Genomic DNA, 56,420 nt, shown 5'->3' on the forward strand with positions numbered 1-56,420 from the left:
CACCAGTTGCTTGGCCGTTTTTACCATCCCGGGTGTAGTCGACAGTGACTTTCGTTCCCTTGGATTTATTGGCTAAATACTTAATAAAGCTATCTGAGTTTTCGTAGTGATGACCGTCGATTGCAGTGATGGTATCTCCTACTTTGATACTCTTTTTGAAATGAGATTTAGAAGAGACACTCAGTACGTAGATACCACGATATTTTGTCGTAATAGGTTTATTCGCTTTTTTAAAGGCGACCTGCTCAGCATTGGCAATTGCACTTTGCATATAAAAATCTTGTACTTTACTAAATGTAGCTGAACTTTGTCCACCAGTAACTTCCTTTGCAGTTGCATACGACAGGTGTGGATTAATTTTAGTTTGTAAATACTTAAATCCATTCGCTTGGGACAAATAAACGGATGTAATTCTGTATTGTCCCTTTGATGTATCCTTTTTACCATCAATTTTAACAAACTGTGCTAAGTCGTCTGCTTCACCAGGTGACTCAATGTAACCGTTCAACGGCCAAACGCCAACTACGATACCAACTATTACTAAAAGGGATGCAACAGCAAGAACTATTTTACTTTTTTTGCGCATTCAGTCGCTCCTTTAATGCTTCAACAATGGCCTTTGGGACAAACTTTACCATATTATCAGCACCCATACTACCAATTTCTTTGACCATGGAACTGGAAATATTTTGATTTTTCGGTTTTGCAAGTAGTAAAACGGTCTCAACATCTGCCAGAGCACTGTTCATTCCGGCAATATCACGTTCATACTCGAAATCTTTACCATTTCGAAGCCCTCGAACGATATACTTAGCACCAACTTCGTTCATGAATTGAACTGTTAGTCCCTTCATGATTGCTACCTCAACATTTGGCAAATCTTTAACGACAGTACTAATTAATGTCATTTTTTCTTGTGGTGTGAACAGTGCCGCTTTGCTTGTATTATTACCAACACCTACGATTACTTTTTCAAATATACCACTAGCACGTTTAATAATGTCTAAATGACCGTTGGTTAACGGATCAAAACTACCAGGAAATACTGCTATACTCATAATTTAGCCCTCATATTGATATATCGTCACTACGGTTATACCATAATGTTTCTGTTGAATGATTGAGAAATCATCACTTTCATTCGGTAAATTTGCCTCATCGTTGCTTTCAGCCAATATAATAGCACCCGAGTTTAATAACCCATTTTCTGCCATAAACGACATATCTGCAGCAATGGTTTCTTTAGCATATGGTGGATCCAAAAAAATCAAATCAAATTTTTTTGAATTGGCTACAAAATTAAGCAAAGCTTGTTGCGCTGGCGACTTTAGGACCGTAAACTCATCAGCATGGTGTGTCTTCTCAATATTCTCTTGAATGATCTTAATTGCTTGGAATTGGCGATCTACTAACGTAGCATGCATCATACCTCTTGAAACAGCTTCAATGCTCAGGCCTCCTGTACCTGCATATAAATCAAGTACATCCCCGCCGTCTAAATACGGCATTAACATGCTAAACATGGCTTCTTTCACTTTATCCGTCGTTGGACGTGTTTTGTCGCCATTGACTGCTTCAAGGCGTGTTCCTCGAAATCTTCCTGATACTACCCGCATGATTATACGATATACAAACTCTTAGTTTGTATTTCCTCCTTCATCATAATTTTCAAAGAAAATATCATCATGCAAATTGTCTAAATCAGGATTAATTTCCGGACGTGGCGACATGACGACTTTTTTTACAAACTTGTATTGCTTAATTTTTTCAACTAATTGTTCAACATTTTCATCATTCACATATAAACCCACAAACATCATCTTGCGAGATATGTAAGTAATTTGACCAAACTTCTTAAGCTGTTGTGCATGCCTTATATTATTGATATAGATATAAATTGCACGGCGTGGTTGTATTTGAAATGTCATCGATAATCCTTTCTGGCCACTGTATCATTTGGATGAATGACTGGTTTTTTCTTCTGTTGCGCAGCAATATTCAACGTTAGACCAATGGCAGCGCTAAAGGCTATATATGATGATCCACCACCAGAAATAAATGGAAAAACAACACCCGTTATTGGTAACACACCAATAACGCCACCTAAATTAACAAAAGCTTGGATAAATAATAAGGTAGCTACACCATACATGACTAATCGTTGATATTGACGTTTTTGTCTAATGCCCAAAATAATCAGGCGCGTAATGATTATTAATAGTAAAATTAACACAATTACAGTCACTACTGCCCCTAGTTCCTCTGTCATTACTGCCATAATAAAATCCGTATTTGATTCAGGTAGATATGGCTTTATGAGAGAATTTCCTAAACCAACACCAAACATGCCACCATGAGCTATGGCGTAATAACCGTATAGTAGTTGACGGCTTTGATCTGGGTCAGCCCAAGGATTAACAAAATTAATTAATCTTAAAATACCATAATGCGTACTACCGGTCAGATGAAATACTTTATCGATCAAATTAATGATTGGCTGTAAAAGTCCAAAGCCAATGCCAGCGATAGCAAACCAGGCAACGGTAATCTTTTTAGACACCCCAGCTGCAAGTACAATGGTTAGCATAATGATGGCGGCAATAATCATATTACCATTATCTGGCATAATAAATAATAAAAATAGAGATGAAAAAGGTAAAAACCAAGCATTGATTTGGCTAATTGGCTGTTGTGGTAATTTAACGTGTGGTTGCCATGGATGTTTAGCAAAAAAATCAGCAAAGTATAATATCAAAACTAATTTTAAAAACTCAGCCGGCTGCAAAGTAATAATCCCCAGTGGAATCCAACCGTGAGCGCCATTAACTGCTGGCATTATTCTGGCAATAATTAAAAGCCCAATTATACCAAACATCATCACCTTTATCCATTTTTCATTGCGCCAATTGTTAATATTAAAATGAAATAAAGTAAACGCACCAATCCAACCAATAAAAACAAAAAGAAGTTGTTTGTAAAAGTTTAGCATTGCTGAATTCGTTAAGCTCGCCGAAAAAACCATTACCACACCCAACGCACTGAGTATGGCAAATGGTACCGCAATCCAATAATCTAATTTTCTGATTTTTTTAAACATTAATCGCCCATAATAGTTTTAAGATTTGCATCATCCAAATTTTTGGCAATGGCCACAACAAATGCTTTAGATGCTTCAAAATCCTTAATTGACCAAACTGTTTGGTGGGTGTGTATGTAACGAGAAGCAACACCTAATGCAACGGCTGGTACACCAGTTAACTCAGTTTGAGCTGCTGCTGCATCAGTTCCACCCTTGGAAACAAAGTACTGATAAGGAATATGGTTATCTTCAGCCACAGATAACAAAAATTCTTTTAAACGCAGTGGCATAACAACAGTTGGATCAAAAACACGTAATAACGTTCCTTGATCTAGGATTCCTTGGTGTCCATTTTGTCCTGAAGTATCATCTGCAGCACTAGAATCAACTGCGAAAAAAATATCTGGTTTCAGTAAATTGACGGCGCCATGTGAACCGCGTAGCCCAACTTCTTCTTGAACATTGGCGCCCATTATCAAGGTATTGGGTGTCTGAACATTTTCTAGTTCTTCCAAAGCGTCTAATATTGTCACAAGTCCAAATCGATTATCCCATGATTTAGATATTACGCGCCTTTTATTTGCTGTCATAACAGTTGATACTTGTGGCACAATAAAGTCCCCAGGACGGACACCAAATGACCACGCTTCATCCTTGTCCAAAAATCCGCCATCAAATAAAATATCCTCTACGGTTGGCATCTGTGGGCCGTGAGCGCTGCCGCGTAATAAGTGTGGTGACACAGAACTTGAAACAATAGGATACTTACCTTTACTTGTGAACAAAGTAAATCTCTGCGAACTAATTACTGCTGGATTCCATCCACCAAGGGCGGCCACTTTAAGTGCACCACTAGGCAGAATATCTTTCACAATAAATCCAACTTCATCCATATGCGCTGCAAACATTACACGTGGACCTTGTCCTTCTTTAACACCGTAAACACCACCAAGTCCCTCTTGGTGGATTGTATCAACCAATGGTTCCAAATCAGAACGGAAAGATTGACGAATAGCGTGTTCTTGACCAGAAGTGCCTTGTAGTTCCGTATACTTTTTCACACGAGCCCATGTTCTATCATTCATTCTAAATAAATCCTCTCACTAAATCCTTCTTCATACTCGTACAAAATAGGTTCGCCATTGTCAATCTCAAGACCGTCTATGTCTTCATCGCTAATATGTTCTATATATTTGACTAAAGCACGTAAGGAGCTACCATGTGCGACGATTAAGACATTTTTATCCTGCTGTATCTGAGGTAAGATTTCTGAATGCCAATAAGGAACAAGCCGATCACTGGCCATTTTCAAGCTCTCACCACGTGGTTCTAAGTCTTCCGGGTAACGTCTATCTGGAATAACGTGTTCTAGTAGTGGTGGCGTAGCCGTATAACTACGTCGCCATAAGGCAACTTTATTTGCGCCATATTGTTGACGAGCGTAATCTTTATTCAAGCCACGTAATGCACCATAGTGCCGCTCATTGAGTTGCCAAGCCTTATGGAGTGGTAACCACAACTGCTCAATTTCTTCCAATATAATATTGTCAGTTATGATTGCGCGCTTTAAAAAAGAAGTAAATGATACATCGAATTGCAAACCATGTCGCTTCAAAACTTCACCAACACGGTTCGCTTGTCTAACCCCTTTTAAGGTCAGTGGAACGTCAGTCCATCCGGTAAATTCATTGTCACGGTTTGCTGTTGACTCTCCGTGGCGAACTAACACAAGTTTAGCAGCCATATGCAACTCCTTTTTTATACTCTTCCTATTATATCGTTTCAATCATTTTAAAGCTACGTAAGCAAATATTGGATTGCTCACAAATGATCATTTTTTAATATTAGTATGATTATATCATTATTCGAAACATCAATTATCGACGATGTCAGCTCGAAGATATTTTAATTTATCTCCGAATTTAATTCAAAAGACATGAAAAAAATCTTAGTAAAAACCTAGTGTATCCAGCCTTTTACAAACAGATGTCTTTCTTATAAATTTTAGAACAAAACCCTAGTCAAATAACCACTATTCGTTTAGAATATATGTTCAAGACATTTTTATCTATATTGGAGAGATTATGCGTGATTTAACTCAGGGGAACTCCCGCAAAGCAAATTTTATTTTTTACAATTCCACTCGTAATTGGAAATCTTTTCCAACAATTATATAATTTTTCCGATACGCTGATTGTTGGGCAAACACTTGGTGTGAAATCTCTTGCTGCTGTTGGAGCAACTGGTTCAATCATGTTTTTAGTTATAGGATTCGTACAAGGATTCACTTCTGGATTATCAATTATTACAGCGCAACGTTATGGTGCTCGTGATATCGCTGGTGTGCGCAAAAGTATGGCATCAACAATTATCGTATCAGCAATAGTCACTGTAATCGTTACCGTGGTGAGTTTTATCCTAATCTATCCACTACTTAAAATCATGCAAACCCCACCAGACATTTTGAATCAAGCATTCACATTTATTAGTATCATCTTAGGTGGTATTTTTGCTACGATGGGGTACAATGTCACCGCTAATGCCCTTCGTGCAGTGGGTGATTCTCGCTCACCATTAATTTATTTGGTTGTTGGTATGTTTGTTAACATTGGCCTCGAATTATGGTTGATTTTAGGCCTTGGTTTTGGTGTTGCTGGAGCAGCTATTGCAACTGTTATTGCACAATTAGTCTCTGCTATTCTAAGCTTTTGGCACATTTATAGATTTGTCCCCCAGCTTCGTGTTGATCGTGACGATTTAAAATGGGACGCAAAAGACATTCGCACTCATTTACACGCCGGCCTACCTATGGGCTTTCAAAGTTCAATTATAGCGATTGGCTCATTAGTTCTACAAGGTGCATTGAATACATTAGGAACAGACGCAGTTGCAGCAACCACGGCTGCGCAACGTATTGATCAAGTGGCTACACTACCTATGATGTCATTTGGTATAACAATGGCAACCTTCGCTGCGCAAAACTATGGTGCCAAACAATATCAACGCATTTTAATCGGGGTAAGACATGCGCTATTTATGAGCATGGGGTTTGGCCTGTTTATGGGTATTTTAGAAATTATGTTTGGTCATGTTGCTGTGTCTATGTTTGTCGGTGCTGATCAACATCGTGTATTATCATTAGCACAACAGTACTTCTGGGCTAACGGTGCCTTCTACTATATACTATCCGCTTTGTTTATCATACGATATGTTTTGCAAGGACTCAATGACTCTAGAACCCCTACCTTTGCTGGTATTGCTGAATTAGTTATGCGGACAGTAGCAGCAATTACTTTAGTTGGACCTTTCGGATTTTTTGGTGCCAGCTTGGCCAATATGTTAGCTTGGACAGGTTCTGTTCTGGTCATGATTCCAGCTTATCTCAAAACCGTTAAAATGCTAAAAGAACAGCATATTTCATTGAATTCCGAACATTTATAATGTTTCGTTCGTTTATTAAGCGCTTTCACTTGCTGTTTTTCCCTATTATTCGCGAAAACATCTTTTATTTTCTCATTTTTAATTTAATTATTAGTAAATGACTGCTAAAATTAAATTGTACGTTATTCGTAACTAAATATTTGGGAGGCAATCATGTCTACGATTGCACATTATTTCAAACTTGACGAACTCAACACAAGTGTTCGGACCGAGTTTATTGCTGGTTTAACTACTTTTGCGTCGATGGCTTACATCTTATTTGTTAACCCTACTGTTTTGGGTGCAGCAGGTATGGACAAAGGCGCTGTTTTCACAGCGACAGCAATTGCTTCAGCTGTCGCAACTATCTTCATGGGTGTCGTTGCACTCTACCCTATTGCTATTGCCCCAGGGCTTGGTGTGAATGCTTTCTTCGCTTATTCTGTTGTTATTGGCATGGGCGTAAAATGGGAAACTGCTATGGCTGGTGTGTTTGTAGCCGCATTGATTTTCTTAGTTTTAACGTTTTTCAAAATTCGTGAGAAAATCATCAATATTATCCCACAAAATCTAAAACTCGCTATTGCTTCGGGAATCGGGCTATTCATTGCTTTTATCGGATTGCATGATGCGGGGCTGATTGTAGCTAACAAAGACACCATGGTATCTTTGGGACATCTGTCATCACCTACATCACTATTATCAATTTTTGGAATTATTGTTACTTTCATATTGATGAGTCGTAAAACACCGGCTGCCATATTCATTGGTATGATTTTAACATCACTTGCTGGTATTCTAACCGGTCTAATCAAATTACCATCTGCCATTATTTCACCTGCTCCCTCACTTGCACCTACATTTGGTGCTGGCGTTATGCATGTTGGTGATATTAATTCTCTGCAACTAGTCACAGTTGTTATTACCTTCTTGATTGTTACTTTTTTTGACACAGCTGGTACAATGATTGGCTTGGCCACACAAGCTGGCTTCATGAAAAACAATGAAATGCCACGTGCTGGCCGTGCCTTAATGGCTGATGCGGTTGGTATGACAGTAGGTGCCGTTATTGGTACTTCACCTACTTCTGCTTATGTTGAATCGTCATCTGGTATTGCAGTTGGTGGTCGCTCAGGATTAACTTCCGTGTTCACTGGAATATTTTTCTTATTTGCTCTGCTCTTCTCACCACTTTTATCTGTTGTTACTTCACAGGTGACAGCACCAGCGTTAGTAGTAGTTGGCGTCTTAATGGCCAAAAACTTACGCTTAATTGATTGGGAAGATTTGGCTATCGCAGCACCAGCATTTTTGATTGTTATTGGTATGCCCCTAACCTATTCTATATCAGATGGTATCGCGCTTGGTTTCATCTTATATCCAATCACAATGATTGCAACTGGTCGTATTAAGAAAGTACATCCTCTGATGTATGTATTAGCGATTATGTTCATTGCATTCTTAATGATCATTGCGCATTAGAAACACAAAAAAAAGACCTCGCTTAAATTGCGCGTCTTTTTTATTTTGTTAATTTAAAATTCTTGACGTAAATCACGAGCATTTGCAAGAGCAGTTTCAGTAATATTGTCACCAGATAACATCATAGCAATTGCGTGAACTCGACCATCTTCATCCAATGGTTCTACTTGAGTGAGTGTACGATCATTTTCAGTTAACTTTGAGATCAAATAATGATGAGTTGCGGCAGCTGCAACTTGTGGTAAATGCGTAATTGCTAAAACTTGTGAATCGGTTGAAATTGTGAGCATTTTTTTTGCTATTGCCTGAGCCACACGACCGGAAACACCTGTATCCGCTTCATCAAAAACAATTGAAATGATGTGCTGCTGCTTAGCAAATGTAGTTTTCAGTGCTAACATCAGGCGAGCAGCTTCTCCACCTGATGCGATCTTGACCAAGGGCGCCATTCCTTCTCCAACGTTAGTTTGGACATAAAATTCAACTTTATCAATTCCCGAGGAGATATAGCCTTCAACTGGATCAAAGTGTACAGCAAACTCGGCCCCATTCATTAATAAATCGTTCAATTGCTGATTAACATTCTTTTCCAAATTTCGGGCTACTTTTTGTCGGGCCTCACGTAATTTAATCGCTTTTTTTCTTAATAACTGGCGCATGTCATTTTGTTTGACCTGTAGTCGTTCAACATCATATTCATCATCATCTATAAGCGAAAGCTCTTTTTCGATTTTGGCTTGAAAATCTAAAACATCTGCAACCGATGTACCATACTTGCGTTCTAATGAGTGAATCAGCTGAAGCCGGTCATCAATACGAATTAGTTCTGCCTCATCGTATGTTAATTCACTCAATTGTTCGTCAACATCACGGCCAACATCTTGGGCCGTGTAGTAAGCTTCGGAAATCGTTTTTGCTAGCTCAGCATATTGATCATCATATTCTGCAATATCTTGTAGTTGATGAACTGCTTCAGCGAGGGAGTCTATGGCTCCGCCTTGCTCGCCGCTTAGTGTTGTCTGCGTTAACTGAAGTCGATCAGCAATTTTTTTGAAATTACGTAACTTATCACGTGCATCTAATAAATCATTCTCTTCATTTGGCTGTAAATTGGCTTCCTGCAGTTCTTCTTGTTGGAATTTTAAAAGATCTAAACGTTGTGTGATTTCTTGTTGTGACGTTTGAATATTTCTAATACGAGTGGTGATAGAACGAAACTTTTGAAAAAGTTCTTGGTAATCATTTCGAAATTGCGTAGTTTTTTCATCACCAAAAGCATCCAATAACGGTAAATGTTCCTCTGGATTCAGTAATTGCTGTGCATCATTTTGTCCTTGGATATCAACTAAGTAACGACCAATAGCCGCTAAAGTTTTCAAATTGACAAGAACACCATTGATTCGAATAATACTCCGCCCATTTTGGTTTAATTCACGATAAATAATAAGTTCATTATCATCGCCTGCTACACCACTTCGAGCAATTAGATCTCTTAGCTTTTGATTATCCGGAACACTGAAAACTGCCTGTAGAACAGCTTTTTTACTGCCATGACGAACCATTTCAGAGTTCGCACGACCACCAGTTAACATAAAAAGTGCATCAATAATAATTGATTTTCCAGCACCTGTTTCACCGGTTAAAACACTCATACCTTCTTCAAACTGAAGATCCACTTTTTCAATAATCGCAAAATTTTCTATAATTAGATTTTCTAACATAAGTAACTCCATCAACGTAATACATGCTATACGTTGTTATTTTTCAAGTAACTTTTGAATAATGTTAATCACTTTTGCCGTAGGAATACCATCTTTTAATAATACGAGAACCGAACCATCATCGCTTATGGTCGCAAATATTTCCGGTAGCTGCACTTGCTCAATCAGGTTTGATACCAATTGACCATTTCCAGGTTGAACTTTGATCATAATCATTCCACGCTGCGCACGCAAACTCAAAAATGATTGCTGTAGCGCTCGACGTAATCGCTGTAAATATGGCCTGTCATCGGATTTTGGTAAATGATACAAAAAGCCATCGTGGGAATTTGGAACTTTAATTAATCCCAACTCATTAATATCACGCGATATTGTAGCTTGGGTAACCTTTTCGCCAATCTTTTCAAAATACGCAACAATATCTTCCTGACGACCCACTGGATGCTCTTTAATGAGCGACAACAAGGCTTTTTGGCGATCTTTTTTATTCATGATCATTCTCCTTATGATTGAGTTGCTCATAAGTGCGTTCAAGTAACCTGTCAATATTAATATGTTCGCTGATTTCGGCTTGATTTGATCGTTTCAGTACTGCTAAGAACTCAATATTACCTTGTCCCCCTTTAATTGGCGAGTAGGTTAAGTCCGTAATGCTAAAACCATCAGTAACCATCATTTGTGTTACTTTTTGTAAAACTTGTTTATGAACAGCTGTATCTTTGATAATACCGTTCTTACCAACATTTTCACGTCCAGCTTCAAACTGTGGTTTAATTAAGGCCACAACATTACCACTCATAGTAATAATGTTGGCTAGTGCTGGTAAAATAAGTCCCAAAGAAATAAATGAAACATCAATTGTAGCAAATTCTGGTTGTCCGTATTTAAAATCAGCTAATTTTGAATAGCGAAAGTTTGTATTTTCCATAACTTTCACACGATCATCGTTTCGTAACTTCCAAGCTAGTTGATTGGTACCCACATCTAGTGCATAAACAAGTTTGGCACCATTTTGAAGTGAAACATCAGTAAAACCGCCCGTGGAAGAACCAATGTCTAACACCGTTTTATTTTCAACGGTAATATCAAAATCATTCAATGCTTTTTCTAACTTCAATCCCCCACGGGAAACATATTTTAGCTGTTCACCTTTGAAATGTAGTTCCGTTGTCACGGGAATTTTTTCACCCGCTTTATCTAAACGTTCTTCGTTATTGCCAAGAATCTGACCAGCCATCACAGCACGTTTTGCTTGCTCACGTGACTGAAACAATCCTTGTTGGACCAGCAATACATCAACACGTTCTTTTTCAATGCTCATTTTTTATCTCCAATTAAACTAACAAAATCATCCAGCAAACGTCGATCAAATTGTTGATCTTGTTCAACAGTATTAGCTAATATTTCTTGTGTTGAGAAGAGGTATTGGTCAAGCACACTTTGTGCCTCTTTAACACCCACTATATGTGGCAATGAGTTCACATCTTCTAATTGATCTTGCTGATAATCATCTAAATCATCTTGAATTTGAAAGGCCAATCCGAATTTTTCACCAAAATCATACATTGCCTTCTTCGGATCAAAATGATTATCCTCAACATTGACATTTTGATGGGTCAATATTGCGCCCAACGTTGTTGTATATCTTATCAATGCTGCAGTCTTCATGCTATAAACATCATTTAACAACCAATTTGTACTAGCATTTTGTTCTTCAGTGTGATTATCCATATCATGGAGTTGCCCTAAAACCATTCCTGATCCACCTGCTTCGCGAGCTAAGTTTTGAGTAATTAATAATAGCTCTTCAGTTGGAAGACAATCCTCAACACTGCATGAACTATTGGCAGTCGCTATGACTCCAAAGGCACCAGTTAATAACGCATCGCCGACTAAAATAGCATTGGCTTCACCATATAATGCATGAACGCTGGGTTTGCCACGTCGAAACATATCATTATCCATTGCCGGCAAATCATCATGAACAAGGGAATATGAATGAACCCATTCAATTGCCGTTGCTACTTTCAATATACTTGGTGTGATAGATTCTCCAAAACTTGTAACAACTGCTAACGTCAGCAATGGTCGGAGCCTTTTGCCACCATTCAAAACTGCATACTTCATCATAGCAACTAAATCAGCATCTGGGGAAGCCATTGATAAATCATTTTCCAATTGTTGATTAATTTTTGGAAGCCATTCTTTTTGGAAACTTTTTAAATCAATCATTAGTTAATTCCAAATCTGATAATTCATCATCATTATCTATAACCTTTGCCAATGTATCTTCAGCATCCTTCAATGTCTTTTGTAAATCTTTGACCAAACCAACACCGGTTTGAAAATCAGCCAAAGCGGTTTCCAAGGGACGATCACCCTTTTCTAGCTGACTCACGATACTTTCTAATTGTTGTAACTTATCTTCAAATGTGGGTTGTTCACTCATGCTGTACTCCTGTTATTTTTGCCGTGGCATGCCCATCAGAAAAGTGCATGTCAATTTCATCATTAATCGTAATATTTGTTATGCTACGAACTACTTTATTGTCATGCTCAACAATTGCATAACCACTGGATAATATTTTCAAAGGGCTGACTAAGTCTAATTTAGTACTTAATAATTGTAATCTTTCTTGTACAGGTTGCAATAAACTACGTTGTAACTGCTGCTGTCGTTGCAATATTGCCGCTAATTTGTGTTCTTCATTAATTACTTTTTGTTTTGTTAGCTGTTGCAATGCATGCGATAACTGATCTATTCGTTGATTATACCCCGTGTATAACCGATCCGGTTGCTGAAAAATAACATGCGTTGCAACTCGATTTAATCGTTGTTGCCTCATGTCAATCATCTGTTTAATCCGTGATATTTGCCGTAAATGTAATTCTTGCAAACGGGTGGTCAATTGTTGTAATGTTACCGGTGTCGCTAGTTCAGCTGCAGCCGTTGGCGTAGCTGCACGTCGATCAGAAACAAAATCTACTAAGGTATTATCTGTCTCATGTCCAACTGAACTAATCACCGGTGTCTTCATACTAGCAACAGTTCGCGCCAATTTTTCATCATTAAAAGCCCACAAATCTTCAATGGAACCACCGCCACGTCCAACAATTAACGTGTCAAAATCCATATTATCAATACGTTGGAGCTGCCGAATAATTGTTGGCGCTGCCTTTTCGCCCTGCACTACTGCTGGAAATAAAATAACCTGAGCACTTGGAAAACGTCGTTGCACCGTACGAGCAATATCTTCAATAACTGCCCCAGTTGGTGAAGTAACTACCGCTATTTTTTTAGGAAATAGTGGTACTTGTTTTTTTGGCAAATCAAACAATCCTTCGGCCTGTAGTTTACGTTTTAGTTGTTCATAAGCTAAAAATAGTTCACCAACGCCGTCGGGAGTCATTGATTCCAAAATAATGGAATATGAGCCCCGTGGTTCATATATTTCCACCCGCCCAATCGCATTAATCTTCATCCCCTCTTCGGGCTGAAATTTAATACGCCGTTCATAGCCAAACATTGATGCATTAATCACGGCATTGCTTTCACTATCCTTAATAGAAAAATATAAATGTGGCCCGCGACGACGACCCATATTAGAAATTTCACCGGTAACATAGACTTTGGCTAAATACGGATCAGCATCAAATTTTCTTTTTAAATAAGCAGTTAATGCACTGACCGTTAAATATTGATTTCGTTCTTTTTCCATTTTTCCTTTAAGCCTACTTAATTCAATAACATGTAAATTCTACTACAATTATACATTAAAATCTGCATAAAAAAACAACTAACCTAAGTTAGTTGTTAGTTTGGCGTGCCAGATTCGCTCTGGCTGGCGGCTATTGATTGTCACATCAATAGCAAAGTCGCGTCACTACAGTGCAAGCACTGTTAGTCAAGTGAGATGAGCGAGTTCCACAACAACACTCATCACCTACATCTATACGAGACTTGTGATTAAACACAGTAGGCCGCAATCAGCGCTAATTTTTCAAGCGCTTCGACTCATCGCATACATCAATTATATCAATAAATTATAAAATAGTCAAAAAATATTCTATTTATTTCAGTATAACCAAACAAGTAGTTTCGTTTACACACACGAGCAAAATCGTTATAATTATAACCATGATAAAATTAACAAAGCTTGAAAAAAACTACATTGACCGCATTGCTAACCCCACTAAAACAGCCTTAGAGGATTTAATTGTGCCTATGTCTGATTTAAATGATAAGGCTAAACTAGCTCAATATACTATCGACACCTACAACTTAGGGGAACTAAATAATGTCAAAACCACGGTTTCAAAACACATATTAGACTTTACCTGTCTAGACGATAATAAACTCTTACATGTAACTGGTTATATTGAGGCAGACTGAGGGCAGTTGCTTATTCTTCGACACCCACATCTTCCTTTTCCGCTTGTTTTTGTTCATTAACAATATGTTCAAGTTGTTCATTAAACCATGTGGAAATTTTAGCCTTCACACTCTCAGAATCATCTACGTATGTGGCAACAGAGCTTGCTAATGATATTTTCAAATGGGATTGACTCTCAAATTCATTTTCAGCAATCATATACAGATTGACATCTAATGCGTCTTTTTCTTGCCAAACCAGTTTTCGTAATTGGTTTTGATAGCGCAAGGGTAAATTAATGACATTGGTTTCAACACTTAATGTCGTCCCCGTGGACTCTACTCCGCCATTAATCTGCAACTCAATATGTATAAAGTTTTCATTTTCAATATGTGAATCAATTTCTGAAAAAAGCGCATCAAGCGGAATTGTTTCGTCATCAGCTACGTCTATTCTCTTTGTATAGAATGTTTCATTTTCGATATTGACTAATGCACGTTCACCTGTAATTTGCATCAAAAATCCCCTTTTATTTTCGTAATAATAATTTTTCTCAAAGTTTCTTTCTATTATAAACATAATTAACAACAAATACCAAAATAAAAAGAGCTCAAATGAACTCTTTTTTATTTAAAATTTATGTGGCATGTGATGCCAGAAATCTTCTTTATTTGTCTGACGTGTACGAGCAATCCCCATTGCATGTTCTGGTATGTCATTTGTAATTGTTGACCCAGCAGCAGTAATTGATTCTTGAGCAATGTTAACCGGTGCAACGATTTTGGTATTTGAGCCAATAAACGCGCGATCTCCGACAGTTGAATTAAACTTATTCACCCCATCGTAATTAACAAATATCGTACCTGCTCCAATATTAACATCTTGACCAATAGTGGCATTACCTATGTAAGTGAGATGTCCTGATTTGGTGTCTTTACCCAATTTAGCATTCTTGACTTCGACGAAATTACCAATATGAACATTATCTTCTAAATGAGCAGCCGGTCGCAAATGTGCATATGGACCCACTGTGGTACCATTTTGCAGGATAGCATCTTCAATGTGCGATGATGTAATCACATTATTGTCACCAAGCACACTATTTACGATTCGTGATCCTTGTGTAATAGTATTATTTACGCCGATGGTCGTCTTGCCTAAAATAGTTACGCCACCCTCAATTAATGTATCGGGCCCAATGTTAACCGTTGAATCAATATATGTATTCGCTGGATCTAACAGTTCAACGCCATCAACCATTAATTGATGATTAATTCTTTCGTGCATGACGCGGTTAGCTGTTGCCAATGCTACTCGATCATTAACTCCTAATGACTCTGTAAAGTCTTGGAGTGTGTGCGCACCAATCTGTTCTCCTGAGCGTCGCAAAATGTTAAGCGTGTCAGGTAAATAGTATTCGCCTTGCGCATTATTATTTTGTACTTTTGCTAGTGATTCAAATAATAAACGGTTATTGAATACATATACGCCAGTATTAATTTCTTTAATACGACGTTCTGTAATACTAGCATCTTTTTGTTCAATAATTTTCTGAACTGTCTCATCTTCTCCGCGGACAATGCGGCCGTACCCAGTAGGATCATTGGCAATGGCAGTTAGTACAGTCACAGCGTTATTTGAACGTTCATGCTCTGCAATGAAACCTTGTAAGGTTTCTGAACGAAACATTGGCGTGTCACCAGACATAATTAGGGTGACACCATCGCTGTCTTTAAGTTCTGCCTCAGCTTGACGCACAGCATGACCAGTACCAAGTTGTTGAGATTGCAGTACAAATGAACTACGATTACCGACATGTTCTTGGACACGTTCAGCACCAACTCCAATAACAGTGATTAACTTATCCGTCTTAAGTGGTTCGACAGCATCTAGTACCCAGTCAATCATCGTTTGCCCAGCCACAGTATGCAATACTTTTGGAGTTGTTGACTTCATTCTTGAGCCATTTCCTGCTGCCAATATTAATACGTTTATATTGCTCATGTTTAATTAAGCCTCATGTTTAAATATTTCGTTCAAGTAATTACCCGGCGTAACCAAAATTGGATCACCATTTTTCAAGTTTGTGTCGACATGCAACAATGATGTGAAGTGATCAAGTAATCTGGTTGTTGAACGGCCTTCAGCAAATACTGCAGTGCCAACCACCGTACCATCAAATTCACCAACCAAGGTTTGCATCCCTTGAATTGTTCCGCCAGCTTTCATAAAGTCATCTACGACCAACACACGTGAACCTGTGCGCAGTGAACGACGAGACAATTCCATTTTTTCGACACGCTTTGATGATCCAGTCAAATAATTAACAGATACAGTCGGACCTTCGGTAACTTTCGCATCATCGCGAACAATTACAAATGGTACATTTAACTGATCAGCAACAGCTTGTGCCAACGGAACACCTTTAGTCGCTGCAGTCATGACAGCATCAATATCATCACGTATGTATTGTGTTGCAATTAAACGCCCAGCTTGTCGTAAAATATCAGGACGACCTAACAAATCAGATAGATAGACATAACCCCCAGGCAATACGCGCGTCTCATCATTTACTAACCGGCAAATATCGTCAATAAATTCTGCTGCTTCGGACTCAGTCATATAAGGAATAAAACGTGCCCCACCAGCAGCACCAGGTACCGTCTCCAATAAACCTGTACCACGTTCTTGGAATGTACGCTTGAGTATTGATAGATCCTCAGAAATTGATGACTTAGCCGATTCATACCTTTTGGAAAAATAAGATAAAGATATCAACTTGCGTGGGCGCTCAAGCATATAGCGCGCCATATCGACTAACCGGTCAGAACGACGTGTTTTCATGATGTGTGACGGACCAAAAAAGTTATTTTAGTCCGTTTCCTCCTAAACTTTTATTAATATTTACGACTAATTATACCATTTTTATTTTCTAATTGTTCGGAAACTAGGCATTTCGTTTGAATTGCCATATTGAAACAAGATAAATTATTACTTCTATAATAGCTATAAAAAAACTTGTTGGTAAATTTGTTAAATAAGCGATTGTCAAGCCAATCCACGTACCGAACAAAGCGAAGACAATGGCCATCCCCATAAGCTGCAACGTCGTTTTAGCATAATATTTTGCGCTCGCCGCGGGTAATGTTACCAACACAAAAATAAGTAAGGATCCTACCAATTGTGATGAAATACTAATCGATAATGCAATCATGATTAAAAAGGTATAGCGAACTGATTTTTGTTTCCATGTTTGAAGAAAAATACCTGCTTCGTCAAATGCTAATTGACGCAAGGAGCGGTAATTGAATAGTAGCGTAACTAATACAATTAAGGCTAAAATTATGAGCAAGTATAAGTCACGGTGGCTAATTCCAAGAACTGAACCAAATAGAATGCCAGTAGCAGCATTGGATGATGTATGACCTAGTGCTAAAAATAATATTCCCAAACCAATAGCCAACGCAGATACAGCACTTGTGACATTATCATGTTTCGTATACGTTGATTCCAAGGCGCCAATAGCTACTGAAGCAACAGAAGTTGCAATCATCATACCTAATAAAGCCGGCCAACCAATCCACAAACCAAAAGCTGCACCGGCAAAACCTATTTCACTCAAAGAGTGCGTTAAAAACGCATAATTTCGCGCCACAACAAATGTACCGATAACCCCGGCAACAATGCTGACAATCGTACCTGCTATGAAAGCATTTTGCATAAAATCATAACTAAACATGGCGCACCTCATCTTCTTTGTGCCTAGACGTCATATCCATCGTCAGTGTTTGCAGCTGGGTAGCATCCCCCTGTTGTACTTTACCATTTTCAAAAGAGAGATAGCCATCCGCAAAATCAGTGACCAGCTTGATTTCATGTGTAATAAATAGCACTGTCATATTTGTGGTTTGCTGTAAGGTACGGACATTTTCCAATAATTGCACTTTGTGTTCATGATCCAAACTAGCAGTAGACTCATCTAGAATTAACAAATCTGGATTTTTTACTAAGGCTTGAGCTACAAATGCGCGCTGTTTTTGTCCCCCCGATGCTAGTCCCAATCGTTGATCACGCATTTGATTTAAGTCCATACGCTTTAAAGCTTGAGTTATTAACTGTTTTTCCTCTTTAGTAAGCCATAAGCGGCTACCATGATTGAAATTCAGTCCGACAAATTCAGCTATACTTAAAGGATAATCACGAGAAATATCTCTGAATTGTGGGACATATCCAATACGATTCGTTGCTACCGTTAATGTACCTTCTGTTTGTTTATTTTGTCCAGTGAGTGCTTTAATGAAACTTGTTTTACCGGCACCATTTTCTCCTAAAACAGCCAGAAACTGTCCAGCTAATACCTCAATGTTGATATGCGATAAAATAACTTTTTCCCCATACCGAACCATGAAATCTTTCGTGCTAATGATTGTATTCATTTATCTAATGCCTTTTGAATTTTTTTGAGTTGCGTTAATTGCCAAGTCCAAATTTTCGTGCTGTCAGGCGTAAATTGACTAAACGTGACGACAGGGATGTCATCTTTTTTTGCCATAGTCACAAGTTTTTGTTTATTTTCAGTTGTGTCCTGTGACGTTGTAAAAATAAACTGAATTTTTTTATCAGCTAATTTACTCTCAAGATCTGACATTTGCTTATCCGTTAATTTAGATACATCATCTGTTTCAGCAGCGTATCCCAATTGTGTCATAAGCAAATGCTGTGAGTTGTTCGTAGCGACATACCGAATATCTTTTATTTTTTTTAGGATTGTGTAAAGCGTCGTCAAGTCGCTTGTTTTTTCCACAAATTGCTTATTGTTTTCGACATAAATATCACGATTTCTTGGATCCATGTCACTCAAATAATTCACAATTTGTTGTGCCATTACTACTGTTGTATTTGGGCTTAAATAATACTTCTGTGTTGACGAGTCTGTATGAATATAGTCACTCGCAATTACTAACTTAGGGCTACTATGTAACTTTTGAGCTTCTGTTAACAGCGCACTCGTGTGATCATCTGTCAAAAGTAGTTCAGACTTTTTAAATTTTGTTTTCTGTTGTGCTGTTTTGAGATTGCCCGACATGAGGCTGACACGCCCTTTTTTGCCGGCAATAGCTTTTGCAATTTGTTGATAGGCTGGATTATCTGTCGTAATTTTCACAGCAGTATCCTGTGCTTCAGTTGTGTCGCCAACCATTTTAGCACACACTAAAAGAATCCCAATAGGGATTAACATAATCGTTAAAATTGCATAAACGGATTGTTTATTCATGTCATTCGTTTCTAAAGTGGTATCTGTAATCGCTATAAAAAAAGCCCTTAAGCGGGCAACTCATCAGCGAATGTAATGTCAATATTCTTTGTTAAAATATCTGTATAACTATATGAAGCATGTTCAAAATTAGCATCCTCATCTAATTCGACAACGAACAATGAAGGAAACGTTGAACGAAGAATTCCTGAGCGCTCCGTGATCTTCTTTCGTCCAGCTTGGGCAATAATCGTCACTTCTTGACCCACATGAGCGTCAATCTTTGTTTTAATATCTTGCAAACTACTTGGCATTTTTATACCACCTTTCGTGTAAAAGCTAGTTCAATTATACCATAAATAAGGAATGTTTGCAATTTTCTGCGAATATTAAAACATATTGTCGAATAATTATTCGTTTATTGTGTTAAATTTTGATCACGTAATGCCAAATATAATTGCGTAAATTGTTCCAAATTCAGTCGTTCAGCACGGATTGCTGGATCAATTTGTGCTGATTTCAAAGCAACTGTTAATTGTTCTTTTGTTCCTGCATCTTTACCATATGTTTGTAACATATTATTCCATAAACTTTTGCGGCGGTGTGAAAAACTTCCTTTGATCACACCAAAAAGTTTACCAACATTTTCAACAACAGTTGTTGGTTTTAGTGGGGTTAATTTAACCACTGCACTATCAACATTAGGTGATGGGTTAAAGGAACTCGCTGGTACTTTGATTGCTAATGTTGCTTGTGCAAAGTATTGGATGGTTAACGTTAGTACGCCATAACTTTTCGTTCCGACTGCCGCATTTAATCGGTCAGCTACCTCGCGTTGCATCATAACTACGATATTATCCCAATTGATATTAGACCGAAGAAGCTGAATGAGAATAGGTGTGGTAATATAATATGGTAAATTGGCGACAATTTTTACATGAGCATTGTCACCGAACTCTTCGCTAATGACTTTTGCCAAATCAACCTTTAACACATCATTTTCGATTACCTTAACATTATCATAAGGCTTTAAAGTGTCAGCTAAAACTTCAACCATTTGCGAATCAATTTCAAAAGCTAACACCTTTTTAGCTGAGCGAGCTAACTGCTCAGTTAAAGCACCAATTCCTGGACCAATTTCAATAACATAATCCTCTGCAGTAATTTCGGCTGCTTCGACAATATTATGTAGTACATTTAAATCTGTCAAAAAGTTTTGACCAAATTTTTTCTTAGCTCGTAAGCCATATTCATTTAAAATAGCCTGTGTTCTCGTTGGATTGGCTATGTCAATTGTCTGTGCCATTTTAATATTTTCCTTTAAGTACATCTTCCACTTGCGCACGTCGAATACCAAATGCTTGCAATCGTTTCAACAATTGTTTTCCGTTTGCATAACCAATATGCAACTGTTCACCAACAAATGCCCGCTTAACACGCGCTTCTGGCCCACTTAGTAGTCCTAAATCTAGAAGAAATGAACGATCAATATCTGAAGTTATTCCAATTGCGTGCACTGGTGTAATAACATTGGCCAATGCATTTCGCAATGTATCTGGCGTTGCGTGTTCAACCCCCAATGATTTATGCGGATTATCTTTTGTTGCACGTGCTTCTGCCTGCGTCAAGTAGGCTTGTTTAGCTGTGGGTACTGCTTCTGTAACCATATGACGAATACGCTGACCATTAAAGTCTGGGTCAGTTAAAATAATTATTCCTCGCGTTTTAGCTGCTAATTTAGCTCGCTCAATCGCATCTTCATTAACCGCACTACCACCAGTTTCAATAGTATCCGCAATAACTGCACGCGCAAGATTTTGCGTATCTGATCGTCCTTCAACAACAATCATTTCGTTAATTTTAGGCAACTCATTCATGATTTAAAAATAAACGATGTGCATTGCCGCGTGTCACATCTGATAAGTCTTTAGCTGACATCTCTAATGTTTCAGCCAGGCTATCGATGACAAACTTAACTAACGCCGGCTCATTCGTTTTACCACGATAAGGTGTAGGTGCCAAATAAGGAGCGTCCGTCTCAACCAAGAGACGATCTAGAGGAATTGTTTTTGCTGCCTCACGAACTTCTTCGGCTTTTTTAAAACTTACAACACCACTAAAAGAAATGTGCATTCCTAAATTAATAAATGCCTTAGCCTGCTCTGGTGTGCCAGAAAAACTGTGCATCACACCCTTTTTCACACCTGAATCTTTTAGTATTTTATAAACATCTTCAAAAGCATCACGATTATGAATAATGACGGGTAAATCAAATTTTTTAGCTAACTCAAGATGCTTTTTAAATGCTGCAATTTGGACATCGTGAGCTGTTGTTTCCCAATAATAATCCAACCCCGTCTCACCGACCCCAACAACCTTTGGCTGTTGTAGTTGCTGTTCCAATGTGATAAACGCCTGATCATCAAAATCCTTTGTATCCTCAGGTTGAAAACCAAGAACTGCATAAATATTATCATGGTTATTTGAAATTTCTAATGCACGTTCATTACTTTGTGCATTGTATCCCACCACATTCATTTCCATTACACGAAACTCATTAGCTCGTCCAATATACGCTGGCACGTCATGAAATAATTGGTCATCGTTCAAATGCGTATGGGTATCATAACTATCTGTTGGTGTTTTCGTTGGATCATATATCGCCATTTTAGTCTCCAGTAATAAATTATTCTTTGTTTAGTATATCATGATAAGTACATTACTAATAATACACACGTTTAAAATGAAAAAACCGCTACTTAAGCGGTTTTTTCATCACGTGCAAAATGTTTTAAAACACCGTTAACAAACTTACGATCATCTTCATCAGCAAAAGTTTTTGCTAATTCAATAGCTTCATCGATGGCAACTTTGTATGGGGTTGCTTCGACAGCAGTTAATTCGTAAATTGCTAACCGTAAAATAACTAAATCAGCTTTGTTGATGCGGTTAATCGCCCAACCTTCAGCTAAATGTGATGAAATTTTTTCATCCAAATCTGCCTTGGAACCTAAAACACCATTAACTAATCGTGGCAAATAGTCATCAAATTGTTTGCCATTAAGCACAATTTCGTATAAATCATCAATTTTATTACTTTGTGGATCTTTTTCTAATGCAAAAAGAACTTGAAATGCAGCTTGTCGTGACTCATGTCGCGTTAAGTTTGCCATTAATTAGCTACCTCATTCTCACCAAATAAATTATCAGGATCAATCGTATGATCCGGTTTTTCCGGTATAATTCCGCTAACGTGCACATTAACACGCGCTACCTCTAAATCTGTCATTGACGAAACTTGAGACTTAATTGCATTTTGAATGTTTAAAGCTATTTTTGGTACTGGAACACCATATTGCAAGAAAACATACGCTTCAATCACTAAGCCATCAATTGTTTGCTGTAATTCAACGCCCTTTCCGCGGGCAGTTGATCCAAACACACTGGCAAATCGGTCTGATAATTTACCTCTCATTGAGTAAACACCAGACACCTCTTGTGCCGCGATTTGTGCAATGACTTCAATCACTTCTGGCGTTACCTGCGTGGTTCCAGGTACTTCACTCTCAGTGATTAATAACAAATTCTTAGTAGTTGCTTTATTGTATTTAATTTCTTTGGCCATATTTGCTCCTCGAAAATAGTTTCTAAAATAAAAAGTTCCGCGGGGGAACTTTTTATGATAAACACGTTCACTACCGCTCAAATGTTACTTGTAACTAGGCAACAATCGTGCATTTACCTTAATTAGGCGCGACCTTTGTACGAACCATCTTCAGTGTTAATAATAATGGTTTCACCCTCATTAACAAAGTCAGGTACAGTAATAGTAGCACCAGTTTCAACCGTTGCTGGCTTTCCTGAACCAGTTGCTGTTGCGCCTTTGATACCTGGTTGCGTTTCTGTTACCTTCATTTGAACAGTTGATGGTAGTTCTGCACCAAGCACTTCATTACCAAACATGGTAATTTTAACTTCCATACCTTCAAGCAAAAACTTCAAAGCATTTTTTAAATATTCATCAGGAATGTTGATTTGATCATAACTTTCAACATCCATAAATACACGGCCATCATTTTCAGCATATAGGTAAGACATTGGTCGTGTTGTGATATCAGCTTGTTCAAACTTATCTCCAGGACGGAAAGTAACTTCATTAACCGCACCAGTTCGTAAATTCTTCAATTTTGAACGAACAAACGCACCACCTTTACCAGGCTTAACGTGTTGGAAATCCAAAACACGCCAAATTGAGTTTGAGTATTCAATAGTCAAACCTGTCTTTAAGTCATTCATGCCGATTGCCATGATTAGTATCCTCTTTATCCGATAATATAGTTTATTATAACAGAAATCCGTAATTTATGCAGACTTCAAACAAGTTAATATTCTATCACAAATCCTGATTAGGTTCAATATTTTTTTTGTTTAACTCCGGTTGGACAATTAAGTTTTGGAAGCGTTTCAGTGTTTTAAGAAAGGATTTGCCTTCTTCTACACCAAAAATATCCAACCATTTATGAAAACGCTGTTGCACTTTCATCGTCATCTGTTTTTCAACAGCCTTCCCTTCTGACGTCAAAACTAGTAGCACACGGCGATGGTCTTTTTCATCAGGCATATGTTTTAAGTAGCCACAATCAAATAATGGTTTTAATTGGCGAGCAACAGCTCCTTTGGTTACACCACGATCTTTAGCTATTTTGGTCATCGTTAGTGGCTCATCACTATCCGCAACAGCGGCCATAATAAGCCACTGCTCAAAAGAAGCACCATATTCGCTCGTTGGTTGCGAAATTAGTTTTTCAAGATTCTTTAATGCCGACATATATACATTAATAGATTCATTCAATAATTCTGAGTTTTGCATACATCAACCTTCAAAATTTTCTAAATACTCGAACATTGCATCAATTGAATCAAACATTTGAATACATCTCATATCATGCTCACTTACAAAACCATCTTCGTAAACTTCATTTAACCATGCCCAAAATTTATCATAGAAACCGTTAACGTTAAAAAGTGCCAACGGTTTATCGTGTAAATGAATTTTTGACCAACTGATAACTTGTGCTATCTCCTCTAAGGTTCCAAAACCACCTGGTAGCACAATAAAAACATCAGAATTATCCATTAATAGTTGCTTACGATCTGTCATCGTGTTCACTTCTATTAACTGCGTAATTTCTGAAGCCTCAAATGCCTCCTCAGCAAGATTACGAGGTGAAATCCCTAGAACTGAACCACCGGCTTCCATGGCACTTCGGGCGGTGGCACCCATTAAGCCATCCTTCCCTGCGCCAAAAACCAACTTGATTTTTTTCAGAGCAATTCTTTTACCAAGTTCTTCTGCTGCCTCTATGTACTGTGGGTCATTACCTGATTGTGATCCCATAAAAACGCCAATAGATGATATTTTCATATGTTTATCCCTAATAATAATTTATCAATTATTGGTTTATTAATCAAGCAAGTGGTTGAAATCTTAGTTTATGTGGTAAACTAGAAAATAAGGTTTTGTTCGTGACAAATTACTATACTATATTTAATGGAGGCATTTATGATTTATAAAATTTACTACCAAGAACACCCTGAACGCAATCCAAAGCGTGAAACAACAATTTCAATGTACATTGAGGCCGAAAGTTTGCCACAAGCACGTGAAATTATTGAAGAAAACACAGAATACAATGTGGAGTTTATCGAAGAATTATCTGATAAGGCTGTAACTTATGAAAAGGCCAATCCTAACTTCGAAGTTACAACATTCTAATGACATATTCTGTAGATATCAAACCTAACGAAGTCGCAGTTTATGCGCTAGGCGGTTTAGGCGAGATTGGTAAGAACACGTACGGTATCGAGTACCAAAATGAAATTATCGTCGTCGACGCGGGCATTAAGTTCCCAGAAGACGAATTGCTCGGTATTGATTACGTTATTCCTGACTATACTTATTTAGTTGATAATATCGATCGCGTTAAAGCACTGGTTATCACCCACGGACACGAAGACCATATCGGTGCAATCGCCTACTTTTTGCAAGCTGTTAATGTTCCAGTTTACGCTGGCCCATTAGCAATGGCATTAATTAAGAACAAACTCGAAGAAAAACAGATGCTTAATCGCGTCGAACTTCATGAAATTACTGATGGCTCAGTACTGGAATTTGATCAGTTAAGTGTCGAGTTTTTCCGTACCACTCACTCTATACCTGACGTATTTGGTGTAGCTGTACACACACCAGTTGGGACTATTGTAGAAACTGGTGATTTTAAGTTTGATCTGACACCAACTACTAAGCAGCCACCTAACCTTTGGTCAATGGCACGTATTGGCGAAAATGGTGTATTACTCATGATGAGTGATTCAACCAATGCTGAACGCCCTGAATGGACGAAGTCAGAAGCATGGGTAGCAAAATCTGTTAACCATATATTTGATAAAATTCAACATGGACGTATTATATTTGCAACGTTTGCTTCTAATATGAACCGTGTTCGCATGGCTACAGATGCAGCTATTGCACATGGGCGTAAAATTGCGGTATTTGGCCGTTCAATGGAATCAGCTGTTACTAATGGTCGTGCCTTGGGATATCTAAATATCCCTGATGATATGCTGGTCGAACAATCAGAAATCAAACATATTCCTGACGATGAATTACTTATTCTATCAACTGGTTCTCAAGGTGAACCGATGGCTGCCCTGGCACGAATTGCTGAAGGAACACATAAGCAAATTCGTTTGAAGCCAAAAGACAATGTTATTTTCTCCTCTTCACCAATTCCAGGTAATACAGCATCTGTAAACGCTGTTATTAATAAATTACAAGAAGGTGGCGCTAATGTCATCTACGGTAAAGTTAATAACATCCACACTTCTGGTCACGGTGGTCAAGAAGAAGAAAAGTTAATGATTGCTTTGTTGAAGCCTAAATTTTTCATGCCTGTTCACGGTGAATATCGTATGTTAAAAGTCCACGCTTCATTAGCACATGAGCTAGAAGTACCAGAAGACCATACTTTCATTTTAGAAAATGGTGATGTCTTGGCTCTGGATGGTGAAAATGCACGCGTTGCTGGACATTTCCCTGGCGATGACACATACATTGACGGATCAGGAATCGGTGATATCGGTTCAGTTGTGTTACATGATCGTCAAAAGCTGTCACAAGATGGCTTAGTTGTTGTTACTGCAACAATCGATTTGAAAAAGAAAGAGATTTTATCTGGACCAGATATTTTATCACGTGGTTTTGTCTATATGCGTGAATCTGGCGATTTGATTAATGAAGGTCGACGTGTCATTTTCAGCACAATGCGCCGCGTTATGAATAGTTCAAACAATAGCGAGTCAGATATTCGTCAAGCTGTTATTGATGACTTGTCTCGTTTCCTATTCAAAGAAACAGCTCGCAAACCAATGATTATGCCAATGCTAATTTTGGTTTAAATAAAACCGCTATGTATCAACATTTACAAGAAGTTGATTAGCGGTTTTTGTTTTACTTATTTTCTAAAAATTCACTATTATTCATTATTTTTCACTTAAAATTTACTACATTTGCTACAAATTTACTACAAATAAAAAACCGACTAGATTAATTTCTAGCCGGTTTTTTAACGAGTTTCATCTATATAGAAACCTAGCAGGATGCGCAATAAATTGATAATCACCTTGGGAGGATATTATCATGGAGTTTGACTGCCAGCTAGGCGTAAAATAATTCTACTATATTGACATGCATTTTTGCAAGTAAAAAGCCTAACAGATGAATAAGCGAACAAAAATAACTCAGGTAATTATACTTATAGAGCGAAGAAAGTCTGTTAGGCTTAAAAATAATTATACACTACTAATTTTAAAAAGTGTTTTTAAATATTTTGTAATAAAAAGACCCGATAGGGGTAAAGCTTCTCGGAATGCTATCGGGCCGCGTAATTACTTTTAATATAATTACATGATTATTTTAACCAATAAATTCTCCGAAAACAATAACTAATATTAAATCCATCAAAAATCGCCAAGTTCTACATTTACGTTTGTTTCTTTCTTGATATGTTTCGCTAATTCAGGCATACGATCCTTTTCAGATTCATTATATCTACCTATTTGTTCAGAATGTGTGGCCATACCTATTTTGGCGTACTCAAAGAACACGTTTAACTGCTTGGAATATTTTTGATACACGATGCGCACCCAATACAGGGTGTTCTTCTGTTTAGTGAATCGCTTCTTGATTTCTTCGATTAGTTTGTCGTCGTAGTTCATAATGTCACCTCTATGACATTATACGAACACTTGTTCCTTATTGCAATTTTTTATTTATAAATGAAATATAGTATAATTACCATTATATAAAGATTTATGGAGAATAATTCATCATGGATGGAACTATATCGGAGACAGAAGTTCACAAAGGTTGGAATATTTATACAGACGTATCTTATGCCTGTGATATCCTTTTTTATGCAATCGCAGGCATAACATCGATTGTAACCTTCATATTTGGTAATAAAACATTTGTAATGTTTTGCCTGATGACCATATTACCGACCACTATAATGCACATTTTTTTGTTTGGTTTCTTTCGTTATTATTACAGCAAACACAGGTTTTTTAAAATCTATGTCACGGTATTTACTATTGGATTTGTATTTTTAATGGCCGTATTAACAACAAACGCAATTAATCAAAACGTTGTATTTGATTACCTAGTTCATAATTTAGGCCAAAAAATGGTTAATAAAATATTTGAATTTATCATGCTAATTTCAATCATAGAAATCATTACCTTTAAGATGACTGTAAAATCGCTTTCAAAAGAAATAACATCTTACGTAACTGACAAAAGGGGATAATAAACCATGAACATGATTTTATACTATGTTATCTGTTTACCTCTTGTTTTAATTATTTCTTACATTCTATCTATATTTATGGTTACCAAAAGCTTTTTCTTTTTTATGATGACATTTGTATTAGCAATAACATCTAGAATAATAAGAAAAAAACGTATTACACTAATACAAGACGATATGAATCGTGATGTAAATAAAATATTATCATCATTACATGATTGGACAGATGATCAAGTGATAGAATTACTTAACCAACCATCCTCTAATCCCGAATGTGCTATAAATGCTTGGAGACAAGCAACTGATACTTCAATTAATCGTTATGAATGTTCTGAAGAAGAGGCTAAAGACATAATTAAGCTCCAAGGAACTTACAGTTTAATTAAGGCTATCAGAACCTACTCCGTCTTATTATCAACAAATTCAGAAATGCAAAACTATATTCATAGCAGCTGGGGTGAACTTAAAAAAACTTTTAGAGAAAACAAAACTAGCAAAAATGATAACAATGACATTAAAAATTTGTTCGTAAACTTTACCAAAGTTATTATAGATAGTGATATTGCAAGCAGTAAAGATTCTGCGACTAGCAAGATAAAATAAAAAACGCCCAACTGAACATTACAGTCGGGCATTTTTTAAGTTATTCAGTTTTCTTATCTTCCGTTTTACCAAACCCGTTGGCGAAACCATCAATAATAGAGGTAATCGACTTCGTAGCCGTTTCATTCAACCCGGTTGAAGCAAAACCAGCCCATACACCTAGCACGATGTCTTGCACTAACTTTGTGTCTTTGGTGTAAAGTGATAAGCCTACTGCTACCAAGGCACCTACAATTACAGCTATTAAGGGAACAGATGATTATTAATTTTGGTAGGTTTTAGCACCTGCACAATTAACCACACGATTACTAAAATCGCGATATTTGAATCTACATTAAATGTCATTATTTCTCCTTATTTGATTGTGGCAAACGCCTTCATCATGCTGACTGGTTCGCCGCCAATTTCAACATTGATAGTTGTTGCTGTTTGACTAATCACTTTGTACTTACCGTTCAAAGTGAAGTACTCCATACGTCCGTTGTTGCCTTGAATATATTGATTACTCAACTTATTACCATATTTATCAGTCAATGTCATAGCTGAAATAGGAATATAGTTGTTGTAATCAATAGGCTTGATACTCATATCAATGTTGACACCGTACATTTTGTTATTGTACTTAGTCCAGTAATCAGCAACATATACACCACTGAAGGTTGCGTATTGTGTCTTAGCTGGTGTACTTGGCGTGTTAGTTGATTGACTTGGCTTAGAAGCAACTTGCTCAGCTGGCTTGTTGTTATCCAATGAACCAACCACCATGACGTTGCCGTCAACTCCGTAGTGATTATCAGCGTATTGCCAAATCTTCACGTTGGAATAGTTAGGGAAATATTGCATAGGTGGTGTTGCTTGATGTGCTGTAGTTAAGTACCAAGCTAACCACAAAGCGTTAGGATAACGAGCGTTAATACGACTTAAATCAACGTATGAGTTCACATAGCTAGTGTAGCTATAAAACATAGGCTTATACCCAGAGGCGTAAATCTGATCCATGAACGCTAGAATAGCCGTTGTATTATTGGCCTTGTTTGCACCAGCGCCTGCTTCATAATCCATTGCGATGTATGAACCTTTGGCTAGCCCTGCATTTTGTGCATCTTGAACGGCTAACTGAGCTGAATAAGTAGCTTCACTCACCGAGTCACCTACTTGTGCCCAGAAGTAACCGCCTGTTTGCATACCAACTGCATCAGCGTTGTGAATCTGTGCGTAGGCTTTCGGGTTACTATAATGAGCACCCTCACCGCCACCTCGTCCACCTAGCTTAACCATAGTAAAGTTATCGCCAACTTGCTTAAACGAATTGAAATAATTTGCTGTATCACCTTGATAACTGGCAACATCAATGCCATTAGTATTAGCTGACACGCCTGTGATCATTGCACCAAAAAAGGCAACCGCTCCGATTGAAGCGACTACCCATCGTTTTAATTTATTCAATTTTCAAACCTCCCATTTATCGTGTTTCCACGTTTCCAATTTAGTAAGCCGTATCTCATGGTTGTCCGTGATACTGTTAGATATTTTTAGCTCGTCTTTTAAGCTAGCGATATCCGTTCTCAATCCATTAATTGAGTTCACAATGGTATTCTTCAATACCCACCACAAACCACCCAGAAGAATAGACCCCACACTTAGCCAACTCAACAAATCATGTGGCATTTGCATTTATTCACCTCCTTTCTTTAACGACCTACTGGCAATGGATAGCTCATAGAACCAACCAAATTACCACAATGATTATCTACAACCCTTACCCATAATGTAGTTGTGTCATTCACATAACTGATAACAGGGTAGATTGAAGTAGCACCAATATCACTAGAAGCTGATGCAATTTCCACGTCTGGGCGTAGGCTCCATGGAACGCGCCCTATTTGATTACCATTGTTTGCCTTAGATACGTCTACTCCACGCCATCTAAGGAACATAACATTGTCCCTTACACGATATTGAGCGTAACAAGGGGCACCATTATCAGACCACAATTTTGAGCCAGTACTAGCAATATCAAGGTTTAGCCATCCGCTGTCATTCAACATTGGGTTATGTTGTGTAACTGTTCCTGATGTAGCAGTAGTACTGAATGTAGCTAATGGTAATTCATAAATAAAGCCACCATTGTTAAGGTCTTCTTGTACTAAATCACCTGTTACAGCACTAGGATATACTTGATTAATTGTTGGGTAATAGTTTGGTTGCCCTGCTTGTCCTTGTACCGTGTTAGCCTTTGATAGGTCAACAACGATGCAAAGATTACCGTTTGAGTTGGCTGGTAGTGTGATTTGTGTAGGACTTGTAACCTCTACTAAGCGCCCCAGAACGATTACTTGCCCTGTATCAACGGTTGCTGTTAGTCCATTGACTGTTATTTTTAATTCCTTACCTCTTTTTAATACTCCTGAAGTATCACCACCTAAAGCTGATTGTGCTGATGCCACTTCGCGCGGTGTGACAAAAGCACGATCACTGGTATACATTGTTATGGCCATTACTATTCCTCCTAATTTGTGGTGCTAAACAAGTCATTTCGTCCAAAGCGTAGATTACCAAAGGTAAGATTAACTACTTCTGAACTACTGTCGATACTGTAAGCTGTAAGAACTGACTTATATTGTGTGTTATCGTAATAAATATTTGATTTTAGCCCTAGCTTTACTTTTTCTAAGGGTAGGAAGTTGTTTCCTAGTTGTGCACTAAATTGAATACTATGAGAGTAAGTGTTTGCTGATAAATTACTTTGTGCTATTGAGTCGTAAGTAGGGTTATCAGTCGCTGTTTTATCAAATAAATATATCTGTACCTGTGTTGGTTTAGCAACGCTATCTGTAAGGCTCTTACTTATAGAACCATCTTTAGTGAGCCAATAGCGTGATAATACTGTAGGGCTTTCCATGTCTGTCGACGCCTGGTCTACGATCCAAAGCTCGTTATTGTAATTTCGTAGGTTTCTTGAATCACTAACTACCCAATTATTGAAATCATAGACATCATTTTTAAAATTCCAGGTGTCTGTTGCCTGATGAAAGTCAATTTTTGGATAATAAAAAGGCACCTCGTTTGAGATGTCTTGCCCTATTCCTGTTATTTCAAACACTGTATTATGTAGTTTGAATCCACGTATTAAGTAGTCTATAAAATTGCTTGTACTAATTCCATCTGATGAGGTTACTTGAAAGGCTGTGTTAGTCGAGTTGGTAAGCCCCTTATTGAGTAAGTTAGTGCCTATATTAGAGTTAATATAGTTGTTTATTAGCTTTAATATATGAGATTCATAGCTATTACCACTCTTGCTACCCACAATAATGTCACCGTTAAGTAGATTCCAAATATAATTAGCACTTAGGGTCATAAGATTACTAGAATCATCTACATCTACTGTGATTATCTGCCCGTAGTACATTAATGTTGCGCTATTATTTGGTCTAACAGCCACATAATCACCTTTCATAATGTTAGTGTTCTTATCAATCGTGAATGAACTGGTAGCATTACTTAAGGCATCCATCTGAATATCATAGCTGAATAACTTATAGGTACCTTTTATAACTAATTTAGCACTATCAAACACTGTAATATCAAGCGCCAAACTCATACTATCAGCCTCTCTTCTTTGAAAGTTACGTCCAGTTGAGCATTTTCATCTAAATAAGCTAATAGAGTTGATGTACCTTCTGGCACTCTTAGATAGTTGTTAACTGAAAAGTCTGCTAATTGACTAACATCACTGAACGTGCCATCTGTGTTATACACTCTTGCGTACTGGTCTTCTGGATAAGAACTAACGATTAACCTCTGGTTATCAGCCAAGTACAAGCTAAATTTAGCTTTACCAACCACTGCACCATCTTGGATAATCTGCCATTCTGGGTAGATGTTACATCTACCTGTGATAGTTATCAAGGATGGGCTACCTGATTGAACGCCATAATATTCACTGTTGTTGTCTAACGTGATCGCTTTTTCACGCCCCGTTACATTGCTTTCAATGTAAACAAATCCATATTTAGTAGCCATTTAAACCTCCTATTCATATCAAATATGTACACCCAAAAAGGGTATTGTATTATCCTGCTGTTGTTGTAGATGTTTGAGCATCTTCCACTTCATAAACCGCATTATCGAAATCAGTCTTATCTTTGCGCACTTGTAACTTATTAGCTTCATACAAATCTTGATTCTGGATTGTCATGTTGCTTGATGTTCCTGAATCTGAAACATTAGCGCTAAAGTAAGCAATTGCTTGACCATCTGTTGTTTGTGAAGTTGCGTTGATTGATACACTTTTATTAATTGTCATTATTTAATTTCCTCTTCTTGTTCTGACTGTGCTTGTTCTTTTGCTTGATATTGCGCTACAACTGACTGTAACTGTGCGTTAACGTAAGTTAGATTAGTCAGTTGTTGCAGTAAATTGTTAATTACGTCTTCCTGTCTTGGTTGCATTTTTTACCTCTCTTACAACATGCTTAATTTGTTTAACATTGTGTACAAACTATAACTTTTACCTTTGACATAAAACAGAACATCATTTGTGTCATCAGTACCAAAACCAGCCTGTGATGGTGTATCAAAGAAGCCAAACCATTTATGCCCGTTTGATAATGTTGCTCCTTGGATATGCAACGCTCTTCTATCTGTAGAACTAAATTGTTGTGCTACGTCAAAACCACCCTCAAAGTAAGTTGGTTGGTGCCACGTCATGATGTCTTCAACATGCCACCCTGCTTTACGTCCCTTATATCCTGCTACTAGGCTAGAATCCCATGACATTTTCATATCATAAGTACCTACACTGTTAGTTACACCGAAACCAATACCATCGCCACCTCTAATGGTGTTAGAACTGTCTGAGTTTAAGTCATAGTCTGAATCTCCTGGCTTAGATGTATGCCATCCAGCTAGTTTAATCATTAGATAGTCTACGTTGTCATGCTCTGGCATTGTTTCATGTCGGAATGTACCTAGATACTCATTTGATGAGCTAATCAATTCAATCTGCCCGTTTAGGACGTTTGTAGTACCTAAAGCACCATCTAACACTAATCCATCTTGATTAAATTGAGCTGTACTACCTTGTGATGTACTAATAGTCATGCCTATTGGGCTAATCTTCACTGACTGATATAACCCATTCCAGTTTGACTGGATGAAATTAGAAACATTACCAGTTAACTTAGCCACGTCTAGGGTAGCTATTTTAGCGCTGGTAATTGTTGCATCACCAATCTGTGCGCTACCTATAGCACCGTTTGCAATCATTGCTGAATTAATCCACGCTGTACCCTTAATCTGGGTATTAGGGCTATCAATCGTCACATTCTTGCTAATAAGGCTCATTTGAGATGCATTACCAACAATCCCACTGATAATTTTGCTGATATTATCAGTGATGCCGATGCTCCAATTATCTTTAAAAAGTGACAATACTGTAGAACTGCTAGATGTGCCATATGTTGGTGTGTATGGTGAGGCTTTAGCCCCTGTGTTCAAAGATGGTCTAGTAATATAATCAGTAGCATTGGCTGATGAGTGGGCAATAATAACAGAAACATAGGCGGTGTTAGCTGGCGCTACTTTGTTTTCAACTACATATTTTTGAATTCCTTTGTACGATGTTCCGTCAATGATGTTTCCTGCACTGGCTGTTGATAGCAATTTCTTGCTAGAATCCCAGAAGCCAATTCTGTAATCCAATGCCGTTGAAACAGTCGGTGCCGGAGCACGTCCAGCTACTATAGAAGCACTGAATACTTTTCCAGCACTAGCAGTAACTAATGCGCTTGTGTACCATGTGCCTACTGCATACGATATTATCCTAGAACCATTTACAACTGGCCAATCTGCAAAACCACTAGCCTTAGGGGCGTTCCAGGCTACACCTGCTGTAGAACCAACAGCCTCACCGTTTGATAATGAATACCATGTACCATTTAATGGGTCGAACTCTGAATTAACTACCATATTAGTTGATTCAACCTGTGCCAAGATACCACTAGCTGTTTGAGATATAGTTGAATTTAGTCCGTTGACTGCACTTGTGATAGAACTTTGTGTAAAGTCTTTTGAGCTTTGCAAAGTGTTTGCATCACCCTTAGTCCTATCAGTTATTTCTGTCTTAATTTGGTTAGCTGTTTGAGTAACAGAACTCTGTAAACCACTAATATTGTTAGTTGCTGTTGAAAGTGTACCCTCTGCTGTGGTTACTCTCTTAGTGACTGAATCAATGTTAGTACCTTGTTTAGATACTGTGTCCGTTATTCCATCTATCGTTACTTGCTGTACAGCTACCTTGTCATTGCTGTTATATGCCCCTGGCACATAATCACCAACTGTAGAATCGAATACCACCATAAAGCGTGACATTAATTGCTTAACGCCCTCTCTAGATTCCATTGATATTCTCATTGTTACAGCGGTATCTGGAACTTTAATATTAGTCAATGATGGTAGTGTCATGTAATCCCATTGATTAGTAACCTTACCCTTAGACCAATTAACATATAAGCCACCGTTTGTAATGTCTTTACCGTTTTTATCCCAGAATGTAATCCACATATTTGTGTAAGTTCCATAGGTTAGTGTCTTTACATACCAACTCATAGTTACTGATGTACCGCCTGTAACGGGCACGTACTGTATTAACCTGGCATAAAATTGTGATGCCTGGTCTGTAGTATCAAATAGCACTGCATTTGATGATGAGTAGCCTTGCCCTGGTAAAGCAGTAACATGTGAACTATCTACAGCATTCTTTATAGGGTCTGAGCTTGAACCTAAGGTAGAGCCATACCAGCCAGACATATCAGGATTAAACTCTGTGTTAGCCAACTGGTTAACTTGACCCATAGAATTTATCTTAGTTTGAATGCTAGATACTTGACTAGTGATTGAATCAGCGTTTACCTTAACCTGTGCAATTTGAGCATTATAATCAGTTTTAGCTGAATTTAAATCCGCCATAGTAGCTCTTAGAGTAATATCTTTAGTGTTTTGTGCTATAGATGTTTCTGTAGCTTTAACACGATTATCATTGCTAGTCTTATAGTTTCCTATGGTTGTTACAGCGCTATCAGCCGTTTGTTGTGCCTTAGATACTGATGTACTTAAATCACCAGTTTTCTTATCATAGTCTGATTGACTAACCTTAGTAGTTACGTCCTTGGCTGTCTGTGTAATATCAGATTGTGCCTTAGTTATACGCCCATCTGCGTTAATCTTATAATTGTTTAATGCAGTTGTTGCTTGGTCTGCTGTTAGCTGTGCTTTAGCAGTTGCACTATCTACGTCCTCTGGAGCTGGAGTCCAATCAGTTGGTATGTTTCCAGATTCCAACTTAGGTAATTTAATGTATACATCCAAAGCTGTGTTAAGACTATTAAAATAGATAATAACTGGATTACTTCCATTAGCCACACCATTTGATGATATTCTAGTCCAATCACTTGGGACATTTCCTGTAGGGCTATTAAAAGGCGCTGAAGCCTCTACTCCTATATGTTTATCAGAATATACACCAGTTCCTTTTATATCAAAGCTCAATGACCACGACTGACCCTTAGTTACTACAGATTGACTAAAATATATACCGGCGTTACCAGAACCACCCTTTGGTGAAGTTATATGCCAAATATTAGTCGTGGCGTCATAAGCTACTTTAGTGGTGGTTGTGGCGACGTTATTACCGTTAGTAAAAGTCAATAGTTTAGAATTAACTAATAAGTTTCTACCACCTACAGCCAGTTTATCAACCTTTGTAACAGTTGCATCGAACCCATCAGCACGTTGTTGTAATGTACTAATCGAACCTGATTGTGTATTCTGCGCTTTTTGCAAGTTACTTACAGTAGTTTTAGTACCATCAGCATCAGCTTCAATGGTAGTCATACGGGCATCTTGTGTGGTGTCTGTTTGCTTGATTGATGCTATATCTGTTTTAGCTTGGTTAGCTGTTTGAGTAACGTTAGTAACATCAGTGGTTAATTGCCCTGTTTTAGCATTATATGTGGATGTATCAACCTTGCTACTTAAACCATTTAGAGCCTGTGTAGCAGTTGATTGGGCTGTAGTTATTTTACCCTCTGCATCCATTTTGTTTTGGCTAACTGTGCTTGTAATGCTAGAAGCTGTGTCATCAATTTTCTTATTAATAACACCGTCCGCACTAGTAGCTACGTCTATAGCATTTTTCTTAGCTGTATCTGCATAACCCTGTGCCTTTGTATCTAGAGCGCCTACTGCTGATGCTCTATCTGATGCTTCCTGAGCTATGTCGTCTGTTACTGACTTCTTAGCATCTGCTATATTCTGGTTAGCTGTGTCTAAAGTACTTTTAGCTACTGTAGCTGTGTTATTCTTAGCATCTTGTAAGGCTTTATCAGCCATAGCTTGTGCTTTATTGTTGAAATCACCATCTTTAACAGCTAAATCAGCTTGTTCTTTAGCCACCTGGTTAATTGTTTCATTAATCTGGGTGTTATTATCAGCAATAGCCTTATCTGTGTTATCAGAAGCTGTCTTGATAGTCTCTTCAATACGGTTACTTAGGTCTGGGTCAATTTTAAGTACCCAATCTTCACCATTGTAGGAGTAAATTAGGAAGTCATTACCATCTTTAAGGAATACTGTATCACCTTTTTGTGGGTTAGCAGGCATAGGGTCACCAGCATTGATATAACTAAAAGGGGTTAAGCCATCACTTGATAATTGAGCGCCACCAAATCCATAAATAGCATTATCTGAGACATGTGTTAGCTCTTCTTCAATCTTATTTAATTTTCCACCTGTGATTATGTCGCCGTGTTCCCATTCCGTTGGTTGGTATGCCAAATTATCACCTCCTTTATTCAATACTTGTTATGTCTACTTGTGCCTCATCAACGTAAGGCTTATTACCGTTTTCATCGTCATAAGCAACGCCCATGAATCCAAATCCATATTTCATGTTTGCATCTGTTACACCGTCTTCTGGGGCACTTGTATAAGCTGTTGCCGTGTTACCCTCTTCTAACTTAAAGTGCCTGAATCTAAGTGTTTGACCCTTAACGAATCCTGATGTGTTACTTGATGCCATTGCATTTAATCGAATGTAAAACTTATTTAAATTATCACCTGATAAGTTAAGGATACTAAACGTATAAACTGCTCTAGTCCATGTGTCATTACTAATCTTTGTGGTAGGTGAAAATGTATTACTTACCCTGAATGCCACACCTGGAACTGTACCTTTTACATCGACTGAAATTGTGTACGTCTTGTCAAAACTGAGGACTGAATCACTCATATTAGCCCATGCTTCTGCTAGTCCGTAGTACCATTCTGTAGAACCTGTACCCGTGTAATTCAATGTAATAGCATCACTGTCATATACAATTGTTGAGTTGATATTATTATTGGTTACACCTGATAAATTAGGTCTTGAATCAGCTGATGCGTTTTCACCTGATGATTGTAGTATCAAGTTCTGATTAAAGTCACCTTGTTCATTAAAAAAGCCTGAGCCATAAATGCTCAAACCTGTGTCAATGTTATACGTCTTATATCTACCTTGTTTGTTGTTATACCAAGGGTTAATGAACTCTATTGTAAACTGCTCAAATAATTTATCGGTTTGTAATACTGTCGTTCCGCCTATTTCTGTCTTAGTTAAACTGGTCAATCTTGCATCGCGATGCCAAGTATCAACACCGGTTTTATACAGCAATGTCAATGGCTGAAAAGATAAGAATGTGGAGAACTGACTAAAGGTTTGGTAACTTCGACTTTCAACATCCCCAAACAATATATTTAATTGCATCTGTCCTTGCTGAATATTTATTTTAGTTGCTTTAAAATAACTTTCATATTGACTGTAAGTGTTTGTAAACACCGTTCCCAATCCTGTTGGTGTGTTACCAAATAAATTTTCAGAATTTAAATCAACACTTTCACCACGTGCGTTATTTAGCACGAACATACTCATATGTACTCCTTTCTAAAACCCGCCCCGAAGTATTGTGTATTTAATGGCGAGTTTTTGGTTTAATTAGCTGATCTAACCGCTCTAGCAATCACAGCTTTAGAAAACTTATTCATAGCAATATCATCTACTGACTGGTTAGCCTCTGTAGTTTGACCTAAGATGCCCGCCAATAACTCAACAACACTATTTAGAGTTTTATTAGTAGCTTCAATCATATTTGATAGATTGTTATCTGAACTTTCAGCAACATTTGTATTAGAACTAGTATTTTGTGCAAAATGAGTGACTGTTTCACCCAACAATTCCATTGCTCGAGATTTTTTAGACAAATCCCAAGGAATTACCGCCTCTGTCATTCCACCCTCTGCAATATTTGCTATATGTGGTGTGTTGGTGATAGTGCCGTTTGCGTAGCCATGTCCTTGACCTAAGAATGATAAATTAGATCCATAACGATTTTTCGCATAAGCTAAACCAGCTAGCAAAGAATCATAACCATTAAATGGATTGCTGTGTCCTGGGAACTTATAGGCATTAAATGTAGCACTAATGACTTGCATCAACCCCTTAGCTAGGTCACCTGATGCGTTGTTAACGTCACCAATGTTACCCTGTACAGCCTTCTCGTTACCACCTGATTCAGTTTGAATCTGACGTAACACCTTATCGACCATTGAAGAACTTGTTGAAAGTCCGTTAGCCTTTAAGGCATCTACAACCTGTGAACGCCATCTAGTAACGCCTGCACCACTTGGTGCACCTTTTCCTCCGCCTGCATTTCCACTTGATTCAAACCCAGACTTGAGTTTTGACAGCATCTTACCAAAGCCATCTTCGATACTCGTTTTAACCATTCCACTAGATGAGTTGTGACCTGTATCACCGACTTCTAGTTTATTGACATCAAAGATCTTAGACGCCATATCAGTTAATGTTTTAACAGGATTGGTTAATTTTTCCATTGCTTCACTAGTCGCATCTGAAACATCATCCCAAATATCAGAAGCGCCCTTAGTCATAGAAGATAAAAATGATTCAATCGATGATGTACCCTTAGCGTACCCTGGTAATGTTTTGCCTAAACCGCCTTGGAATAGCTTAGCTGTATCATTAGCATTTAAAATTTTGTCACCAGGGTTAAGATTAACAACCTGAGCACCGTTGGTACCTAGAAAATCAACTTTACCCGAGTAAGGAGAATACCTTGCTTCAACCCCAGCTTCACCGACAAGCGCTTTTCCACCGGATACGCCTCGAGAACCAGTAGCGAATGCTTGCATCGTAGCAGGCTTATATCCAAAATCACCACCACTTTTAACATCAACGCTTTTAATACCAAATCCTTTGACTAAGCCATTAAAGAAATCGCCTAATCCTTTCCAAATGCTGTGCGTTCCTTTGGCTTGCTTTGAAGCAGCTTCCATAGAACCGTTAGCTTGAAGAACAGCCTTATTAACTACGCCGTTACCTTGTTTACCAGCAGCATCAAGGACGCTATCTTTTTGTTTATATGCCTTATCAACAACTTCATTTCGCTGTTGCGTTGCAGCATTTGATGTTTTGTTTCTCTGACTAGTTGCCTTACCGACAATATCATCATGTTGTTTATTTGCTGAATCAACCGTCTTATCTCTTTGGTCTTTAGCAGCTTTAACCGTTTCATCATGTTGCTTGTTAGCTGAATCTCTAACATTTTTACGTTGGTCTTTAGCCCATTGACTATTCCCTTTGAATTGATTTTCAGATGCTTTTATCGTGTCATCACGTTGCTTATCAGCTGCATTTTTAGCATCTTTGTACTGATTTTTAGCAGCGTTAACGACGTTATCACGTTGTTTGTCAGCGGCTTTAGTAACCTTTTTGAGTTGTTCATCAGCAGCCTTTTGTGCAGCAGCCAGCTTTTTGTCAGCGTACTTTTTAACGTTGTTATATTCTTCTTTAGACTTAGAAGTAATATCCTGTAACTGTTTATTAGTTAGCCGTCCTTTATCCTTGGTTAATTTATCCATCAACTTTACTTGCTCGTTGTTAGATAACTTAATTTTCCCGGTCAAAGTTGTGTGCAGTTTAGCTTCTTCAACAGTTGTTTCAGTTGCGTTTTTGACAGTTAGTTTATTAACAGCCTTTTTCTTAGCCTGATCGTCCTTAGCAAGTGCTTGCTCTTTCTTTTTATAGTCCTTTTGAACTTGTAAAGAATTTTCTCCATACTTAGCAGCATCTTTAGCAATAATGCTATCCCATTTATTGCTGTCTTTTTGCTTAGTTTTATTATATGAAGTTTCAAGCTTTTGGCGTTGCTGTGAATAATATTTTGTCAGTGCTGTTCTATCAGATTGACTTAGTTTTTCAACACTATTAGCCTTTTTACCTTCTTCTTTGATAGTTTTTAATCTATCTTGATATTCTTGTTCAGTAAGATAACCGTTTTTCTTTAATAGCTTAATATCCTGTAAATCTTGCTTTTGCTTTTCAGAATAATATTTTTTAGAAGCTTTATTCAAATCTGAATAAGCATCCTTAGCATCAACTTTCGGTGCTTTGATAGTTATCTTATTATCTGAAAAAGCCTTTTTTAATGCTTTATTAAGCTTTTTCGTAATTGATTGAGCTGTCTTAGTACTTCCTAACGAATCACCAATACCCGCGCCGATTGCAGCACCAGCCATTGTTCCAGCCCCGGGGATAATACTTCCTAATATAGCTCCGATACCACCGCCTATGACAGCGCCGGCACCCTTAGATGCAGCACTGATTTTATCACTAGACTTTTTAGAACTGATAGCAGTTGCGATACTTCCACCTACATCAGCTGCAGTTAATGCTATACCTAATCCTGAAACAACCTTACTGGCAACACTAGCGACTTTTGCTCCAGTAGATACTGTTGCTAATCCGCCTCCTGCTCCGGCAGCTCTTGTAGTTGCAGCAGTTTCAACCATCGTAGTCGCGCCCGCTTTACCACCTACTGAACCAGTAGCGTTGGCAGCTGTATTTAATGCTGCGGTTGTTTTTAAGACACCGTTAAATTCTTTATAAGTGCCAATAGCTGTTTTAATCCAACCTATTGTGTCACTTATCTTTTTAAAAGCCCATATACCAGCAAAAACCTCTGCAAAGGCTTTTATTTGACCAGTATGTGTGCCAATATACTCAACTAAGCCAACTAACTTATCGCCTACCCAAGCTACGCCGTCAGCTATTTTCTTTAATCCATCTTGGCCTTCTTTTGAATTGAAGGCTTTAGCCATTTTAACTGCGGCTTCTGATATAACTGGCAACATTTGTTTACCAATCATGATCATAACAGCTTGTCCAGCCTGGCTAAACTGTTGCAATTCAGCTTTAACAGTTGTCATGTTCTTCTTAGCTAAGTTAGCTACATAACCTTGACCATCTGCTGATTTTTCAACTTTTTTATTTAACTCATCTAATTCTTTATTGTTTTGAGCTAAAATAATACCAGCTTGTTGACCGGTAGTACCGAACAAACTATTAAATACTGAGTTCTTTTGAGCAGTACCCATATTCTTAGTTTTTTCGTTAATAACGCCCATGATAGTTGTCATATCACGCAAGTTACCATTTGAATCAACTAATTGGCTACGACTAATACCCAATTTACTGAGCATATCGCCGGTACCGCCAGACTTAATTGCCTGTATCTTACCGTTCAATTTTTCAATTGCTTCTTGCTGCGTTTTAATGGCAGATGCAGCTGATTTAGAACTCTTTGTACCAGCTTTTTCAGCTGCTTGATAGTCCGCTATCTTTTTCTGATGGTCTGCTATCTTTTCATTTAATGAATCAATTGAAGCAGCAGAACCTTTTTGTGCAGCATCTTGATCAGATAATGCACCAGTAATAGAGTTAATAACCTTACGTAAACCAGTACCGGCTTTATCGGCTTCAAGACCATGGTTAGAAAGAATACCCATGGCTGCAGATGTTTCGGATAGCTTAAATCCCGCTGAATGAGCAGAATCACCAACGTATTCCATTCCCTTACCAAGAGATTGGAAGTCGGTGGCTGTCATATCAGCTGCATAAGCTAACTGGTTAACAACTTCTTTGGTGTTTTTAGTCATCTTAGCAGCGTTATCGGTACGCATGCCGTATGCATCAACAACCTGAGAAGTAACACTCAAAACATCATTAAAATCATCGCCTGAGGCTACTGATGCTTGTAATTCAGACTTCATTGCACCAAGAGCTTCAGCTGAGGTGTAACCACGCTTGATTAACTCTTGATATCCTTCAGCAATAGCCTGTTGTGACTTACCATACTGAACGGAATACTTTGCGCCATCTTTTTGCATCTGATTGACATTTTTTTGAGCTTCAGCAGCTTTTTCACCACCTGTTGTAGCCAAATTTAATGTCTTAACATAAGATTCTTGAAGATTAGTAGCAGCTTGAGCACCCTTAATTGAAACAGCACCAATACCAACAATAGCAATGCTACTACTGTATGCCATGTCTTTGATTTTCTGACCTGCGGTACGAAACCCGTTTCCCATCTTTTCAGCAGCACGGTAAGCACCGTTAGCTCCGCTTGCGTACTTGCTTAACCCATAAGGATTAGCACGGTTAACTTCTGCTTGAGTTAACTTCAACTCATTTTTCATATTGGCAACGTTTGTTGCCGTTTCATTTACTCGAACAGCTTGCCTTTTGTATGCATCACTAGCTGAACCGCTTGCTTGTTCAATTCTTTTCAGCTCTTCTGATTGCTTAACATACTGTTGGGAGAGGTTTGATAGCGAGGCTTTCATATTATTAGCGCTAGTAATATTAGCTGCTCTAGTATTATGCTCTGCTTTCAAAAGGTTGACATACGAATCAGAAACTTGATTCATCTGCTTATATTCTTGTTGCAACTTTGCTAATCCACTGGTTTGATACTCCATTGATGATTTAGCACGTTGTTGCTGAGACTCTAAGCTAGCTAACTTTTGATTAGCCTGTTGGATGTTTCTTTCGTATTTTAAAAAGGACTCGGCACCTTCTTTTGTAGAGGTGTCTAAGCCCTTTTGACGTTGTTGCAATTCAGTTATTTTGTTTTTCTGAGCTTCCATTTCTCGGCTCAGACCGTTGTATCGCTCTTGCGATGCTTTTAAGTAATCGCCCGATGATTTAGCCGCTGCCTCTTGAGCTTTCCAAGCGTTTTTAACAGAAGTAACAGCATCGTTCAAACCACGTAAACTATTAGTCGCTTTTAAAGTGTCTAAAGCAATAGACGTGGCCATCTCCGCCTGAATTCGTTCAACCATTTACTCTCCTTCCCCCGGTATATTCAACCCCATTTGTTTAGCGATAGCTAATGGATCACCAGCACGTTTATCAGGCTCTTTTGCATTAAGCATATTCATGAATGAAAAATATTCCTGATTATCTAAATCACTTGGCAAAATACCGTATTCTTTAAAAAGTTGTTTTTTTAAATAACGCACCTCTTCAAGTTGGTTCTTCTTGTCGAATACTTCCCTTCTTATTCGACCAAATCTTCTTTTGGGTCTTCTTCATTTACCTCTTCTTGACTTTCAGAAGCAAGCTTAACAAGATTTTCGTATTCTTCTTCGCTAACGCCCATCATCATCAGTTCTACATATTCATAAGCATCTGAAAATTGTTTAGATGATACACTATGGGTTAGTTCGTCCATTTCTTCGTCAGAAATACCAAAAATTGACTTGATTACGTCCATCTTAATTTTGCTAGATTTCAACTCATTTTTCTGGATATCAATAAACTCCATACCCTCAGTATCAGCAAGTTCACCGAGTTTTATGCTGTTTTCAATCGCTTCTTCTCGCAAACCAAATGTCTTTTTTATAGATACCGTCTTGCGAATTCCGAACTTATTCAACTTAATTTTTTCTGTATTAACTGCCATGATCTAGGCTCCTTTTATTTTGATATGTACGGGTAAAATTACCCTAAATTTAGTTACAAAACGACGTATTTTTTTAGTGACAAAGTTACATTTTTTCAAATTAAAAAATGAGAACTTACAAAAAAGTTACAAAAATTGTGTAACTTTACGAAAAAAATGTAACTTCTGTATCCCTTGACAGGCATAGCCCGAATAGCAAAAAGTTACAAAGTTACATAAAATACTATATAAATATATATATATATTATTACAAGGTTTAAAGGTAACTATGAGTAACTAAAAATGTAACCCGCCCATTTTCATGTACTATTTATTTCAAAAGCGAGTTAAAAAATACTAATTATTGACCTGTTGTGCCATCAGTTGGTTTTGAATAGCCAGGGAAGGTTTCTGCCATTAACGCATCAAGTGTAAATCCATCTACCAAATCAGATGCAACTTGGTATGGCTCACCCCCGAATTGAGTATCAACAACGGGATTCATTGTCGTTAAAGTCATAACGTCGTTTGAATCAGTTCCGTTGTTAGTGTTTGTACCCAACGTCTTGTTTCCTTCGATCATTGTCCCGTTAGCAAAGGCATAATATATTTTATGTTGCTTATCCAATGTTTGTGTCACAGTGATCGCCGCTACGTGCGCTTCTTTTTCACCATCAACAAAGCCTTTGCTTGTTGTTTGGATTTTACCAAGCAGCTTTTGCTTAGCTTCAAATCCTAGATCAAGCATTGTAAATTCGGCTGTTGGATATGAACGAGCCTTAGTTGAACGTTTGGCCTTATTGTTTGAGTATTGCAAGGTTGGTGCAGTACCCAAGTTCTGAATTTGAATTTGAGTAGCACCTTCAGCAGTGGCATCTTGATGGCCGTCTGCTTCATAGATGCCTGTGTCGCTCAAACCATCAGCGCCTTTTATTAATTGACCTGTTGCATTGTCAATTAATCCGAAATATGAGGTAACAATACCTTGTGTTGCCATGAATTAATCCTCCAAAATATAATTTTTTTCAAAATAAAAGACCTTAGTGACTTGATTAGTCTTCGGGTCATTGGTATGTGATTTAGATTGGGTTGTTTGCCAATCGTTTTTTTCTAATAGCCTTGCCAATGATATTTCTGTGTCAAGAATTGGCTTGGTGAAGTTAATTCCGTAAAATATCTGTACTTCAACACCATAATTCATGTTTCTAAAACGGTTGTTGGCTCTCTTATCCAAGTCGTTAACCGTTTCGGTCACAAGAACTACTGTTGAGGTGACATTTTCGAGATATTCTTCATCGATACTTGTTACAAAAACAACATCAGCAAAACTCATTGCTTCTATGAGTTCTTGAACTTCAAAAATGGGTAGTATCATCAATTACCACCTTTCAAAAGTCGTTGATATTCAGCATATTGAGCCGCTAACACAGCTTGTCGAGAACTACGCCTAGCATCTTCAACAAAGTGATCACCTGGAATAAATTTTGTCCCATCATTTAATATTCTTGCTATACGACCATGGTTTATACCTTTTTTAGTAAAACCAACTAATGAGGTACCATCACGAATGTAATCAATATTTGTTCCAGAAACTTCAATTGAATCAGCCAAGTGAGTTACCTGGCTAGTGTCTTTATGATTTTCATCATAATGTTTGGCTTTAGTAATATCATGGAGCCTTGTCTTGTATACTTCCGCTCCAACTAACGTAATCTTTTGTCTCTGCTTAACGTTAGGAACTAATTTGTTCACATTACGTAGCCATTGATCTAAAGCATCATCAAGTTCCATCAAATGCCCCCAGTGGTTCTTTAGTAATGGTGATGTAGTCAAACGAAACCGGTGTATTACTTTCATCAGATGAAATATATTTGATGTCGTGAACCTTACCAGTTTTTACAAAGCGAACTTTCAAGTTCTCTGTAAGGCTCTCATTGTGCCGTACAGAAATTATTTTAGTTTCTTGTATACTTGTCCCAAAAATAGAATCAGATTGCGTAATCGAGCGACTACGTGGCGCATATCGCATTTGGCTAGTAGAGGACACGAAGCTAGGTGCTTTTTGTCCTGTGTTTTTGTTTAAAACAGATTTAACAGTTCCAAACTCAACTTTTCCAATAAAATTACTTGGTTTTAATTTTCCGCTAACCATTAGTTCCGACCACCTTCCATCTGATTTTGTTCAGCATGTACTGATAAGACTTAGGATAAGCAATTTGTTGACCAGATAAAGCACCACGATTATAGTAATTGAAATCAACTAATGTTCTAACTGCTTGATTGAATATTGGTAATTTGCGATATATTTCAATATCGATAGTACTGTCGATTGAACCGCGAGCATCTTCTTCAGCATATCCAATCAAACTCTTAAGAACATCATCATCACCATCAATAGCTAAATAGTCTTGCATATCACCAACTGTGACACCTGTTGATGTTGAAGGCGCACGAGGTGAATTTGTTTCATCTGCCATGAATTACTCCTTATTCGCCACTGCCAGATGCAGGAGTAGCCGTGTTAGTAATAAAGTAACCGGCTTTGTCATCAGCTTGCTTAACTCCAAATCGGAAAGCAGCACCTAGGTAACGGCCATAAATTTTGCTGTCTTCCCAAGCCAAAGTAATTTCTTGACGGTTAGGGAATAGAACACCACGCTTTGTGTCACCGATAAATGCTTTTTGGTCACCAGCGTTACCAAATAGTTCATCACCAATCACATAAACCGGTACTCCCAGCAACGTCTTTCCGGATGCTTGTGCTAATGATGCAGTTGATTCTTGAAGTAAGTAACGTCCGTTCTTATCTTTCAATGTGTCAACGGCATTGTAGAATGATTGGCTAGCAATAATAACACGTGCATAAGCTGTATCTAAATCAACATTCAAAATGTGCTTTACTTGGTCAGCTAATGTATCACTCGTAGTTGACTTAGCAGTAAATGCTTGCAAAACTGGTGCAATTAAGGCGTTATAAGTGTTAACCTTCTTTTCACCGATTGATTGACCAACCAATGCTGTCAAATCGACTTGTGTGTCAGCAATTGATTCTTCTGAAAGAGGAATTGCACCACGATAAGTATCGACAGACCAGTCTACTTCCTTGAAAGTAGGTTCAGCTAAAGCAGGGTTTTCTGCTAATTCCTTAACAGAATTGAAACGATCGGTTGCACGTTGCAAAATAGGATACTTACCACTTGGAGTAGTAACTGGTGTCTTGTTAACCAAAGTTGATAAGTCAACAACTGAGTTAACTTCAGCAGATGGATCATAAATAATTTCTTCTGGAATCAATACACCAACTTCTGACGAAGTAACTTGTGAAGCAACTGCATCTGAAATCTTTGCACCGCGAGAATGAATGAAATCATTAATGCCTTGCTTTTTTGCAGCAAGTTCAGCGGCCTTATTGTCCAAAATATTAGTCTTTTTACCAGGCTTTTTAGGCTCTGGTTCGACGTCTTCAAAGCTCTTGAGTTGAGAGTTCAAAATATCACGGCGTGTCTTAGCGTCCGTCAAGTCATCTTGAGCCTTCTTAATATCTTCTACTGAAGCAGAATCATCTTGAACCATGTTGTTCAATTTAGCATTCAAATCAGATGCCTTGGTGCTAGCGTCACGGAATGCCGCTTGTAGTTGTTCTTTAGTCATATTTTTCTCCTTATTTACGTAAAATAGCCAACTTAGCTTGCACGAGCTTGTCGTGTTCACTTGGTTGACTATCAGTTGCGTTAGTTTTCAATTTTTGATTTTCACCAACCAAATCTTTGATACGATTGATAATTTTGCGAGGTAGTACATTATTAACAGAATTAGTGACTGGCTCTTTTTCAAAAGTCATTACTTCATCAACTAATCCAAGTTCTAATGCATCGTCAGCATTAATCCACGTCTCTTTATCCATCAAGGCAAGGAACTCATCTACTGGACGCCCTGTTTTTACAGAATACGCCTTAGCTATGGCCTTGTCGGTGGATTTTAGCGCGTTAGATGTTTTATCCAAGTCATTGTGGTTACCACCTGCATAAGTTGACGCATTATGTATCATTAGTTGAGCAACTGGCGAAATTTGAACAGTATCACCAGCCATTGCAATAATCGATGCAGCACTATAAGCTGAACTTTCAATTTGCGTAATAACTTTACCAGGGTAATTTCGTAACGCTGTGTAAATTTCATTCGCAGCATCAACTTCTCCGCCTCCTGAATTAATTCCAATTTCTAAATCAGAACCATCAGTAGGTAAGTTGCCTAAAATATCAGTTGGTGAGGTAACAGTCATGCCTAACCAATCACGATATATTTCTGCATCATCATCATTAGTGATCATGCCTTTAATATCTAACTTCATTCACTTTCTCCTTTCCCCTGCGTCGATGGAACATAGACAGGTAAATTATTAGGCAACACACCATATTGCTTCAGCATGAATTCAGCCTGCGCTTGACCCAAAGTGCCAACTTTAACCATGTCGTTGATTTGGCTAACACGGGTAGCGTCGTCAACATATTGCATATCAAGTGTTAAATCTTCTGCATTCATTTTCAAAGCAATTTCATCAATTTCTGGGGCTACATAACTAATTAAGTTCTCGTAGTACAAGTTCTTGATTTGTGTGCTGTTGCTGTGCTGACTTTCTGTACTATTACCACCCCCTAACATGTCTACAGGTACACCAAACGCCTTACTAATCTGATTAGCAGAATACTCTGCGTTATTGTTTAACGCTTTGAATACATCAGCTTTCATCTCAAATTGACTGAACGTAGAATTGGAATCCAAAACCATCAGTCGGCCATTATTTGAGCCGTTATTAGCTTTTTCAAATGCATCACGTGCTGCATCAGCATCACCCTGTTCCAGCAGTGCGTTACTAATCTGTAAAACAGAAGTTGGCGTGATACGATTTTTAATCAAGTTCAAGCTTTGGTCTGTACTTGCTGTTGAAACGGTCAGCTCTTTAGTCAAACTTTCTAACGGTGACATCCCCACAAGATATTGGTAGGTTGCGTCAGGCATTAACCTAAAGTGAAGTATCTGGTCTTGTGTTAATTTGCGTTCAGGGTGGTTGTTGTATTCAGCTAATGTATAAACAGCGCCTTGGTTCGCGTTGTCAATGTCAACGCTGATAATCGAAGATGGCGGTATTTGTTCTAAATAATCTAAATCCAACGGCACATAAGCATTACCACTCAGCAGTAACTGAATAATAACGCCTTGCCAAAATGAAAAACGACCAATCAACTTTGAAGGTTGGTTAAGTCGTTCGCTTACGTACGTGTTTTCAGTTTTAAATTTAGCACTAGCAATATCACTGGCTATTCGATTAATGACACTAAATATGTCACTGTTTTTTAGTGCGTTTGCACCACTTATATATCCAACAGGAAGACCCGCTATTTGTGAAATAACTGGATCATATCCGTGCGTACTGGGATAAGTTGCGTCACTGATTTTATGTTGTCGATTTCTCGAAGTCATTAAACCCATTCATTTATTCCCTCCTTTCCATATTGAGAATTATCGCCATGGCTATAAACAGCAGTCCTGAAACGATAAAACCAATAATTACATTAAAATAAAAAGCACCGATATCAATCAGCGCTATTCCTATAATAAATAGTATTGCCGCTAGCCAGTTATCAAAAAAATTAGATATACTTTTCATAATTTTTACTATCATCCAAACATCCTCTTAAAGTAATCTTTTTTCTCATCACGGCTCAAATCATTAAACGGATTATAATCATCCCCTTTAAAATCTTCAAAATAGAACTGTGCTCCAGTATGTGCGTTGACCAATGCATCAGATGTATCGATATGATCGCTTGTTCTATTCAAACGGTCAATCTTAACAGCTCCACCTCTGTCTTCAATCAACACAGCATTTGTAAATCCATCAATCAAAAGTGGGTCATTCAAAATAGCAGCGTTACCGTTGATGAATTGTGCTTGCAAATCTTTAGTTGGATTAGACAGCACCTGTGAAGTTGGTCGAACGGTAGATACCGGCCATTCATCGTGGTAGTTTTCGATACGTTTTAACAGCCAATCAGATAAGTTGGGGTCTAGTGCAATCATCTTTACTTTCAAGTCATTATCAGCAACGAACTTTTCTAACCAATGATAAACCTGGTCTTTATCGATTGTTCCCTCTGGACTTCTGGTTATTTCACATAGCCCTTGCTTTTCAAGTTCACGATAATTTAAACCATCTTGTTTTTCCTTAGCTTCAATAGTTTTGGCCTGTGCAAAAGGAATAAAACTGAATTGTTTACAAAAATATTTATCCCTTTTCACTTCACGATAAGGGAATATAAAACCGAATGAGGTATTATCGTTACTTTGACTACCATCAAATCCGATATAAACATCACGGCCATAAATATCAAAGTCATCAATGATATTCTTCTGAATGTTTTCAAGAGATAAATAACTATTTTGGAACTTACGACTCCAAATATTCAATGATTTATTTACAAACGTGGCAAGTTCGCCACTTCTGTCAGCATCATCTCTATCTTTAATTAAACTATTGATTTCAGACTTATACTTGTCCTTGTCCATCTCGTTTAAGTTAGGGTTTGATTTGCTCCAAGTATGTTCTTCAAATACTTCATTTTCACTATCTTGAGCGTAAATAATTTGAAATGTATTATCTGCTTCACGTAAATTGTCCTGTTCGATAATTTTACGCATTAAATCTTGGTCTTTTTTAAATTTAACCTTTGCATTAGGATAAGCAGTTGATATCTTGACAAACATACGATTTTTTATACCGTTTTGACCAGATGTTATTTGTCGCAATGTTTCGTTTTTATCAGGTTTAAGATTACCAATTTCATCATAAACAGCGATAACGTTGTGAAAGGAATCAAAACCGCCACCTTCTGATGTTCCTTTACGAATGGTGTTCTTGCTGATACGACCTATTACTTGTTGTGTTTGTGCATCAACATCATTTTCTTTAGCCCAAGCAGAAAACTCTGGCATTTTTAATAACTTCTTGGCCTGAATGGAAACATCGTTAAATAACTTAGTGGCATGCTCGCTGTCATAGCTAGCAACTAGAAAATCTTGTGATGTTGCTTCCGCAGCAACCATAAAGTAATAAAAGTTGACCAACATGGATGCGATAAATGTTTTACCCTGTCTACGGGCAACGCTTATATTAGACGTTGTAAACCTTGTACCATTCTCTTCCGTACGCCAACCTAATAAGCTATCTAATATAAACGACTGCCAGTTATAAGGCTTCAAAGTGACCTTAAAATTATCAGGGTTAGGCAGTATCCTTGTAAAGTTTTCAATCATAGTCACATATGCAGTGTCATAGTGATATGGAAAATCGTTGTCACGCTGTCTACCCAAGTCTTGCATATGTCTAAAGCAAGCTAGTTGCGCATCTCGACCAGCTATATACTTATCAGTGAACAAAACATCAAAGGCATATTGAGTAGCTGGATCGTTATATTTATCTAAATAACGTTTATAACGTCTCTTTTCTGATTTAACAGCACCTTTAATGTCTGTTACACCTACTAAATTAAATGTCTGCACCGAACTTCACCAACCTTAAATTATCTTGCTTGTTTTCCTTAACACCAATGTCACTTGAAACCAGTTGACCAGACCTTGCATCAAACGATAATCCTAAGTCAACAGCTAATGATTTTAAAGTCTTGATACTGTCATTCATTATTGAGTATGCAGGATTCTTCTTTGAACGATCATATTGTGTTTCTTTTCCTACGACTACTTCTTCACCTGTTTCTTCGTCGATTTCTGTTTTATCAACTTCAAAACTAACAAATATGCCATTCTTTTGAACATCTGATTCAGCCATTCTATATGTTCCATATAAAGAACAAAAAGCTTCCAGATTGACAGTATCTATTTGCTTGATTGTTCCAAGTCGCTTTAATTCTGGAACTAACTTTCGCCACAGCGTTACACCATAACCATCCAAATGACGAGGAGGGTTGTCTTGCAGTTCAGTAAGTTCACTTTGTTTTTCCTGAAACTCTAAATTACGCTCACGTTGGTCTGCTCTGACAGATTCATCAGTGCTAGTCGTTCGTTTGCGACCCGAATTACGTTTATTTACCAAACAAACACCCCCTTTCGTCAAAAGTTTGTGGTATACTAAATGCATATTAATAACACGTTAAACGTTGATATAACAACGTTTCAAATTCTAAAATAGCCCATTCAAAAATTTTTGATTTCTGCATTTGCAAAAAACGAGGACGCCACCTTGTGGCGCTCCCTCCGTTTGCCCCCACCCGGGGGTATTTTTTATTTGTACCCGAATAATAATCACTTATACTGCTAAATTAATCTGTAAAAGCCGTACGATTAAACTCGGCTCCAGCTTTGCAACGCGTTAACCCGTTTTATTGCGTTTACGAAGGCAACTCCTTGATCTTGATTATCTCCAAACGAAATTATTTTCGTTTTATTATTCTTATTCAACAATTTCAATCTAATCAATTCGTTTGTTAGTTGATTAGCTTTCGTTCTGTTCTTCATATCGATTCCTTTCGTTGATGAACAATAACTTGAATGATGAACAACCAATAACTAATGTTGATAACTAAGTTCATCATCAAATGTTAAACAACATCAATCATCTTTCCTTTCATCATGACGTTTAATTGAATCAAGTATCCATTGTCTTACTTCATCCTTACACCATGACTTGCTAGTATCTATGTTCTCTAGGAATAAGCCATCAGTATAGACATCATCTTCAAGCATACCTTTGTACCAATGACACCTCTTGCATATCACCCATAGATTATCCTTATCCAGTTGCTTACGCTTATCTATCTTTCTGGGGATGATATGGTCTACAACTAAGTAACCTTTGGTTGTACTTGTACGTCCACAACATTCACATGTGAACATAGCTTGTTGCTTGAGTCCTGCTGATAGATGCTTCCACGTCTTATTGTGGTAGAACTCATTGGCTTCTTTGTCACGCTTGTTAGCGTTGTACTCACGTTGTTGTCGCTTACGTTCATAAGATGACTTAGGTTTGAACTCTGGCTTAGGTCGATACATTGCCTTGTGTATCTCACAGTATGGATTTTCCTGTGTATAAGGTATGGTATTGTGACAGTCAGGCTTACGACATATCTTTACTCTAGCCATTTGTTTCACATCTGTGCGTTTTTCATAGCTATACGTCCTTGCCTAGCCATATTCAACATGTCTTTCAACTTGCTTAATTCACCAGCTGTAGACATTCTTGTGCTGACTGTAATCTCACGGACGTGCATACCATCTAGAGCCTTAGGACTGCTAACAAACTTAGTGACCCAACTGCCATTAACGACAACGGTTGCTCGCGAACGAATAGATTTCACGTTCTCGCCAAGACGCTTTTGATTGTCTGCATAACTAATCATGCTTGCAATCACGTCCATTTTATCTTTGCAAAGAAATATATTTACTGCATCATTCATAATTTTTATTCTCCTTAAATTTATGTATACAAAAAGCCCAACTCAATTTAATGAGCTGAGCTTACATCACTTGAACAAACTCCAAATACTTTTGGTCGTCTTGTGATAAACACTATTCTTTACTGACTTACTAGGATTAGTAATTAAGCCAGTTCCTTTCTTGCCATACGCAGGATTAATAGCAGACTTAACCGCTCGCTTAGCACGTCCAGTTGTTCTAGCACTGATAGACTTCTTGATTGATGGTGTTCTCATTCCAAACTTCATATACTCATACCTCACTTTATGACTACAATTATAGTTCCTTTTTAAAATTAACGTTGAATTAAAATCCTGCATAGGGTGACAACTTTGCTATGTCATTTACAACATTTTCAAAATCTTCTTCTGTCCAAAATCTTGGGTGTACTACCCCATGTCCTACATTATTACGGTTTTGCCCACCTGCGAAAGGACTAAACTTACCATAATGATTTTCCAATATATCGTTTAATATATGGACTAGTTGTGGATTATCACTATTCTCAGATATTGCAAATTGTATTAACTCTTTCCCAACCTTCTTTTTTCTATTACTTTGGTTACGCGGATCAAGCATTCCATATTCTGTGGTTGTTGACCTTATTGTTTCTTCAAGATATGTGAAGAAAAAAGGTAGTAATACAGAATAAGCATCATTTCGTGATTCGTAGATTTCAATTGCCACTTGTATGTCTGGTAACCAATTCCAAAAATGAGCCGTTATTTTTATGTCGTTTAGTTTTTTCAAAGTTTCGTTTTTTCTCATATTAAAAATCACCTTAATCCTGTATAAATCGATTATACTACTAGAATTATCAAGCAGAAGTATTTACTGCAAAATAAAAAGCGCTTATAGCGCTTAATCAATTAATTCATTTTTTATTGAAGTTTTTTCTAAAGTTATGGCATTTTTTAACTCTCGATAATATTTCCTAAATGCTTTTGCTGATTTTAATACTTCTGATACGTTTTTATTTTCCATGTTATGTCTGATTTGAGACAATCTTTTTCCTGCCTCGGTGGCAATAATATCCATTTTTTTAAAATCATAATTTTCCGATTCTGAAGTCATTTGTTCTTCAATCCAAGATGCCAATTCATTGTGATTATTTTTAATAAAGTTATAGTGTTTAGTAACTTCGTTGTAAATAAAAACCATTCCTTCAGAACTTTGTTCGACACTCTCACAAACAAAAATTATTTCTGATGACGCGAGCCAAATGCTCATTGCCGAATTTCTAGCCCATGTTAAATCTTCAAATCTTTTTTCAAATAGAAATTCCTGTTTTTGTTTTTTTAATTGTTCTTCAAAATTCTTTTTATCTATACCCTCCTGCCTCTTGAATTGAAACTCTAGGACAATATAAGTAATCAAACCTGCTGGCAAAAAGCCCAAATAACTACCCCAAAAGCTTAACCAATCGCCTTTTATCAGATGTTGACCGAAGAAAAGTGGAATATATTCAATCAATACGGGAACAATGATAAAAGCCAAGATAAAAAATATGTAAGTCCATTTGTGTTGACTACACCATTTAATTAACTTCATTTCTCCAACCTCCAATAGCAGTTATTATACTATAGGAATCGTTCATGTAACTAAAACATTATCTCATCTACTCATGAAATAAATAAAAAGAATATTGATCAGAAATAAGATACCAAAAATTATTTGTGTCTTGTCTATACAGTCATTTAAACGATTGTGCCATAACATGTTCCATCTCTTCTCTTTTTCGAGAAGTCGAATATCATCTTGAAGCTTGCTGATAATTTCATCACGCATTTTTATCTCATTGCGCATTTCAAACTGTTCATCTTTCAAATGAGCGATCATGTTATTGGTCTGCACCATGTTTTTAACTAACATCTCTATATCTGATTCACGTTTGATGTTCTCAAAGTTAATGTCTTCTCTTGCGAATGCCATATATATTCTCCTAAATGTTGTGCACATCATAGTACGTTATAGGCCATTAATTCTCTAACCACTTCATGTGGCTCTTGTAGTCAATCTGTCTGTTCTCCATCACTTCCGACCTAACCTGAATACGCGAGCGCTCATGTCGTGCAATGCTCTCTGTTTTCATCATGTCAGCGTGCTTACGATTAACATCAGTCGCCTGTTTGATATGTCTACGTCTCTTGCGTAGTTTTTTCTCTGCTTCATTCATGTTTATCTCCAAACAAAAAGCCCAACCTATTCACGTGGTTGAGCTTTTAAAATATTCAATTTATTTCTGGGCAGCTTTATGCAGAAATGCATAATACTCATACAGAGCTAACGCTAC

Annotated in this window: 68 protein-coding genes and 1 pseudogene (2 of these 69 running past the window's edge); 7 read left to right on the forward strand and 62 right to left on the reverse strand. The window is 37.6% G+C overall.

Going from position 1 to position 56,420, the window contains the following annotated elements; genetic code table 11:
* The 7 genes in view from LEUM_RS07780 to LEUM_RS07810 are tightly spaced (at most 21 nt apart) and all read right to left on the reverse strand, a layout consistent with a single transcriptional unit that may run on beyond the window.
* Positions 1 to 586, reverse strand: partial view of a SepM family pheromone-processing serine protease gene (locus LEUM_RS07780; protein ID WP_011680248.1) — the 5' portion only. The gene continues 506 nt to the left of window position 1, outside the view; only the first 586 of its 1,092 coding nucleotides appear in the window; the start codon lies at positions 584 to 586; its stop codon lies beyond the left edge, outside the window.
* Complete coding sequence (gene coaD / locus LEUM_RS07785) at positions 570 to 1,058, reverse strand: pantetheine-phosphate adenylyltransferase (RefSeq protein WP_010290182.1); 489 nt, start codon at positions 1,056 to 1,058, stop codon at positions 570 to 572. The genes LEUM_RS07780 and coaD overlap by 17 nt, the downstream gene beginning before the upstream one ends.
* 3 nt (positions 1,059 to 1,061) lie before the next feature.
* Entirely contained in the window at positions 1,062 to 1,616 is a 555-nt protein-coding gene (gene rsmD, locus LEUM_RS07790; RefSeq protein ID WP_011680249.1) for a 16S rRNA (guanine(966)-N(2))-methyltransferase RsmD, read from the reverse strand.
* Between the two features lie 21 nt (positions 1,617 to 1,637).
* Positions 1,638 to 1,928 carry a YlbG family protein gene (locus LEUM_RS07795; protein ID WP_002815350.1) on the reverse strand — a complete coding sequence of 97 codons (291 nt, stop codon included), beginning with the start codon at positions 1,926 to 1,928 and terminating at the stop codon, positions 1,638 to 1,640.
* Positions 1,925 to 3,097 carry an FtsW/RodA/SpoVE family cell cycle protein gene (locus tag LEUM_RS07800; RefSeq protein ID WP_011680250.1) on the reverse strand — a complete coding sequence of 391 codons (1,173 nt, stop codon included), beginning with the start codon at positions 3,095 to 3,097 and terminating at the stop codon, positions 1,925 to 1,927. Before LEUM_RS07800 ends, LEUM_RS07795 begins: the two co-directional genes overlap by 4 nt.
* Positions 3,097 to 4,164 carry a glutamyl aminopeptidase gene (gene pepA / locus LEUM_RS07805; RefSeq protein ID WP_011680251.1) on the reverse strand — a complete coding sequence of 356 codons (1,068 nt, stop codon included), beginning with the start codon at positions 4,162 to 4,164 and terminating at the stop codon, positions 3,097 to 3,099. The genes LEUM_RS07800 and pepA overlap by 1 nt, the downstream gene beginning before the upstream one ends.
* Positions 4,161 to 4,823: a 2,3-bisphosphoglycerate-dependent phosphoglycerate mutase gene (locus LEUM_RS07810; protein WP_010280422.1), complete on the reverse strand. Its 663-nt coding sequence runs from the start codon at positions 4,821 to 4,823 to the stop codon at positions 4,161 to 4,163. Before LEUM_RS07810 ends, pepA begins: the two co-directional genes overlap by 4 nt.
* Positions 4,824 to 5,163: 340 nt before the next feature.
* Between LEUM_RS07810 and LEUM_RS07815 the strand changes: the two are divergent.
* Positions 5,164 to 6,520, forward strand: a pseudogene (locus LEUM_RS07815) (MATE family efflux transporter).
* 153 nt (positions 6,521 to 6,673) lie between these two features.
* Positions 6,674 to 7,981, forward strand: coding sequence for an NCS2 family permease (locus LEUM_RS07820; RefSeq protein ID WP_011680253.1), 1,308 nt, complete (start codon positions 6,674 to 6,676; stop codon positions 7,979 to 7,981).
* 53 nt (positions 7,982 to 8,034) lie between these two features.
* Here LEUM_RS07820 and recN read toward each other — a convergent pair whose 3' ends face one another.
* Genes recN through xseA form a run of 6 tightly spaced genes read right to left on the reverse strand, consistent with a single transcriptional unit; the run spans position 8,035 to position 13,421 of the window.
* Entirely contained in the window at positions 8,035 to 9,702 is a 1,668-nt protein-coding gene (gene recN, locus LEUM_RS07825; RefSeq protein ID WP_011680254.1) for a DNA repair protein RecN, read from the reverse strand.
* 36 nt (positions 9,703 to 9,738) lie between these two features.
* Positions 9,739 to 10,194: an arginine repressor gene (locus LEUM_RS07830; protein ID WP_010282264.1), complete on the reverse strand. Its 456-nt coding sequence runs from the start codon at positions 10,192 to 10,194 to the stop codon at positions 9,739 to 9,741.
* A complete protein-coding gene (locus tag LEUM_RS07835; RefSeq protein ID WP_011680255.1) occupies positions 10,187 to 11,023 on the reverse strand; it encodes a TlyA family RNA methyltransferase in 837 nt (278 codons plus the stop codon). The genes LEUM_RS07830 and LEUM_RS07835 overlap by 8 nt, the downstream gene beginning before the upstream one ends.
* A complete protein-coding gene (locus tag LEUM_RS07840; protein ID WP_011680256.1) occupies positions 11,020 to 11,934 on the reverse strand; it encodes a polyprenyl synthetase family protein in 915 nt (304 codons plus the stop codon). Before LEUM_RS07840 ends, LEUM_RS07835 begins: the two co-directional genes overlap by 4 nt.
* Positions 11,927 to 12,151 carry an exodeoxyribonuclease VII small subunit gene (locus tag LEUM_RS07845; RefSeq protein WP_002815368.1) on the reverse strand — a complete coding sequence of 75 codons (225 nt, stop codon included), beginning with the start codon at positions 12,149 to 12,151 and terminating at the stop codon, positions 11,927 to 11,929. Before LEUM_RS07845 ends, LEUM_RS07840 begins: the two co-directional genes overlap by 8 nt.
* Positions 12,144 to 13,421 carry an exodeoxyribonuclease VII large subunit gene (gene xseA, locus LEUM_RS07850; protein WP_011680257.1) on the reverse strand — a complete coding sequence of 426 codons (1,278 nt, stop codon included), beginning with the start codon at positions 13,419 to 13,421 and terminating at the stop codon, positions 12,144 to 12,146. Before xseA ends, LEUM_RS07845 begins: the two co-directional genes overlap by 8 nt.
* 419 nt (positions 13,422 to 13,840) lie before the next feature.
* Here xseA and LEUM_RS07855 point away from each other — a divergent pair, with 419 nt between their 5' ends.
* Entirely contained in the window at positions 13,841 to 14,095 is a 255-nt protein-coding gene (locus LEUM_RS07855) for a hypothetical protein (protein ID WP_010288725.1), read from the forward strand.
* Between the two features lie 10 nt (positions 14,096 to 14,105).
* Here the strand turns inward: LEUM_RS07855 and LEUM_RS07860 are convergent, their stop codons facing one another.
* From LEUM_RS07860 to LEUM_RS07930, 15 genes are all read right to left on the reverse strand, one after another.
* The gene (locus tag LEUM_RS07860) at positions 14,106 to 14,591 is read right to left on the reverse strand and encodes a hypothetical protein (protein WP_011680258.1); all 486 of its coding nucleotides are present in this window, start codon (positions 14,589 to 14,591) and stop codon (positions 14,106 to 14,108) included.
* 114 nt (positions 14,592 to 14,705) lie between these two features.
* The gene (gene glmU / locus LEUM_RS07865; RefSeq protein ID WP_025268382.1) at positions 14,706 to 16,079 is read right to left on the reverse strand and encodes a bifunctional UDP-N-acetylglucosamine diphosphorylase/glucosamine-1-phosphate N-acetyltransferase GlmU; all 1,374 of its coding nucleotides are present in this window, start codon (positions 16,077 to 16,079) and stop codon (positions 14,706 to 14,708) included.
* Between the two features lie 6 nt (positions 16,080 to 16,085).
* Positions 16,086 to 16,919 (reverse strand): pur operon repressor, encoded by an 834-nt coding sequence (gene purR, locus LEUM_RS07870; protein ID WP_011680260.1) that lies wholly within the window; start codon positions 16,917 to 16,919, stop codon positions 16,086 to 16,088.
* 103 nt (positions 16,920 to 17,022) lie between these two features.
* The gene (locus LEUM_RS07875; protein ID WP_002815374.1) at positions 17,023 to 17,814 is read right to left on the reverse strand and encodes a metal ABC transporter permease; all 792 of its coding nucleotides are present in this window, start codon (positions 17,812 to 17,814) and stop codon (positions 17,023 to 17,025) included.
* On the reverse strand, positions 17,807 to 18,511 hold the full coding sequence (locus LEUM_RS07880; RefSeq protein WP_010288554.1) for an ABC transporter ATP-binding protein: 705 nt from the start codon (positions 18,509 to 18,511) through the stop codon (positions 17,807 to 17,809). The genes LEUM_RS07875 and LEUM_RS07880 overlap by 8 nt, the downstream gene beginning before the upstream one ends.
* Complete coding sequence (locus LEUM_RS07885) at positions 18,508 to 19,350, reverse strand: metal ABC transporter solute-binding protein, Zn/Mn family (RefSeq protein ID WP_011680261.1); 843 nt, start codon at positions 19,348 to 19,350, stop codon at positions 18,508 to 18,510. Before LEUM_RS07885 ends, LEUM_RS07880 begins: the two co-directional genes overlap by 4 nt.
* Positions 19,351 to 19,397: 47 nt before the next feature.
* Positions 19,398 to 19,643 carry a Veg family protein gene (locus LEUM_RS07890; RefSeq protein WP_002815378.1) on the reverse strand — a complete coding sequence of 82 codons (246 nt, stop codon included), beginning with the start codon at positions 19,641 to 19,643 and terminating at the stop codon, positions 19,398 to 19,400.
* A gap of 104 nt (positions 19,644 to 19,747) precedes the next feature.
* Positions 19,748 to 20,635: a 16S rRNA (adenine(1518)-N(6)/adenine(1519)-N(6))-dimethyltransferase RsmA gene (gene rsmA, locus LEUM_RS07895; RefSeq protein ID WP_011680262.1), complete on the reverse strand. Its 888-nt coding sequence runs from the start codon at positions 20,633 to 20,635 to the stop codon at positions 19,748 to 19,750.
* 1 nt (position 20,636) lies between these two features.
* Positions 20,637 to 21,206 carry a ribonuclease M5 gene (gene rnmV, locus LEUM_RS07900; protein WP_002815380.1) on the reverse strand — a complete coding sequence of 190 codons (570 nt, stop codon included), beginning with the start codon at positions 21,204 to 21,206 and terminating at the stop codon, positions 20,637 to 20,639.
* Positions 21,199 to 21,996: a TatD family hydrolase gene (locus LEUM_RS07905; RefSeq protein WP_011680263.1), complete on the reverse strand. Its 798-nt coding sequence runs from the start codon at positions 21,994 to 21,996 to the stop codon at positions 21,199 to 21,201. Before LEUM_RS07905 ends, rnmV begins: the two co-directional genes overlap by 8 nt.
* A gap of 92 nt (positions 21,997 to 22,088) precedes the next feature.
* On the reverse strand, positions 22,089 to 22,502 hold the full coding sequence (gene nusB / locus LEUM_RS07910; RefSeq protein ID WP_002815382.1) for a transcription antitermination factor NusB: 414 nt from the start codon (positions 22,500 to 22,502) through the stop codon (positions 22,089 to 22,091).
* Complete coding sequence (locus tag LEUM_RS07915; protein WP_002815384.1) at positions 22,502 to 22,954, reverse strand: Asp23/Gls24 family envelope stress response protein; 453 nt, start codon at positions 22,952 to 22,954, stop codon at positions 22,502 to 22,504. Before LEUM_RS07915 ends, nusB begins: the two co-directional genes overlap by 1 nt.
* 122 nt (positions 22,955 to 23,076) lie before the next feature.
* Positions 23,077 to 23,637 carry an elongation factor P gene (gene efp, locus LEUM_RS07920; protein WP_002815385.1) on the reverse strand — a complete coding sequence of 187 codons (561 nt, stop codon included), beginning with the start codon at positions 23,635 to 23,637 and terminating at the stop codon, positions 23,077 to 23,079.
* Positions 23,638 to 23,722: 85 nt separating this feature from the next.
* A complete protein-coding gene (locus tag LEUM_RS07925; protein ID WP_011680264.1) occupies positions 23,723 to 24,199 on the reverse strand; it encodes a MarR family winged helix-turn-helix transcriptional regulator in 477 nt (158 codons plus the stop codon).
* A 3-nt stretch (positions 24,200 to 24,202) separates the two neighbouring features.
* Positions 24,203 to 24,754, reverse strand: a complete 552-nt coding sequence (locus LEUM_RS07930; RefSeq protein ID WP_011680265.1) for an LOG family protein — start codon at positions 24,752 to 24,754, stop codon at positions 24,203 to 24,205.
* A 138-nt stretch (positions 24,755 to 24,892) separates the two neighbouring features.
* Here LEUM_RS07930 and LEUM_RS07935 point away from each other — a divergent pair, with 138 nt between their 5' ends.
* Positions 24,893 to 25,105, forward strand: a complete 213-nt coding sequence (locus LEUM_RS07935) for a DNA-directed RNA polymerase subunit epsilon (protein ID WP_011680267.1) — start codon at positions 24,893 to 24,895, stop codon at positions 25,103 to 25,105.
* Positions 25,105 to 26,787 (forward strand): ribonuclease J1, encoded by a 1,683-nt coding sequence (rnjA, locus tag LEUM_RS07940; protein ID WP_011680268.1) that lies wholly within the window; start codon positions 25,105 to 25,107, stop codon positions 26,785 to 26,787. Before LEUM_RS07935 ends, rnjA begins: the two co-directional genes overlap by 1 nt.
* A gap of 561 nt (positions 26,788 to 27,348) precedes the next feature.
* Here the strand turns inward: rnjA and LEUM_RS07945 are convergent.
* Positions 27,349 to 27,606 (reverse strand): hypothetical protein, encoded by a 258-nt coding sequence (locus tag LEUM_RS07945; RefSeq protein ID WP_010692177.1) that lies wholly within the window; start codon positions 27,604 to 27,606, stop codon positions 27,349 to 27,351.
* Positions 27,607 to 27,719: 113 nt separating this feature from the next.
* On the opposite strand from LEUM_RS07945, the gene LEUM_RS07950 reads away from it, so the two are divergent.
* Positions 27,720 to 28,196, forward strand: coding sequence for a hypothetical protein (locus LEUM_RS07950; RefSeq protein ID WP_011680269.1), 477 nt, complete (start codon positions 27,720 to 27,722; stop codon positions 28,194 to 28,196).
* 6 nt (positions 28,197 to 28,202) lie between these two features.
* Positions 28,203 to 28,799 (forward strand): hypothetical protein, encoded by a 597-nt coding sequence (locus LEUM_RS07955; RefSeq protein WP_011680270.1) that lies wholly within the window; start codon positions 28,203 to 28,205, stop codon positions 28,797 to 28,799.
* Positions 28,800 to 28,839: 40 nt separating this feature from the next.
* Here LEUM_RS07955 and LEUM_RS10890 read toward each other — a convergent pair whose 3' ends face one another.
* From LEUM_RS10890 to LEUM_RS08115, 33 genes are all read right to left on the reverse strand, one after another.
* Positions 28,840 to 29,022: a hypothetical protein gene (locus tag LEUM_RS10890; RefSeq protein ID WP_011680271.1), complete on the reverse strand. Its 183-nt coding sequence runs from the start codon at positions 29,020 to 29,022 to the stop codon at positions 28,840 to 28,842.
* A gap of 131 nt (positions 29,023 to 29,153) precedes the next feature.
* The gene (locus LEUM_RS07965) at positions 29,154 to 30,245 is read right to left on the reverse strand and encodes a GH25 family lysozyme (protein WP_011680272.1); all 1,092 of its coding nucleotides are present in this window, start codon (positions 30,243 to 30,245) and stop codon (positions 29,154 to 29,156) included.
* 3 nt (positions 30,246 to 30,248) lie between these two features.
* Positions 30,249 to 30,473, reverse strand: a complete 225-nt coding sequence (locus LEUM_RS07970) for a hypothetical protein (RefSeq protein ID WP_011680273.1) — start codon at positions 30,471 to 30,473, stop codon at positions 30,249 to 30,251.
* Positions 30,474 to 30,490: 17 nt separating this feature from the next.
* Positions 30,491 to 31,297 (reverse strand): hypothetical protein, encoded by an 807-nt coding sequence (locus tag LEUM_RS07975; protein WP_011680274.1) that lies wholly within the window; start codon positions 31,295 to 31,297, stop codon positions 30,491 to 30,493.
* Positions 31,298 to 31,308: 11 nt separating this feature from the next.
* A complete protein-coding gene (locus LEUM_RS07980) occupies positions 31,309 to 32,400 on the reverse strand; it encodes a hypothetical protein (protein ID WP_011680275.1) in 1,092 nt (363 codons plus the stop codon).
* Entirely contained in the window at positions 32,397 to 32,822 is a 426-nt protein-coding gene (locus LEUM_RS07985) for a hypothetical protein (RefSeq protein ID WP_010284188.1), read from the reverse strand. The genes LEUM_RS07980 and LEUM_RS07985 overlap by 4 nt, the downstream gene beginning before the upstream one ends.
* 49 nt (positions 32,823 to 32,871) lie before the next feature.
* Positions 32,872 to 33,105, reverse strand: a complete 234-nt coding sequence (locus LEUM_RS07990; protein ID WP_010284206.1) for a hypothetical protein — start codon at positions 33,103 to 33,105, stop codon at positions 32,872 to 32,874.
* On the reverse strand, positions 33,105 to 33,251 hold the full coding sequence (locus LEUM_RS10720; protein ID WP_011680276.1) for a hypothetical protein: 147 nt from the start codon (positions 33,249 to 33,251) through the stop codon (positions 33,105 to 33,107). The genes LEUM_RS07990 and LEUM_RS10720 overlap by 1 nt, the downstream gene beginning before the upstream one ends.
* 12 nt (positions 33,252 to 33,263) lie before the next feature.
* Positions 33,264 to 37,634, reverse strand: a complete 4,371-nt coding sequence (locus LEUM_RS07995; protein ID WP_011680277.1) for a hypothetical protein — start codon at positions 37,632 to 37,634, stop codon at positions 33,264 to 33,266.
* Between the two features lie 13 nt (positions 37,635 to 37,647).
* A complete protein-coding gene (locus tag LEUM_RS10525) occupies positions 37,648 to 38,766 on the reverse strand; it encodes a phage distal tail protein domain-containing protein (protein ID WP_242824519.1) in 1,119 nt (372 codons plus the stop codon).
* Between the two features lie 59 nt (positions 38,767 to 38,825).
* Positions 38,826 to 44,036: a phage tail tape measure protein gene (locus tag LEUM_RS08010; RefSeq protein WP_011680279.1), complete on the reverse strand. Its 5,211-nt coding sequence runs from the start codon at positions 44,034 to 44,036 to the stop codon at positions 38,826 to 38,828.
* Entirely contained in the window at positions 44,037 to 44,216 is a 180-nt protein-coding gene (locus tag LEUM_RS08015) for a hypothetical protein (protein WP_010282314.1), read from the reverse strand.
* A 38-nt stretch (positions 44,217 to 44,254) separates the two neighbouring features.
* Complete coding sequence (locus tag LEUM_RS08020; protein WP_011680280.1) at positions 44,255 to 44,659, reverse strand: phage tail tube assembly chaperone; 405 nt, start codon at positions 44,657 to 44,659, stop codon at positions 44,255 to 44,257.
* Between the two features lie 340 nt (positions 44,660 to 44,999).
* A complete protein-coding gene (locus LEUM_RS08025) occupies positions 45,000 to 45,635 on the reverse strand; it encodes a phage tail protein (protein WP_011680281.1) in 636 nt (211 codons plus the stop codon).
* A 3-nt stretch (positions 45,636 to 45,638) separates the two neighbouring features.
* Positions 45,639 to 46,013 carry a DUF806 family protein gene (locus LEUM_RS08030; protein WP_010292990.1) on the reverse strand — a complete coding sequence of 125 codons (375 nt, stop codon included), beginning with the start codon at positions 46,011 to 46,013 and terminating at the stop codon, positions 45,639 to 45,641.
* The gene (locus LEUM_RS08035) at positions 46,013 to 46,429 is read right to left on the reverse strand and encodes an HK97 gp10 family phage protein (RefSeq protein ID WP_011680282.1); all 417 of its coding nucleotides are present in this window, start codon (positions 46,427 to 46,429) and stop codon (positions 46,013 to 46,015) included. The genes LEUM_RS08030 and LEUM_RS08035 overlap by 1 nt, the downstream gene beginning before the upstream one ends.
* On the reverse strand, positions 46,419 to 46,790 hold the full coding sequence (locus LEUM_RS08040; RefSeq protein WP_010290312.1) for a phage head closure protein: 372 nt from the start codon (positions 46,788 to 46,790) through the stop codon (positions 46,419 to 46,421). Before LEUM_RS08040 ends, LEUM_RS08035 begins: the two co-directional genes overlap by 11 nt.
* Positions 46,783 to 47,115 (reverse strand): head-tail connector protein, encoded by a 333-nt coding sequence (locus LEUM_RS08045; protein ID WP_011680283.1) that lies wholly within the window; start codon positions 47,113 to 47,115, stop codon positions 46,783 to 46,785. The genes LEUM_RS08040 and LEUM_RS08045 overlap by 8 nt, the downstream gene beginning before the upstream one ends.
* A 10-nt stretch (positions 47,116 to 47,125) precedes the next feature.
* Positions 47,126 to 48,289, reverse strand: coding sequence for a phage major capsid protein (locus LEUM_RS08050; protein ID WP_011680284.1), 1,164 nt, complete (start codon positions 48,287 to 48,289; stop codon positions 47,126 to 47,128).
* A 10-nt stretch (positions 48,290 to 48,299) separates the two neighbouring features.
* Positions 48,300 to 48,989, reverse strand: coding sequence for a head maturation protease, ClpP-related (locus tag LEUM_RS08055; protein WP_011680285.1), 690 nt, complete (start codon positions 48,987 to 48,989; stop codon positions 48,300 to 48,302).
* Positions 48,986 to 50,128: a phage portal protein gene (locus tag LEUM_RS08060; RefSeq protein WP_011680286.1), complete on the reverse strand. Its 1,143-nt coding sequence runs from the start codon at positions 50,126 to 50,128 to the stop codon at positions 48,986 to 48,988. Before LEUM_RS08060 ends, LEUM_RS08055 begins: the two co-directional genes overlap by 4 nt.
* 4 nt (positions 50,129 to 50,132) lie before the next feature.
* Positions 50,133 to 50,321, reverse strand: a complete 189-nt coding sequence (locus LEUM_RS08065) for a hypothetical protein (RefSeq protein ID WP_010286651.1) — start codon at positions 50,319 to 50,321, stop codon at positions 50,133 to 50,135.
* Complete coding sequence (locus tag LEUM_RS08070) at positions 50,318 to 52,198, reverse strand: terminase large subunit (RefSeq protein ID WP_011680287.1); 1,881 nt, start codon at positions 52,196 to 52,198, stop codon at positions 50,318 to 50,320. Before LEUM_RS08070 ends, LEUM_RS08065 begins: the two co-directional genes overlap by 4 nt.
* Entirely contained in the window at positions 52,185 to 52,748 is a 564-nt protein-coding gene (locus LEUM_RS08075) for a phage terminase small subunit P27 family (RefSeq protein WP_011680288.1), read from the reverse strand. Before LEUM_RS08075 ends, LEUM_RS08070 begins: the two co-directional genes overlap by 14 nt.
* Before the next feature lie 248 nt (positions 52,749 to 52,996).
* Complete coding sequence (locus LEUM_RS10725; RefSeq protein WP_011680289.1) at positions 52,997 to 53,170, reverse strand: hypothetical protein; 174 nt, start codon at positions 53,168 to 53,170, stop codon at positions 52,997 to 52,999.
* A 93-nt stretch (positions 53,171 to 53,263) separates the two neighbouring features.
* Entirely contained in the window at positions 53,264 to 53,794 is a 531-nt protein-coding gene (locus LEUM_RS08080) for an HNH endonuclease (protein WP_041775251.1), read from the reverse strand.
* Between the two features lie 5 nt (positions 53,795 to 53,799).
* The gene (locus LEUM_RS08085) at positions 53,800 to 54,108 is read right to left on the reverse strand and encodes a hypothetical protein (protein ID WP_011680291.1); all 309 of its coding nucleotides are present in this window, start codon (positions 54,106 to 54,108) and stop codon (positions 53,800 to 53,802) included.
* Between the two features lie 66 nt (positions 54,109 to 54,174).
* The gene (locus LEUM_RS08090) at positions 54,175 to 54,375 is read right to left on the reverse strand and encodes a hypothetical protein (protein ID WP_010280522.1); all 201 of its coding nucleotides are present in this window, start codon (positions 54,373 to 54,375) and stop codon (positions 54,175 to 54,177) included.
* A 58-nt stretch (positions 54,376 to 54,433) separates the two neighbouring features.
* Positions 54,434 to 54,895, reverse strand: a complete 462-nt coding sequence (locus tag LEUM_RS08095; protein WP_010280523.1) for a hypothetical protein — start codon at positions 54,893 to 54,895, stop codon at positions 54,434 to 54,436.
* A gap of 93 nt (positions 54,896 to 54,988) precedes the next feature.
* Positions 54,989 to 55,678 (reverse strand): hypothetical protein, encoded by a 690-nt coding sequence (locus tag LEUM_RS08100; RefSeq protein ID WP_011680292.1) that lies wholly within the window; start codon positions 55,676 to 55,678, stop codon positions 54,989 to 54,991.
* Positions 55,679 to 55,741: 63 nt separating this feature from the next.
* Positions 55,742 to 56,059: a hypothetical protein gene (locus LEUM_RS08105; RefSeq protein ID WP_011680293.1), complete on the reverse strand. Its 318-nt coding sequence runs from the start codon at positions 56,057 to 56,059 to the stop codon at positions 55,742 to 55,744.
* A gap of 46 nt (positions 56,060 to 56,105) precedes the next feature.
* Positions 56,106 to 56,303: a hypothetical protein gene (locus LEUM_RS08110; RefSeq protein WP_010292058.1), complete on the reverse strand. Its 198-nt coding sequence runs from the start codon at positions 56,301 to 56,303 to the stop codon at positions 56,106 to 56,108.
* 60 nt (positions 56,304 to 56,363) lie between these two features.
* Positions 56,364 to 56,420, reverse strand: partial view of a hypothetical protein gene (locus tag LEUM_RS08115; protein WP_011680294.1) — the 3' portion only. 198 nt of this gene lie beyond the right edge of the window; the window shows 57 of its 255 coding nt (coding positions 199–255); its start codon lies off the right edge, out of view; it ends in the stop codon at positions 56,364 to 56,366.

This window comes from Leuconostoc mesenteroides subsp. mesenteroides ATCC 8293, assembly GCF_000014445.1.
Taxonomy (GTDB): Bacteria; Bacillota; Bacilli; order Lactobacillales; family Lactobacillaceae; genus Leuconostoc; species Leuconostoc mesenteroides.

Excerpts from the sequence above, each read along its gene's own strand:
- coaD (WP_010290182.1), bottom strand. The coding sequence starts at position 1,058 with ATGAGTATAGCAGTATTTCCTGGTAGTTTTGATCCGTTAACCAACGGT.
- rsmD (WP_011680249.1), bottom strand. The coding sequence starts at position 1,616 with ATGCGGGTAGTATCAGGAAGATTTCGAGGAACACGCCTTGAAGCAGTC.
- LEUM_RS07795 (WP_002815350.1), bottom strand. The coding sequence starts at position 1,928 with ATGACATTTCAAATACAACCACGCCGTGCAATTTATATCTATATCAAT.
- LEUM_RS07800 (WP_011680250.1), bottom strand. The coding sequence starts at position 3,097 with ATGTTTAAAAAAATCAGAAAATTAGATTATTGGATTGCGGTACCATTT.
- pepA (WP_011680251.1), bottom strand. The coding sequence starts at position 4,164 with ATGAATGATAGAACATGGGCTCGTGTGAAAAAGTATACGGAACTACAA.
- LEUM_RS07810 (WP_010280422.1), bottom strand. The coding sequence starts at position 4,823 with ATGGCTGCTAAACTTGTGTTAGTTCGCCACGGAGAGTCAACAGCAAAC.
- LEUM_RS07820 (WP_011680253.1), top strand. The coding sequence starts at position 6,674 with ATGTCTACGATTGCACATTATTTCAAACTTGACGAACTCAACACAAGT.
- recN (WP_011680254.1), bottom strand. The coding sequence starts at position 9,702 with ATGTTAGAAAATCTAATTATAGAAAATTTTGCGATTATTGAAAAAGTG.
- LEUM_RS07830 (WP_010282264.1), bottom strand. The coding sequence starts at position 10,194 with ATGAATAAAAAAGATCGCCAAAAAGCCTTGTTGTCGCTCATTAAAGAG.
- LEUM_RS07835 (WP_011680255.1), bottom strand. The coding sequence starts at position 11,023 with ATGAGCATTGAAAAAGAACGTGTTGATGTATTGCTGGTCCAACAAGGA.
- LEUM_RS07840 (WP_011680256.1), bottom strand. The coding sequence starts at position 11,934 with ATGATTGATTTAAAAAGTTTCCAAAAAGAATGGCTTCCAAAAATTAAT.
- LEUM_RS07845 (WP_002815368.1), bottom strand. The coding sequence starts at position 12,151 with ATGAGTGAACAACCCACATTTGAAGATAAGTTACAACAATTAGAAAGT.
- xseA (WP_011680257.1), bottom strand. The coding sequence starts at position 13,421 with ATGGAAAAAGAACGAAATCAATATTTAACGGTCAGTGCATTAACTGCT.
- LEUM_RS07855 (WP_010288725.1), top strand. The coding sequence starts at position 13,841 with ATGATAAAATTAACAAAGCTTGAAAAAAACTACATTGACCGCATTGCT.
- LEUM_RS07860 (WP_011680258.1), bottom strand. The coding sequence starts at position 14,591 with ATGCAAATTACAGGTGAACGTGCATTAGTCAATATCGAAAATGAAACA.
- glmU (WP_025268382.1), bottom strand. The coding sequence starts at position 16,079 with ATGAGCAATATAAACGTATTAATATTGGCAGCAGGAAATGGCTCAAGA.
- purR (WP_011680260.1), bottom strand. The coding sequence starts at position 16,919 with ATGAAAACACGTCGTTCTGACCGGTTAGTCGATATGGCGCGCTATATG.
- LEUM_RS07875 (WP_002815374.1), bottom strand. The coding sequence starts at position 17,814 with ATGTTTAGTTATGATTTTATGCAAAATGCTTTCATAGCAGGTACGATT.
- LEUM_RS07880 (WP_010288554.1), bottom strand. The coding sequence starts at position 18,511 with ATGAATACAATCATTAGCACGAAAGATTTCATGGTTCGGTATGGGGAA.
- LEUM_RS07885 (WP_011680261.1), bottom strand. The coding sequence starts at position 19,350 with ATGAATAAACAATCCGTTTATGCAATTTTAACGATTATGTTAATCCCT.
- LEUM_RS07890 (WP_002815378.1), bottom strand. The coding sequence starts at position 19,643 with ATGCCAAGTAGTTTGCAAGATATTAAAACAAAGATTGACGCTCATGTG.
- rsmA (WP_011680262.1), bottom strand. The coding sequence starts at position 20,635 with ATGGCACAGACAATTGACATAGCCAATCCAACGAGAACACAGGCTATT.
- rnmV (WP_002815380.1), bottom strand. The coding sequence starts at position 21,206 with ATGAATGAGTTGCCTAAAATTAACGAAATGATTGTTGTTGAAGGACGA.
- LEUM_RS07905 (WP_011680263.1), bottom strand. The coding sequence starts at position 21,996 with ATGGCGATATATGATCCAACGAAAACACCAACAGATAGTTATGATACC.
- nusB (WP_002815382.1), bottom strand. The coding sequence starts at position 22,502 with ATGGCAAACTTAACGCGACATGAGTCACGACAAGCTGCATTTCAAGTT.
- LEUM_RS07915 (WP_002815384.1), bottom strand. The coding sequence starts at position 22,954 with ATGGCCAAAGAAATTAAATACAATAAAGCAACTACTAAGAATTTGTTA.
- efp (WP_002815385.1), bottom strand. The coding sequence starts at position 23,637 with ATGGCAATCGGCATGAATGACTTAAAGACAGGTTTGACTATTGAATAC.
- LEUM_RS07925 (WP_011680264.1), bottom strand. The coding sequence starts at position 24,199 with ATGCAAAACTCAGAATTATTGAATGAATCTATTAATGTATATATGTCG.
- LEUM_RS07930 (WP_011680265.1), bottom strand. The coding sequence starts at position 24,754 with ATGAAAATATCATCTATTGGCGTTTTTATGGGATCACAATCAGGTAAT.
- LEUM_RS07935 (WP_011680267.1), top strand. The coding sequence starts at position 24,893 with ATGATTTATAAAATTTACTACCAAGAACACCCTGAACGCAATCCAAAG.
- rnjA (WP_011680268.1), top strand. The coding sequence starts at position 25,105 with ATGACATATTCTGTAGATATCAAACCTAACGAAGTCGCAGTTTATGCG.
- LEUM_RS07945 (WP_010692177.1), bottom strand. The coding sequence starts at position 27,606 with ATGAACTACGACGACAAACTAATCGAAGAAATCAAGAAGCGATTCACT.
- LEUM_RS07950 (WP_011680269.1), top strand. The coding sequence starts at position 27,720 with ATGGATGGAACTATATCGGAGACAGAAGTTCACAAAGGTTGGAATATT.
- LEUM_RS07955 (WP_011680270.1), top strand. The coding sequence starts at position 28,203 with ATGAACATGATTTTATACTATGTTATCTGTTTACCTCTTGTTTTAATT.
- LEUM_RS07970 (WP_011680273.1), bottom strand. The coding sequence starts at position 30,473 with ATGCAAATGCCACATGATTTGTTGAGTTGGCTAAGTGTGGGGTCTATT.
- LEUM_RS07975 (WP_011680274.1), bottom strand. The coding sequence starts at position 31,297 with ATGGCCATAACAATGTATACCAGTGATCGTGCTTTTGTCACACCGCGC.
- LEUM_RS07980 (WP_011680275.1), bottom strand. The coding sequence starts at position 32,400 with ATGAGTTTGGCGCTTGATATTACAGTGTTTGATAGTGCTAAATTAGTT.
- LEUM_RS07985 (WP_010284188.1), bottom strand. The coding sequence starts at position 32,822 with ATGGCTACTAAATATGGATTTGTTTACATTGAAAGCAATGTAACGGGG.
- LEUM_RS07990 (WP_010284206.1), bottom strand. The coding sequence starts at position 33,105 with ATGACAATTAATAAAAGTGTATCAATCAACGCAACTTCACAAACAACA.
- LEUM_RS10720 (WP_011680276.1), bottom strand. The coding sequence starts at position 33,251 with ATGCAACCAAGACAGGAAGACGTAATTAACAATTTACTGCAACAACTG.
- LEUM_RS10525 (WP_242824519.1), bottom strand. The coding sequence starts at position 38,766 with ATGAGTATGTTCGTGCTAAATAACGCACGTGGTGAAAGTGTTGATTTA.
- LEUM_RS08010 (WP_011680279.1), bottom strand. The coding sequence starts at position 44,036 with ATGGTTGAACGAATTCAGGCGGAGATGGCCACGTCTATTGCTTTAGAC.
- LEUM_RS08020 (WP_011680280.1), bottom strand. The coding sequence starts at position 44,659 with ATGGCAGTTAATACAGAAAAAATTAAGTTGAATAAGTTCGGAATTCGC.
- LEUM_RS08025 (WP_011680281.1), bottom strand. The coding sequence starts at position 45,635 with ATGGCAACACAAGGTATTGTTACCTCATATTTCGGATTAATTGACAAT.
- LEUM_RS08030 (WP_010292990.1), bottom strand. The coding sequence starts at position 46,013 with ATGATACTACCCATTTTTGAAGTTCAAGAACTCATAGAAGCAATGAGT.
- LEUM_RS08035 (WP_011680282.1), bottom strand. The coding sequence starts at position 46,429 with ATGGAACTTGATGATGCTTTAGATCAATGGCTACGTAATGTGAACAAA.
- LEUM_RS08040 (WP_010290312.1), bottom strand. The coding sequence starts at position 46,790 with ATGGTTAGCGGAAAATTAAAACCAAGTAATTTTATTGGAAAAGTTGAG.
- LEUM_RS08045 (WP_011680283.1), bottom strand. The coding sequence starts at position 47,115 with ATGGCAGATGAAACAAATTCACCTCGTGCGCCTTCAACATCAACAGGT.
- LEUM_RS08050 (WP_011680284.1), bottom strand. The coding sequence starts at position 48,289 with ATGACTAAAGAACAACTACAAGCGGCATTCCGTGACGCTAGCACCAAG.
- LEUM_RS08055 (WP_011680285.1), bottom strand. The coding sequence starts at position 48,989 with ATGAAGTTAGATATTAAAGGCATGATCACTAATGATGATGATGCAGAA.
- LEUM_RS08060 (WP_011680286.1), bottom strand. The coding sequence starts at position 50,128 with ATGGGTTTAATGACTTCGAGAAATCGACAACATAAAATCAGTGACGCA.
- LEUM_RS08065 (WP_010286651.1), bottom strand. The coding sequence starts at position 50,321 with ATGATAGTAAAAATTATGAAAAGTATATCTAATTTTTTTGATAACTGG.
- LEUM_RS10725 (WP_011680289.1), bottom strand. The coding sequence starts at position 53,170 with ATGAAGAACAGAACGAAAGCTAATCAACTAACAAACGAATTGATTAGA.
- LEUM_RS08080 (WP_041775251.1), bottom strand. The coding sequence starts at position 53,794 with ATGGCTAGAGTAAAGATATGTCGTAAGCCTGACTGTCACAATACCATA.
- LEUM_RS08085 (WP_011680291.1), bottom strand. The coding sequence starts at position 54,108 with ATGAATGATGCAGTAAATATATTTCTTTGCAAAGATAAAATGGACGTG.
- LEUM_RS08090 (WP_010280522.1), bottom strand. The coding sequence starts at position 54,375 with ATGAAGTTTGGAATGAGAACACCATCAATCAAGAAGTCTATCAGTGCT.
- LEUM_RS08095 (WP_010280523.1), bottom strand. The coding sequence starts at position 54,895 with ATGAGAAAAAACGAAACTTTGAAAAAACTAAACGACATAAAAATAACG.
- LEUM_RS08100 (WP_011680292.1), bottom strand. The coding sequence starts at position 55,678 with ATGAAGTTAATTAAATGGTGTAGTCAACACAAATGGACTTACATATTT.
- LEUM_RS08105 (WP_011680293.1), bottom strand. The coding sequence starts at position 56,059 with ATGGCATTCGCAAGAGAAGACATTAACTTTGAGAACATCAAACGTGAA.
- LEUM_RS08110 (WP_010292058.1), bottom strand. The coding sequence starts at position 56,303 with ATGAATGAAGCAGAGAAAAAACTACGCAAGAGACGTAGACATATCAAA.